48 protein-coding genes and 1 pseudogene (2 of these 49 running past the window's edge) are annotated in these 55,639 nt (G+C 68.0%); 22 read left to right on the top strand and 27 right to left on the bottom strand.

Going from position 1 to position 55,639, the window contains the following annotated elements; translation table 11 throughout:
* The 3 genes from ACW173_RS03815 to epmA all read right to left on the bottom strand — a co-directional run.
* Positions 1 to 743, bottom strand: the 5' portion of a protein-coding gene (locus ACW173_RS03815; RefSeq protein ID WP_492083551.1) for a CheR family methyltransferase. 82 nt of this gene lie to the left of the window's left edge; 743 of the gene's 825 nt are visible here — the first part of the coding sequence; the start codon lies at positions 741 to 743; the stop codon falls past the left edge of the window.
* 5 nt (positions 744 to 748) lie between these two features.
* Positions 749 to 4,186: a response regulator gene (locus ACW173_RS03810; protein WP_492083550.1), complete on the bottom strand. Its 3,438-nt coding sequence runs from the start codon at positions 4,184 to 4,186 to the stop codon at positions 749 to 751.
* Between the two features lie 210 nt (positions 4,187 to 4,396).
* The gene (gene epmA / locus ACW173_RS03805; protein WP_492085895.1) at positions 4,397 to 5,500 is read right to left on the bottom strand and encodes an EF-P lysine aminoacylase EpmA; all 1,104 of its coding nucleotides are present in this window, start codon (positions 5,498 to 5,500) and stop codon (positions 4,397 to 4,399) included.
* Positions 5,501 to 5,576: 76 nt separating this feature from the next.
* Here epmA and efp point away from each other — a divergent pair, with 76 nt between their 5' ends.
* A complete protein-coding gene (gene efp, locus ACW173_RS03800) occupies positions 5,577 to 6,143 on the top strand; it encodes an elongation factor P (RefSeq protein ID WP_492085893.1) in 567 nt (188 codons plus the stop codon).
* 97 nt (positions 6,144 to 6,240) lie between these two features.
* Here the strand turns inward: efp and ACW173_RS03795 are convergent, their stop codons facing one another.
* Positions 6,241 to 10,263, bottom strand: a complete 4,023-nt coding sequence (locus ACW173_RS03795) for an ice nucleation protein (protein ID WP_492083549.1) — start codon at positions 10,261 to 10,263, stop codon at positions 6,241 to 6,243.
* A 216-nt stretch (positions 10,264 to 10,479) separates the two neighbouring features.
* Positions 10,480 to 11,361 carry a LysR substrate-binding domain-containing protein gene (locus ACW173_RS03790; RefSeq protein ID WP_492083548.1) on the bottom strand — a complete coding sequence of 294 codons (882 nt, stop codon included), beginning with the start codon at positions 11,359 to 11,361 and terminating at the stop codon, positions 10,480 to 10,482.
* A gap of 149 nt (positions 11,362 to 11,510) precedes the next feature.
* On the opposite strand from ACW173_RS03790, the gene ACW173_RS03785 reads away from it, so the two are divergent.
* Positions 11,511 to 11,633, top strand: coding sequence for a hypothetical protein (locus ACW173_RS03785; protein ID WP_492083547.1), 123 nt, complete (start codon positions 11,511 to 11,513; stop codon positions 11,631 to 11,633).
* Between the two features lie 87 nt (positions 11,634 to 11,720).
* Here ACW173_RS03785 and ACW173_RS03780 read toward each other — a convergent pair whose 3' ends face one another.
* Together ACW173_RS03780 and ACW173_RS03775 are read right to left on the bottom strand one after the other, a co-directional pair.
* Positions 11,721 to 12,662, bottom strand: a complete 942-nt coding sequence (locus ACW173_RS03780) for an electron transfer flavoprotein subunit alpha/FixB family protein (protein ID WP_492083546.1) — start codon at positions 12,660 to 12,662, stop codon at positions 11,721 to 11,723.
* Entirely contained in the window at positions 12,662 to 13,408 is a 747-nt protein-coding gene (locus tag ACW173_RS03775) for an electron transfer flavoprotein subunit beta/FixA family protein (protein ID WP_492083545.1), read from the bottom strand. Before ACW173_RS03775 ends, ACW173_RS03780 begins: the two co-directional genes overlap by 1 nt.
* Positions 13,409 to 13,616: 208 nt before the next feature.
* Here ACW173_RS03775 and ACW173_RS03770 point away from each other — a divergent pair, with 208 nt between their 5' ends.
* Positions 13,617 to 13,874, top strand: coding sequence for a hypothetical protein (locus tag ACW173_RS03770; RefSeq protein ID WP_492083544.1), 258 nt, complete (start codon positions 13,617 to 13,619; stop codon positions 13,872 to 13,874).
* 70 nt (positions 13,875 to 13,944) lie between these two features.
* On the opposite strand, the gene ACW173_RS03765 is transcribed toward ACW173_RS03770, so the two are convergent.
* Positions 13,945 to 14,523, bottom strand: a complete 579-nt coding sequence (locus ACW173_RS03765) for a cob(I)yrinic acid a,c-diamide adenosyltransferase (protein WP_492083543.1) — start codon at positions 14,521 to 14,523, stop codon at positions 13,945 to 13,947.
* A gap of 37 nt (positions 14,524 to 14,560) precedes the next feature.
* Positions 14,561 to 14,764 carry a twin transmembrane helix small protein gene (locus ACW173_RS03760; protein ID WP_082769664.1) on the bottom strand — a complete coding sequence of 68 codons (204 nt, stop codon included), beginning with the start codon at positions 14,762 to 14,764 and terminating at the stop codon, positions 14,561 to 14,563.
* A gap of 367 nt (positions 14,765 to 15,131) precedes the next feature.
* Between ACW173_RS03760 and ACW173_RS03755 the strand changes: the two genes are divergently transcribed.
* The 3 genes from ACW173_RS03755 (at position 15,132) to ACW173_RS03745 (ending at position 16,698) form a co-directional block, all read left to right on the top strand.
* A complete protein-coding gene (locus ACW173_RS03755; protein WP_492083542.1) occupies positions 15,132 to 15,362 on the top strand; it encodes a CC0731 family SpdR-regulated protein in 231 nt (76 codons plus the stop codon).
* Positions 15,359 to 16,006 carry a TetR family transcriptional regulator gene (locus ACW173_RS03750; RefSeq protein ID WP_492083541.1) on the top strand — a complete coding sequence of 216 codons (648 nt, stop codon included), beginning with the start codon at positions 15,359 to 15,361 and terminating at the stop codon, positions 16,004 to 16,006. Before ACW173_RS03755 ends, ACW173_RS03750 begins: the two co-directional genes overlap by 4 nt.
* Before the next feature lie 83 nt (positions 16,007 to 16,089).
* Positions 16,090 to 16,698, top strand: a complete 609-nt coding sequence (locus ACW173_RS03745) for a TetR/AcrR family transcriptional regulator (RefSeq protein ID WP_492083540.1) — start codon at positions 16,090 to 16,092, stop codon at positions 16,696 to 16,698.
* A gap of 115 nt (positions 16,699 to 16,813) precedes the next feature.
* On the opposite strand, the gene ACW173_RS03740 is transcribed toward ACW173_RS03745, so the two are convergent.
* Positions 16,814 to 17,857 (bottom strand): NAD(P)-dependent alcohol dehydrogenase, encoded by a 1,044-nt coding sequence (locus ACW173_RS03740; protein ID WP_492083539.1) that lies wholly within the window; start codon positions 17,855 to 17,857, stop codon positions 16,814 to 16,816.
* A gap of 198 nt (positions 17,858 to 18,055) precedes the next feature.
* On the opposite strand from ACW173_RS03740, the gene ACW173_RS03735 reads away from it, so the two are divergent.
* Positions 18,056 to 18,964 (top strand): AraC family transcriptional regulator, encoded by a 909-nt coding sequence (locus tag ACW173_RS03735; RefSeq protein ID WP_492083538.1) that lies wholly within the window; start codon positions 18,056 to 18,058, stop codon positions 18,962 to 18,964.
* A gap of 4 nt (positions 18,965 to 18,968) precedes the next feature.
* On the opposite strand, the gene ACW173_RS03730 is transcribed toward ACW173_RS03735, so the two are convergent.
* The 4 genes from ACW173_RS03730 to ACW173_RS03715 form a co-directional block, all read right to left on the bottom strand.
* A complete protein-coding gene (locus tag ACW173_RS03730; RefSeq protein ID WP_492085891.1) occupies positions 18,969 to 20,963 on the bottom strand; it encodes a response regulator in 1,995 nt (664 codons plus the stop codon).
* 5 nt (positions 20,964 to 20,968) lie between these two features.
* On the bottom strand, positions 20,969 to 26,827 hold the full coding sequence (locus tag ACW173_RS03725) for a HAMP domain-containing protein (RefSeq protein WP_492083537.1): 5,859 nt from the start codon (positions 26,825 to 26,827) through the stop codon (positions 20,969 to 20,971).
* Positions 26,828 to 26,977: 150 nt separating this feature from the next.
* Positions 26,978 to 28,606, bottom strand: a complete 1,629-nt coding sequence (locus ACW173_RS03720) for a serine hydrolase (protein WP_492083536.1) — start codon at positions 28,604 to 28,606, stop codon at positions 26,978 to 26,980.
* A gap of 88 nt (positions 28,607 to 28,694) precedes the next feature.
* On the bottom strand, positions 28,695 to 30,383 hold the full coding sequence (locus tag ACW173_RS03715) for an acyl-CoA dehydrogenase family protein (protein WP_492083535.1): 1,689 nt from the start codon (positions 30,381 to 30,383) through the stop codon (positions 28,695 to 28,697).
* A gap of 102 nt (positions 30,384 to 30,485) precedes the next feature.
* Here ACW173_RS03715 and ACW173_RS03710 point away from each other — a divergent pair, with 102 nt between their 5' ends.
* Together ACW173_RS03710 and ACW173_RS03705 are read left to right on the top strand one after the other, a co-directional pair.
* Positions 30,486 to 31,112 (top strand): glutathione S-transferase family protein, encoded by a 627-nt coding sequence (locus ACW173_RS03710; protein WP_492083534.1) that lies wholly within the window; start codon positions 30,486 to 30,488, stop codon positions 31,110 to 31,112.
* A 123-nt stretch (positions 31,113 to 31,235) separates the two neighbouring features.
* Positions 31,236 to 31,808 carry an SH3 domain-containing protein gene (locus tag ACW173_RS03705; protein WP_492083533.1) on the top strand — a complete coding sequence of 191 codons (573 nt, stop codon included), beginning with the start codon at positions 31,236 to 31,238 and terminating at the stop codon, positions 31,806 to 31,808.
* Between the two features lie 167 nt (positions 31,809 to 31,975).
* Here the strand turns inward: ACW173_RS03705 and ACW173_RS03700 are convergent, their stop codons facing one another.
* The 4 genes from ACW173_RS03700 to ACW173_RS03685 form a co-directional block, all read right to left on the bottom strand.
* Positions 31,976 to 32,494: a CPBP family glutamic-type intramembrane protease gene (locus ACW173_RS03700; RefSeq protein ID WP_492083532.1), complete on the bottom strand. Its 519-nt coding sequence runs from the start codon at positions 32,492 to 32,494 to the stop codon at positions 31,976 to 31,978.
* Positions 32,495 to 32,556: 62 nt separating this feature from the next.
* Positions 32,557 to 33,516, bottom strand: coding sequence for an IS110 family RNA-guided transposase (locus ACW173_RS03695; protein WP_492081387.1), 960 nt, complete (start codon positions 33,514 to 33,516; stop codon positions 32,557 to 32,559).
* Between the two features lie 288 nt (positions 33,517 to 33,804).
* A complete protein-coding gene (locus ACW173_RS03690) occupies positions 33,805 to 34,923 on the bottom strand; it encodes a Rieske 2Fe-2S domain-containing protein (RefSeq protein ID WP_492083531.1) in 1,119 nt (372 codons plus the stop codon).
* Positions 34,924 to 35,093: 170 nt separating this feature from the next.
* Positions 35,094 to 36,572: a M20 family peptidase gene (locus ACW173_RS03685; RefSeq protein WP_492083530.1), complete on the bottom strand. Its 1,479-nt coding sequence runs from the start codon at positions 36,570 to 36,572 to the stop codon at positions 35,094 to 35,096.
* 358 nt (positions 36,573 to 36,930) lie between these two features.
* Between ACW173_RS03685 and ACW173_RS03680 the strand changes: the two genes are divergently transcribed.
* On the top strand, positions 36,931 to 37,227 hold the full coding sequence (locus ACW173_RS03680) for a hypothetical protein (protein WP_492083529.1): 297 nt from the start codon (positions 36,931 to 36,933) through the stop codon (positions 37,225 to 37,227).
* A 1-nt stretch (position 37,228) separates the two neighbouring features.
* Here ACW173_RS03680 and ACW173_RS03675 read toward each other — a convergent pair whose 3' ends face one another.
* A complete protein-coding gene (locus tag ACW173_RS03675) occupies positions 37,229 to 37,456 on the bottom strand; it encodes a hypothetical protein (protein ID WP_492083528.1) in 228 nt (75 codons plus the stop codon).
* Between the two features lie 138 nt (positions 37,457 to 37,594).
* On the opposite strand from ACW173_RS03675, the gene ACW173_RS03670 reads away from it, so the two are divergent.
* Both ACW173_RS03670 and ACW173_RS03665 read left to right on the top strand, forming a co-directional pair.
* Positions 37,595 to 37,678, top strand: a complete 84-nt coding sequence (locus ACW173_RS03670; protein WP_106404400.1) for a hypothetical protein — start codon at positions 37,595 to 37,597, stop codon at positions 37,676 to 37,678.
* 100 nt (positions 37,679 to 37,778) lie between these two features.
* Positions 37,779 to 38,870, top strand: coding sequence for a 3-deoxy-7-phosphoheptulonate synthase (locus ACW173_RS03665; RefSeq protein WP_492083527.1), 1,092 nt, complete (start codon positions 37,779 to 37,781; stop codon positions 38,868 to 38,870).
* 102 nt (positions 38,871 to 38,972) lie between these two features.
* Here the strand turns inward: ACW173_RS03665 and ACW173_RS03660 are convergent, their stop codons facing one another.
* Positions 38,973 to 39,470, bottom strand: a complete 498-nt coding sequence (locus ACW173_RS03660) for a hypothetical protein (protein ID WP_492083526.1) — start codon at positions 39,468 to 39,470, stop codon at positions 38,973 to 38,975.
* Positions 39,471 to 39,532: 62 nt separating this feature from the next.
* Complete coding sequence (ccrA, locus tag ACW173_RS03655; protein ID WP_492083525.1) at positions 39,533 to 40,795, bottom strand: crotonyl-CoA carboxylase/reductase; 1,263 nt, start codon at positions 40,793 to 40,795, stop codon at positions 39,533 to 39,535.
* Positions 40,796 to 40,996: 201 nt separating this feature from the next.
* Between ccrA and ACW173_RS03650 the strand changes: the two genes are divergently transcribed.
* Positions 40,997 to 41,728 carry an enoyl-CoA hydratase/isomerase family protein gene (locus ACW173_RS03650; protein WP_492085889.1) on the top strand — a complete coding sequence of 244 codons (732 nt, stop codon included), beginning with the start codon at positions 40,997 to 40,999 and terminating at the stop codon, positions 41,726 to 41,728.
* A 4-nt stretch (positions 41,729 to 41,732) separates the two neighbouring features.
* On the opposite strand, the gene ACW173_RS03645 is transcribed toward ACW173_RS03650, so the two are convergent.
* Positions 41,733 to 42,092: a DUF6481 family protein gene (locus tag ACW173_RS03645; RefSeq protein WP_492083524.1), complete on the bottom strand. Its 360-nt coding sequence runs from the start codon at positions 42,090 to 42,092 to the stop codon at positions 41,733 to 41,735.
* Between the two features lie 65 nt (positions 42,093 to 42,157).
* The gene (locus ACW173_RS03640) at positions 42,158 to 42,367 is read right to left on the bottom strand and encodes a cold-shock protein (RefSeq protein WP_492083523.1); all 210 of its coding nucleotides are present in this window, start codon (positions 42,365 to 42,367) and stop codon (positions 42,158 to 42,160) included.
* A 402-nt stretch (positions 42,368 to 42,769) separates the two neighbouring features.
* On the opposite strand from ACW173_RS03640, the gene ACW173_RS03635 reads away from it, so the two are divergent.
* The 3 genes and pseudogenes from ACW173_RS03635 to ACW173_RS03625 form a co-directional block, all read left to right on the top strand.
* Positions 42,770 to 44,758, top strand: a complete 1,989-nt coding sequence (locus ACW173_RS03635; RefSeq protein ID WP_492083522.1) for a methylmalonyl-CoA mutase family protein — start codon at positions 42,770 to 42,772, stop codon at positions 44,756 to 44,758.
* Between the two features lie 25 nt (positions 44,759 to 44,783).
* The gene (locus tag ACW173_RS03630) at positions 44,784 to 45,074 is read left to right on the top strand and encodes a nucleotidyltransferase family protein (protein WP_492083521.1); all 291 of its coding nucleotides are present in this window, start codon (positions 44,784 to 44,786) and stop codon (positions 45,072 to 45,074) included.
* A gap of 91 nt (positions 45,075 to 45,165) precedes the next feature.
* A pseudogene (locus ACW173_RS03625) lies at positions 45,166 to 45,417 on the top strand (HepT-like ribonuclease domain-containing protein); the annotation flags it as partial.
* Here the strand turns inward: ACW173_RS03625 and ACW173_RS03620 are convergent.
* Positions 45,414 to 46,778, bottom strand: a complete 1,365-nt coding sequence (locus tag ACW173_RS03620) for an MFS transporter (protein ID WP_492083520.1) — start codon at positions 46,776 to 46,778, stop codon at positions 45,414 to 45,416. The pseudogene ACW173_RS03625 and the gene ACW173_RS03620 sit on opposite strands and share 4 nt — an antisense overlap.
* Before the next feature lie 120 nt (positions 46,779 to 46,898).
* Between ACW173_RS03620 and ACW173_RS03615 the strand changes: the two genes are divergently transcribed.
* On the top strand, positions 46,899 to 47,624 hold the full coding sequence (locus ACW173_RS03615; protein ID WP_492083519.1) for an extensin-like domain-containing protein: 726 nt from the start codon (positions 46,899 to 46,901) through the stop codon (positions 47,622 to 47,624).
* A gap of 102 nt (positions 47,625 to 47,726) precedes the next feature.
* Positions 47,727 to 48,479, top strand: coding sequence for an extensin-like domain-containing protein (locus ACW173_RS03610; RefSeq protein ID WP_492083518.1), 753 nt, complete (start codon positions 47,727 to 47,729; stop codon positions 48,477 to 48,479).
* A 141-nt stretch (positions 48,480 to 48,620) separates the two neighbouring features.
* Here ACW173_RS03610 and ACW173_RS03605 read toward each other — a convergent pair whose 3' ends face one another.
* Positions 48,621 to 49,118, bottom strand: coding sequence for an SRPBCC family protein (locus tag ACW173_RS03605; RefSeq protein WP_492083517.1), 498 nt, complete (start codon positions 49,116 to 49,118; stop codon positions 48,621 to 48,623).
* A gap of 135 nt (positions 49,119 to 49,253) precedes the next feature.
* Between ACW173_RS03605 and ACW173_RS03600 the strand changes: the two genes are divergently transcribed.
* The 3 genes from ACW173_RS03600 (at position 49,254) to ACW173_RS03590 (ending at position 53,018) form a co-directional block, all read left to right on the top strand.
* A complete protein-coding gene (locus tag ACW173_RS03600) occupies positions 49,254 to 49,439 on the top strand; it encodes a hypothetical protein (RefSeq protein WP_492083516.1) in 186 nt (61 codons plus the stop codon).
* Between the two features lie 181 nt (positions 49,440 to 49,620).
* A complete protein-coding gene (locus tag ACW173_RS03595; protein ID WP_492083515.1) occupies positions 49,621 to 50,385 on the top strand; it encodes an SDR family oxidoreductase in 765 nt (254 codons plus the stop codon).
* A 65-nt stretch (positions 50,386 to 50,450) separates the two neighbouring features.
* Complete coding sequence (locus ACW173_RS03590) at positions 50,451 to 53,018, top strand: hybrid sensor histidine kinase/response regulator (RefSeq protein ID WP_492083514.1); 2,568 nt, start codon at positions 50,451 to 50,453, stop codon at positions 53,016 to 53,018.
* Between the two features lie 117 nt (positions 53,019 to 53,135).
* Here ACW173_RS03590 and ACW173_RS03585 read toward each other — a convergent pair whose 3' ends face one another.
* Positions 53,136 to 54,296: an aminotransferase gene (locus ACW173_RS03585; protein WP_492083513.1), complete on the bottom strand. Its 1,161-nt coding sequence runs from the start codon at positions 54,294 to 54,296 to the stop codon at positions 53,136 to 53,138.
* Between the two features lie 76 nt (positions 54,297 to 54,372).
* Between ACW173_RS03585 and ACW173_RS03580 the strand changes: the two genes are divergently transcribed.
* The gene (locus ACW173_RS03580; protein ID WP_492083512.1) at positions 54,373 to 54,624 is read left to right on the top strand and encodes a GlsB/YeaQ/YmgE family stress response membrane protein; all 252 of its coding nucleotides are present in this window, start codon (positions 54,373 to 54,375) and stop codon (positions 54,622 to 54,624) included.
* A 125-nt stretch (positions 54,625 to 54,749) separates the two neighbouring features.
* On the opposite strand, the gene ACW173_RS03575 is transcribed toward ACW173_RS03580, so the two are convergent.
* On the bottom strand, positions 54,750 to 55,639 hold the 3' portion of the coding sequence (locus tag ACW173_RS03575) for a putative bifunctional diguanylate cyclase/phosphodiesterase (RefSeq protein WP_492083511.1). The gene runs 1,516 nt beyond the window's last position; 890 of the gene's 2,406 nt are visible here — the last part of the coding sequence; the start codon falls outside the window, past its right edge; the stop codon is at positions 54,750 to 54,752.

Below are 55,639 nucleotides of genomic sequence, written 5' to 3'. Positions count from 1 at the left end.
TCCTTGGCGCCCAATCCTAGGAACCCCTTGCGGGTCAGGGAGTCACGGAAAAGGCCGATGGCGCGGTCCTGCAGGTCGCGATCGAAATAGATCAGTACGTTGCGGCACGAAATCAGGTGCATCTCGCCGAACACGGCGTCGGTGACCAGGCTGTGGTCCGAGAACACCACCCGCTCGCGCAGGCTCTTGTCGAACACCGCCCCGCCGTAGCCCGTGGTGTAATAGTTCGACAGCGACGACTTGCCGCCCGAACGGCGGTGGTTCTCGGTGAACAGCTTCAGACGATCGATCGGATAGATGCCGCGCGCGGCCGCCTTCAAGGCGTCCGGGTTGATGTCGGTGGCGTAGAACAGCGTTCGGTCCTCGAGGCCCTCCTCGCGGAACAGGATGGCCAGGGAGTACAGTTCCTCGCCCTCGCTGCAGCCCGCCACCCAGACCTTCAGCGACGGATAGGTCTTCAGATGCGGCAGGACCGTCTCGCGCAGAGCCTTGAAGTAGCTGGGGTCGCGGAACATCTCGCTGACCTGCACCGTCAGGTAGCCCAGCAGTCGCTCCAGCATGTCCGGATCACGCAGCAGGGCGTCCTGCATGGCCGAGTAGCTGGCATAGCCCAGCTGCTCGCGGGCCTGCTTCAGGCGACGCTTGACCGACGCCTTGGCGTAGCGCCGGAAGTCGTAGTGGTAGCGCTGGTACAGCGCCTCCAGCAGCAACCTGATCTCGATGTCCTCGACGTCGTCACGCATGGCGGTCAGCGGGGCATCCAGACACGGACGAGCGACAGCAGCTGGTCGACGTCCAGCGGCTTGGCCATGTAGTCATTGGCCCCGGCCTCGATGCAGCGGGCCTGGTCGTCGGGCATGGCCTTGGCGGTCAGGGTGATGATCGGCAGCTTCTTCCAGCGGGTGTCCTTGCGGATCTCGGCGGTGGCGGTCAGGCCGTCCATCACCGGCATCATCACGTCCATCAGCACGAGGTCGATGGCGCCGCCTTCGTCCTTGGCCGACTTCTCCAGCGCCTCGATGGCTTCCTTGCCGTTGCGGGCGATCTCGACGATCGCGCCGCGCGGTTCCAGGATGTTGGTGATGGAGTAGACGTTGCGGACGTCGTCCTCGACCACCAGGATCCGGCGGCCCTCCAGGGCGGCGTCGCGGTTGTGGGCCTTCTTGATCATCGACTGCTGCTCGGGCGGCAGCTCGGTGACCACCTGGTGCAGGAACAGCGAGACCTCGTCTAGCAGGCGCTCGGGCGAGCGGGCGCCCTTGACGATGATCGAGTCCGAGTAACGGCGCAGGCGCTGCTCGTCGGCCTGGGACAGGTCGTGGCCCGTATAGACGATGACTGGCGGGAAGGCGTAGCCGCCCTCGTGGCTCAGGGTCTCCAGCAGGCTGAAGCCCGAGGCGTCGGGCAGGTTCAGATCAAGGACCATGCAGTCGAAGGTCTCGGTTTTCAGCCGTTCCAGGCACTCGGCCGCGGTCGCGACGCCGACGGTCTCGACATCGCCGGAGGCCAGGAGCTTGCCGACCGCCTCGCGCTGGACCTTGTCGTCCTCGACGATCAGCACGCGGCGCGACGAGGCCGACAGTCTGGCGGTCAGGGCGTCGAGCGCGCTGGCCAGGTCGTCCCGCTTCACGGGCTTGACCAGGTAACCGATGGCGCCCAGCGACAGGGCCGTCTGGGTGTGGTCGGCGGCCGAGACGACGTGGACCGGGATGTGGCGGGTGTCGACGTCGCGCTTGAGGCGTTCCAGCACCGCCAGGCCCGACTGGTCGGGCAGGCCGACGTCCAGCACGATGGCGCTGGGACGGTGCTTGCGGGCCAGCACCAGCGCCTCCTCGGCCGAGCCGGCGACCAGGCACTGGAAGCCCGACTCCCGCGCGATGTCGCGCAGGATGCCGGCGAAGCTGGAATCGTCCTCGACCACCAGCAGGATGCGCTGGCCGCCCGACAGGACGTCACGGTCGTCGTCGACCGGCGGGCCGGCGGGGACGTAGCGGCGCTCCTCGGCCGGCTTGGCCTTGGCGGCGGCGGGCAACGGGGCGGGACTTTCGTCGCGCTGCGGCACCTGGGCGGGATCGTAGGTCAGCGGCATGGACAGGGTGAAGCGACTGCCCTGGCCGTGGACGCTTGTCAGGGTGATGGTGGCGCCTAGCAGGCGGGCCAGTTCGCGGCTGATCGACAGACCCAGGCCCGTGCCGCCATAGCGCCGGCTGATGGTGCCGTCGGCCTGGCGGAAGGCCTCGAAGATGCTGTGCTGCTGCTCCTCGGCGATGCCGATGCCGGTATCGCTCACCGACAGGGCGATGTGATCGCCGTCGCGTTCGACGGACAGGGTCACGCCGCCCTTCTCGGTGAACTTGAAGGCGTTAGACAGCAGGTTCTTCAGCACCTGCTCCAAGCGCATGCGATCGCTGTGGAGCGAGGCCGGGACATCGTCGGCGATGGTGATCTCGAAGTCCAGCTTCCGCTCTTCGGCGACAGGCTTGAACATCTGGCGCAGATCGGTGGCCAAGCGTTGCAGCGACACGGCCTCCGGGCGGATCTCCAGGTGGCCGGCTTCGATCTTCGACAGGTCGAGGATGTCGTTGATCAGGGTCAGCAGGTCGTTGCCCGACGATTGGATCGTCCGGGCGTGCTGGACCTGCTCGTCGGAGAGATTGCCGGCCGGGTTGTCGCCCAGCAGTTTGGACAGGATCAGCAGCGAGTTCAGCGGCGTGCGCAGCTCGTGGCTCATATTGGCCAGGAAGTCGGACTTGTAGCGGCTGGCCTGTTCCAGCTCGCGGGCCTTCAGCTCGACGGCCGCGCCGGTGCGCTCCAGGTCGTCGCGCTGGTTTTCCAGCATCTGGGCCTGTTCTTCCAGCTGGCTGTTGGTCTGTTCCAGCTCGGCCTGCTGCTGCTCGAGGCGGACCTGGGATTCCTTCAGCGCGCGGCCCTGCTCCTCCAGCTCCTCGTTGGAGACGCGCAGCTCCTCGCTCTGGACCTGCAGCTCCTCGGCCTGGGCCTGGGTCTTTTCCAGCAGCTCGCGCAGCTCGGCGCGGTAGCGGGCCGAGCGCAGGGCGATGCCGACGGCCTCGGAGGCGTCGTTCAGGAACTCCAGGACGCGATCGTCGATGGCGTTGAGGAAGCCCAGCTCGACCACGCCATGGACGCCGTCCTCGGCGACGGCGGGGAACAGGATCAGGTGGCGCGGCTTGTCGCGGCCCAGGGCCGAGCCGATGGTCAGATAGCCCTCCGGCACGTCGGCCAGGACCTTGGTCTCGCGGCTGGCGGCGACTTGGCCCAGCAGGCCTTCGCGCAGGCCGAAGCGCTCGACGATCTGGGCGTCGCCCGGCACGCCATAGCTGGAGACGCGGTGGTAGCGCTCGCCTTCGGCGGCGAACACCGCGCCCGCCTGAGCCCCTGCGAACTTGGTCAGGAAGGTCAGGATATTGTCGCCCAGTTCCTCCGACCCCTGGTCGCCCAGCATGGCCGAGGCCAGGCCCACCTGGCCCGAGGCCAGCCACTGACGGCGCTCGTTGGCGACCGCGGCCCGGCGGATCAGGACGCCGACCACCAGGGTCAGGACGATGCCCAGCACGCCCGACAGCAGGCCGCTGAGCAGGGCCGACTGGTAGGCCGCGTCCATCTCGGTCAGGCGTTCGCGGCGCAGGCGCGCCTCTTCCTGCTGCATCACGCTCAGCTGGCTGCGGATGGCGTCCATCTCGGCCTTGCCACGGTCGGAATTGACGATGGCGAGGGCGGGCGCGACCCCTTGGCTGCGACGGACGTCGATGGTGTTCTTCAGCTCGGCCAGCTTGGCGGTCACGTGGCGTTGCAGCCCGATGATGCGATCCTGCTGGGCGGCGTTGTCGCTGGTCAGGGTCGTCAGCTTCTCGACCTGGCGCTCGACATTGACCACGGCCGCCTCGTAGGGCTCCAGGTAGCGCTCGTTGCCGGTCAGCAGGAAGCCGCGCTGGCCGGTCTCGGCGTCCTGGACGCTGGAGCGCAGCTCGCCGATCGCCACGATGACCTCGTGCGAGTGGAAGATCATCCGGGCGTCGTCGCGCAGGATGTTGGTGTTGCGGTGGGCCACCATGCCGCTGCCGACGAAGAACAGGATGGCCAGCCCCAAACCCAGGAAGGTCTTCGGGTCCAGGAATGCCGATTTGTTCGGCGAGGCCACTTGTGTGGCTTTCAGTCGGTTAGGCATGAGCAGCAGGTCCTCGGCGGGCATAGGACCGCGCGGCGCGATAGAACTCAGGATTCGGGAAAAGAGATAGTCGGGCAGCCGACTTCGGCCGCATCGTCGCGCAACACGCCAAGGACATGGAAGAAACGCCCAACTCTGGCGCTTCCCACTGACGCGCCGCCCCAAGGCGCGTAAACGCTGCCGTGGACGATCCGTTCCCTGTTAAAATGCTCAGCCCGCTACCGGCGTCCAGACGACATCCTCGATGCGTCGCGCGCCGGTGGCCAAAAGCACCAAGCGGTCGAAGCCCAGCGCCGAGCCGGAAGCCTCTGGCATGTGCTCCAGCGCGGCCAGGAAATCCTCGTCGATCGGATAGCGCTCGCCGTAGATGCGGGCCTTCTCGTCCATCTCGATCATGAAGCGGCGGCGCTGCTCGGCGGGGTCGGTCAGTTCGCCGAAGGCGTTGGCCAGCTCGACCCCGCAGGCATAGAGCTCGAAGCGTTCGGCCACGCGTGGGTCGGCGTCCTTGGGACGAGCCAGGGCCGCTTCGCTGATCGGATATTCGCACAACACCGTGGCGCGGCCTTCGCCCAGGCGGGGCTCGACCTTCTCGACGATGATGCGGCTGAAGACGTCGGCCCAGCCGTCATCGTCAGCCACCCGGATCCCGGCGGCGCGAGCGGCGGCGGCCAAGGCGTCGCGGTCGGTCGAGCCGTCGGGCGCGACGCTGGCCAGCAGGTCGACGCCGGCGTGGCGCTGGAAGGCCTCGGCCACCGACAGCCGCTCGGGCCGCGCGAACGGATCGCAGACCATGCCCCGGAAGTCGAAGCGCTTCGTCCCCGCCGTCTCGGCCGCCAACGCCAGCAAGCTGGCGCAGTCGTCCATCAGGGTCTGGTAGGGCTGCCGCGCCCGATACCACTCCAGCATCGTGAATTCCGGATGGTGCAGCGGCCCGCGCTCGCGGTTGCGCCACACCTTGGAGAGGCTGAAGATCTTCTCCTCGCCGGCCGCCAGCAGCTTCTTGCAGGCGAACTCCGGCGAGGTGTGCAGATAGAGCGGCGAGGCCTCGCCCGAGATCGTCAGGGCCTGGGTGGCGAAGGCGTGCAGGTGCGCCTCGTTGCCGGGCGAGACCTGCAGGGCGGCGACCTCGACCTCCTCGAAGCCCTCGGCCTCGAACCAGGCGCGGAAGGCCTTGGTGATGCGGTTGCGGGCCAGCAGGAACGGCCGGCGGTCGGCGTGGACTTCGGCGCGCCACCAGGCGGAGGAGGGTTCGTGCGAAGAGTCTGGCAAGGCTAGGAAAACCGAAGAGGCTGGAGATTTGAGCCCGTTCGCTATACGAGGGCGGGCACAGATCAATAGCATGATCGCGCCCGCGGCCTCGCGCGCGCTTTCTTCCAAGGACGGTAAGTACGTGAAGGTTGCTGCCAGCTCGCTCCGCAAAGGCGCTGTCGTCGATATGGACGGCAAGCTCTATGTCGTCCTGACGGTCGACAACATCCACCCCGGCAAGGGCACGCCGGTGACCCAGCTGAACATGCGCCGCATCTCGGACGGCGTGAAGGTTTCGGAGCGCTATCGCACCACCGAGCAGGTCGAGCGCGCCTTCGTCGACCAGCGCAACCACACCTTCCTGTACCAGGACGGCGACGGCTTCCACTTCATGAACCCGGAAACCTACGACCAACTCGTGGCCACCGAGGACGTGATCGGCGACGCCGCGCCCTATCTGCAAGAAAACATGACGGTGCAGCTGTCGACGCACAACGACGTGCCGATCGCCATCGAGCTGCCGCGCACCGTGGTCCTCGAGATCGTCGAGACCGAACCGTCGGTGAAGGGCCAGACCGCCTCGTCGTCGTACAAGCCGGCCCTGCTCAGCAACGGCGTCAAGACCACCGTGCCGCCGTACATCACCGTGGGCACCAAGGTGATCATCCTGACGGAAGACAACAGCTACCAGGAACGCGCCAAGGACTAAGCGCCCTTTCGGGTTCGAACAGACAAAGGCCCGGCGGATCGTTCCGCCGGGCCTTTTCTTGGTCTGTCCACGCGCCGGCCAGTCCAGGCTTTTTGATTTAGAGCCCGATCGCTTCCAACTGGGCGCGGCTCATGGCGTCCAGCTGCGACGAGGTCAGCTTGTTGACCTGGGCGCGCGACAGCTGGCTGAGCTGGCCGGGCGCGAAGGCGGCGATCTGTTCGCTGGTGAAGCCCGGGATCTGGCTGGGCATGATCTGGCCGATCTGGGTGGCGTTCAGGCTCTGGACCGCCACGTTCGGCAGTTGCCCGACCTGTGTGGTGGTGAGGGCTCCCAGCTGGGCGCCGGACAGGCGGGCCAGGCCGTCGGCCCCGAAGGCCGCCAGCTGCTCGCCCGAGAAGCCGCGCACCTGGGTGGCCGACAAGCTGTTGAAATAGTCCTCGCTCATGCCGTTCAGCGCTGGCAGCGACAGGGCGCTGATCTGGCCGACGGTAAAGGCGCCCAGCTGGGTCTTGCTGAATTCGCCCATGTCGCTGGCCGAGAGGCCGCGGACCTGGATCGGCGTCAGTCCCGAGATCTGGGCGGGCGACAGGGCGCCGACCTGGGTGACGCTGAGGGCCGAGATGTCGGCGGCCGAGAAACCTTCCAGCTGCGCCGCGCCCAGGGCCCCGACCTGGGTGGCGGTGAAGTCGCCGATGTCCTGCACGCTGAACTGCTCGATCTGGGCGGCCGTCAGGCCTCGCACCTGGCTGGTGGTCAGGCGGGCGAACTGGGTGGCGTCCAGGGCCGAAAGGATCTCGCCGCGCACCGCGCCGATCTGGGCCGAGGACAGAACCGCCACCTGCGTCGCCGACAGCAGGCCGAAGCTGGAGGCGTCCAGGCCGGCCACCTGGGTGGTCGACAGGCCACCGACCTGGGTGGTGCTCATGCTGGTCAGGCGCGAGGTCCCCAGGGCCGCGAAGGCCGAGGGCGACAGGGCCCCGATCTGGCTGGGGCCCAGGCTGGCGAACTCGGTGGCGTCCAGGCCGCCGATCAGCGTGGTCGAAAGCCCCGCCATCTGGGTGGCGCTGAGCTGGTTCAGGCGGCCGCGGATCAGGCTGTCGGACAGGCCGGCCAGCTGGGTCGAGGACAGGCCCGAAAACTGGGTGGCCGACAGGCTGGAGATGGCGGTGGTCGATAGGCTGCCCAGGTTCGTGCCCGACAATGCGCCCAGCTGGGAGGCGGTCAGATAGCCGACCTGGGTGGCCGACAGCTCGGCGAAGTCCGTGCTGGACAGGCTGCCGACCTGGGTGGTCGACAGGCCCTGGACCTGGGTGGCCGACAGGCGCGCGACCTGGGTGGTGCTCAGGGCCGACAGGGCGGTGGTCGACAGGGACGACAGGAAGGTGGTGTTCAGGCCGCCGACCTGGGTCTCGGCCAGAGCAGCTAGCTGCGAGGCGGTCAGGGTCCCGGCCTGGGTGACCGATAGCCCCGCGAGCTGGCCCGAGGTCAGGCCCGCCACCTGGGTCGCGGTCATGGCCGGCAGGACGTCGCTGGCCAGGGCGCCCAGCTGGGCCGAGCTCAGCGCCGCCAGCTGGGCGGCCGACAGGCCCTCCACCTGGGTGGGGCGCAGGGCCGTGATCTGCGAGGCGACCAGGGCCTTGACCTGGGTCGTGCTCAGCGCGCCCAGCTGGTCGGAGCTCAAGGCGGCGATGTCGGTGGGCGGCAGGGCGGCCAGCTGGGTCGTCCCGATCGCGCCGATCTGGGTCGTGCTGAACTCGGCCATGTCCGTGGGCGTCAGGCCGGCCAGCTGGGCGGTGGTCAGGCCTCGGATTTGCTGGGTCGACAGCGCCGCCACATGCTCGGCGTCCAAGGCCGAGAACGCCGTGGCCGACAGGCCCGACAGCTGGCTGGACGACAGCAGTGCCAGTCGTTCTGGCTCCAGCGCGGTCACGGCGGTGAGCGACAGGCCGGCGATCTGGGTCGAACGCAAGGCCGCCCACTGCGACGTGCTGAGATTGTCGAGATCGTCGGCGCCCAGGCCCCCGATCTGGGTGGTGGACAGGCCCTGCACCTGGCTGGGCGTCAGGCCCGCCCACTGAGTGGGGCTGAGATCCGCGATCAGGGTCGGCGACAGCGCGCCCACCTGGGCGGCGCTCATGGCCGCGACCTGGGTGGTCCCGAGGATGCCGAAGGTGGTGGCCGAGAAGCTCTTGATCTGGGTTGTGGTCAGGGCCTTGACCTGGGCGAGGGTCAGCTGTTCCAGGCTCTCGCTGGGCAGGCGGCTCAGGGTCGTGGTCGACATGGCCGAGATCTGGGTCGGGTACAGCGCGGCGATCTGGGTCGGGCTCAGCGCCTCGAGCATCGTCACGGGCATGTTGGCCAGATGCTCGTTCGACAGGCCCCGCACCTGGGCGGGCGTGAGGGCGGCGATCTGCGTCTCCGAGAGGGACCTCAAGGCGGCCAGCGGTATCTTGGTGATCTGGGTCCCGCCCAGCTTGCTGACCGCGGTGGCCGACAGGTGCGGGATCAGCACGCCGACCTGCGGCCCGTCCAGGACGCCGAGCTGAGCGGTGGAGAGCTCGGCGACGTCGGTGTCGGACAGGCCCGTCAGCTGGGTCGTCGTCAGGCCCTTGACCTGCTGCGTCGTCAGCATGGCCGACTGGGTCTGGCTCAGGGCCGACAGGGCCTCGGGCGTCAGGCCGTTGATCTGGGCGGGGTTGATGCCGCTGAGTTCCGCCGTGCTGAGCCGCGCGACCTCGGTGGCCGAGAGGGTCTTCAGCTGAGCGGCCGTCACGCCCGTCCACTGGGTGCGGGTCAGCTCGGCGACGCCGCGCAGCGCCGCCAGTTGGGGTCCCGTCAACGCGCCGATCTGGGCGGCGTTGAAGGCGGTGGTCTGCTCCGGCGTCATGGCCGCGATGTCGGTGGTCGACAGCGCTTTCAGCTGCAGCGGCGTCAGGCCGCGCAGCTGGGTGGGGCTGAAGGCGGCGAACTGCTCGTCGGACAGGGCCGCCAGCCGTTCGGGGGGCAGCTCCTTGAGCTGGGCGGCGGTGAAGGCCTTCAGCTGGACGCGGGTGAATTCGTTGAGGTCATCGCCGTCCAGGGCCTTCAGTTGCTCGGGACGCAGGCGGGCGATCTGGGCCGCGCTCAACGCTCCGACCTGCTCGGCGTCCAGAGCCGCGAAGCCGGTGGCCGACAGGCCGCTGAGGGCGGCCGGATCCATGGCGGCGATCTGCTCGGGCCGCAGGCCGGTGATCGCGGTCAGCGACAGGGTCGCGGTCTGGTTGCTGGCCAGGCCCGCGATCTGGGTCGGCGTCAGGGCCTCCAGGAACGTCGCGCCGGCCTTGCCCACCTCGATGGCCGACAGGGCGCGGATCTGGGTGGGCAGCAGGCTGGCGGTGCGGCTGCCGGCCAGGGCCTTCAACTGCTCGCCGTTCAGCACCGACAGCTGCGGGTTGGTGAGCTTCGACCACTGCTCGGGCGTGGTCAGGGCGATGTCCTCGGCCGAGAAGCCGCGCAGGACCGCGGCCGACAGGCTCGTGAACTGGGTGGCGGTCAGGGCCTGCAATTGTTCGCCCGACAGGCTCTGGACCTGGGTCGGGCTCATGACGCTGATCTGGGCGGCCGTCAGGCTGCTGATCTGCTCGGTCGTGAACTCGGCCAGGTCGCCGAGCGGCAGCACGCGTAGCTGCGACGGCGCCAGGGCGCGCACCTGCGCCAGGTTCAGGCTGGGCACCTGGTCTTGGGTCAGGGCCGAGAAGCTGGTCGCGCTCAGCACCGAGATCTGGGACGTGCTCAGACCGTCCAGGGCCTGGGTGCTCAGGCTCGCGACCTGGGTGACGGACAGGGATTTCACCTGGTCCTGGTTCAGCATCGTCATCTGGGTGTAGCTGAAGCTCACTCCATTCGACAGGCGTGGCAGCTGGGCGGCGGTCAGGCCCGGCAGCTGGTTCTTGTTGAACTGGGCGAACTGCTCGGCGGTGAGGCCGCTGATCGCGGTGACCGAGATGGCGGACACCTGGGCGCGGGTGAGCCGGGCGAACTCCGAAGGCGGGGCGTTGGCGAGGTCCGCGGCGCTGAGCGTCGCGATCTTGGCCGTCGTCAGGCTGGAGAGGGCCGGCGTATCGGAATTGATGGCCACCATGCGCGCGCACCGAACTCGAGAGCCGCCGGGCGTTCCCCCTTCGAGGGCGCATGGCGAATGGGCCGCCAACTTCCGGGCGGCGATTCGTTAACCGCCACTCTAGGTGGAAACGTGTTTAGTTCAAACTGTATTTCCTATTCTGCGCGCCGGCGCCGCGCCTGGCGCGGGCGGCGTAGGCCTGACATCCCTCTCCCCTCGCGGGAGAGGGCGGCCCACTCACCGCGATCGTTCCCCATCCGTCTTGGCCAGGAACCAGTCGCGCAGTTTCAGGATCCTGGGCAGCTTGGGGTTATTCTGGCGCCAGACGAAGTTGTGACCGGTCTCGACATCGATCTCGCCGGGCAGGGGGCGGACGAGGCGGCCCTCGTCTATGTCGCGCTTGGCGTAGCCGCCTCGGGCCAGGGCGAAGCCCAGGCCTTGGGCGGCGGCGTCCAGCATCATGGCCGAGCCGTCGAAGCCCAGCGCCGGCCGCAGCTCCGGCGGCGTGATCCCCATGGCCCGGAACCACATCGACCACGGCAGGTCGGTGTGCCGCAGCAGCGGGGCGGACAGCAGGTCCTCGGGCTTCTCGATCGGGTGGCGCGTCAGCAGCGCCGGGCTGCAGACCGGGAAGATGCGCTCGTCCATCAACCGGACCGACTCCAGGCCGGCCCAGGGGCCGATTCCGTAGCGCAGCGCGACGTCCACCCCGTCGGTGGCCAGGTCCGAGACCCGATCCTCGACCCGGATGGTCAGGTCCAGCTCGCCCGTCTCGACCGACAGCCGGGCCAGTTGCGGCGACAGCCAGCTGGTGGCGAAGGCCGGGCCGGCGGAGAGGACGATCGGGCCGCTGGCCGCGCGGCGGGCCGAGTCGACCCCCTGGCGCAGTACGCTCAGCGCCTCCCCGACCTGGGCCGCCAGGGCGGCGCCTGTCGGGGTGGGCTCCATCTGGTTGCCGCGCCGGGCGAACAGCTGGACTCCCAACTCCTCCTCCAGCTTGCGGACCTGCTGGCTGACCGCTCCATGGGTCACGAACAGCTCGTCGGCCGCCCGGCTGTAGGAGCGGTGGCGGGCGGCGGCCTCCAGGGCGACCAGGGACGAAAAGGGTGGCAGGCGCATGGTCAAGATCTAGGGATGTTAGCCCAGCTCACAAGTTCCCGCAGATACCATCGTTCGTAAAGCCCAGGTGGTTTCGGCATTGTCCTGATCACGGGAACGCGCTGCTCCGGCCCGAACCGAACCAAGCGCTCTTAAAAAGGAAGATGACGATGAAGACCCTGCTTCTCGCGGGCGCCCTGGTGCTCGCCCTGGCCACTGGCGCCGTGACCAATTCCGCCGCCCTGGCCGATCCGGACGCTCAATGGGCCAAGATCATCCGAACGGCGCGCTGAGCGCCTCCATGATGACGAGCCCAACAAGAAAGGCCCGGAGTTTCCTCCGGGCCTTTCCCATTATCCAGAAGCCTGTAGGGGCCGGGTTTACTTCCCGGCCGCCGTCAGGGCGTCCATCAGTTCGGGGACGGCCGTCTTGTAGTCGGCGACCAGGCCGAAGTCGGCCACCTGGAAGATCGGGGCGTCGGCGTCCTTGTTGATCGCGACGATCACCTTGGAGTCCTTCATGCCGGCCAGGTGCTGGATGGCGCCCGAGATGCCGATGGCGACGTACAGCGACGGCGCCACGACCTTGCCCGTTTGACCGACCTGGTAGTCGTTCGGGGCGTAGCCGGCGTCGACGGCCGCGCGAGAGGCGCCGACAGCGGCGCCCAGCTTGTCGGCCAGCGGCTCGATCACGCGCTGGAACTCCTCGGCCGAACCCATGGCGCGACCGCCCGAGACGACGATCTTGGCCGCGGCTAGTTCCGGGCGGTCCGACTTGACCATCTCTTCGCTGACGAAGCGGGTCTTGGCCGCATCGGCGCCGCCGACGGTCTCGACCGAGGCCGAGCCGCCTTCAGCCGCCGCCGCGAAGGCGGTCGGACGGACGGTGATCACCTTCTTGGCGTCCGACGACTGGACGGTCTCCAGCGCGTTGCCCGCATAGATCGGGCGCGTGAAGGTGTCGGCCGAGACGACCTCGACGATGTCCGAGATCGGCGCGACGTCCAGCTTGGCGGCGACGCGCGGCGCGAAGTTCTTGCCGCCCGAGGTGGCTGGAACCAGGATCGCGTCATAATTGCCCGCGATGGCCAGCACCGCGTCGGCCTGGGCTTCGGCGACGCCATGCCCCAGCGAGTCACTCTCGGCCAGCAGCACCTTGCGGACGCCGGCGATCTTGGCGGCTTGGTCGGCCACGGCCTTGGCGCCCGAACCCAGGACCAGCACGTCCACGTCGCCCGAGATCTTCAGGGCGGCGGTGACGGTCTTGTGGGTGCCGTCACGCAGGTGGGCGTTGTCGTTATCGGCGACGACGAGAACAGCCATTACAGCACCCCCGCGGTGTTGAGCTTGGAAACCAGGTCAGCGGCGGTCTCGACCTTGATGCCGGCCGAGCGCTTGGCGGGCTCGGTGACCTTCACGACCTTCAGGCGCGGCGCGACGTCGACGCCATAGTCGGCGACCGCCTTCTGGGCGATCTCCTTCTTCTTGGCCTTCATGATGTTGGGAAGCGAGGCGTAGCGCGGCTCGTTGAGGCGCAGGTCCGCCGTGATGATGGCCGGCAGGTCGACATCCAGGGTCTGGAGGCCGCCGTCGACTTCACGGGTGACCTTGGCGGTCGAACCCGAGACTTCGATCGCCGAGGCGTAGGTGGCTTGCGGCCAGCCTAGCAGGGCCGACAGCATCTGGCCGACGGCGTTGTTGTCGCCGTCGATCGCCTGCTTGCCCATGACCACCAGGTTCGGGTTTTCCTCGGCCACGACAGCCGCCAGCAGCTTGGCCACGGCCAGCGGCTCGAGATCGGCGTCCGAGGCGATCAGGATGCCGCGGTCGCCGCCCATCGCCAGGGCGGTGCGGATCGTTTCCTGAGCTTGCGCCGGACCGATGCTGACGATGACGACTTCGGTCGCCACGCCTTTTTCCTTGAGACGCACGGCTTCTTCGACCGCGATCTCGCAGAAGGGATTCATCGACATCTTGACGTTCGCAAGGTCGACACCGGTCTGGTCCGCCTTCACGCGGGCCTTGACGTTGTAATCGATAACCCGTTTGACCGGGACTAGGACCTTCATCGGTTTCCACCGCCTCCAGGCTGCTTTTTATCCTGCTTGGCATCCGACTTACCGCTTGTGCGCCGCAATGCAAGTTTCCCTTTGCGTAAGCGTAATGGGTAAATCTGGGTTCCGTTCAAACGGTTGTACGATTTCCTGCGGGTTCGGGCCGGTCTCGCTTCGGCGGCGCCAATTCCCTTAAGGACGGAAAGGCGCTAAGGGGCCGCGCATGAACAAGACCATCAACCGCTTGAAGTACATCTTCCTGGGCCTGTTCCTGCTCGGCAGCGCCGGGGTGCTAGCCTATCACGGCCTGTGGGTCTGGCCGAAGGAACGCTGCGAGGCCCGCGGCGGCGCCTGGGCCGGCAAGTGGCTGAAGTGCGCGACGGTCTATCCGATCGAGACGATGACGCGGCGGCCGGCGGGGACCCCGCCGATCAATGGGGAGAAGGGGGCGCCTGCTGCGGCGGCTCCTGAAAAGAAGTAAAAAAGAGTCGTCATCCCGCGAACAAGTCGCGGGATGACGGGTTTGTATTTCGAGGGCGGCGGCAGGCGACCTACCGCGTCGCCCCCGGCTTCCACAGCACGTCCGCCTTGCCCTTGTCGTTGCTCCACCGCGCGGCGACGAACAAGAGGTCCGACAGTCGGTTCAGGTACTTGATCGCCGGCGCGCCCACGATCTCACCGTCCATGCCCGCCAGCGCCACGCAGGTCCGCTCGGCCCGGCGGCAGACGGTGCGCGCCACGTGCAGGGCGGCGGCGGCCGGCGACCCAGCGGGGAGCACGAACGACGTCAAAGCCTCCATCTCGCCGTTCAGCAGGTCGATCTCCCGCTCCAGCCGCTCGACCTGGCTGTCGAGGATGCGCAGCGGCTCCCATTCGGGCTTGCCGTGCTGTTCGGGCGTGGCCAGGTCCGCGCCCAGGTCGAACAGGTCGTTCTGGACGCGCTCCAGGATCGCGTCGAGCACGGGATCAACGCCCGTATGCTGCCGGGCCTGTCCGATCGCGGCGTTGGTTTCGTCGACGCCGCCATAGGCTTCCACCCGCGGCGAGGCCTTGCTGACTGGCGCGCCGGTGGCCAGGCGCGTCGCGCCGGCGTCGCCGGTGCGAGTATAGATGCGGTTCAGCGTGACCATGCGTCCCGGACTCCCGTTCGGCGAAGCGGATTAGTGTCTAGGCGCCCTTACGCCACCAGAAGGCGGCGGCCACCAGGACGATGATGGCGATGAACTGCAGCAGCACGCGCAGACGCATCAGCTTGTTCGAATAGGAGCGGCCGAAGTCGCCGCCGCGAAACAGAGCGTAGAGGCCCGCGCCGAGGGCGATCAGCACCGCCAGCAGGGCGGCGGGAACGAGGAAATCGAAGAGGTGGCTCATGGCGCCGGAAGATAGGCCGCGACGCCCGGCTTAGCCATAGAGCCCGGAGCCGTAAGGGGCCTGACGCGTTTTCGCCCCCTCAGGTTAGTGACTCGGTTCGATGACCACTGTCCGTTGAGTCAATTCGGCGAACCTGTTCGGTGAGCGTTTTTGTCGCAGTGACGCTTTGAGAGCGCTCCCATATCTATGCGGCACGCCAAAGTTCGGCGATTTGAGTTCGTTTTCGCGGTTGCAAAGCGCTTCCCCTGGCGTTATTGCGCCGCCTTCCTATTTTCAGTGCGCGTTCGTTGAACATGATCAACCTCCCCCCACCGCGGATCGGTTCAACGCTTTTCACTCACCCCAGCGGGGGTAGGAGCTAACCGCAATGGCCCAGAGCGCACTGCTCTCGACCAACGCCGCGCTCTCCGCGACCGATCGCGAAGAGGCCATGGCCGAAGTCCGCCAACTGATCACCGACCTGCGCGACGCCGCGCAAGACGGCCGCCAGCTGGCCCGCCGCTATGCCGACGTCCTGCAAAATGTCGTCGACGAGTACTGCATTGAATTCGAGAAGCGCGCTGAAGCGGCTCTCGCCCGTCTGGAGGCCGCCGCATGAGCTTTGTGTCCGTCAATATCGAGTCGGCCACCGACTCGCCGGTGAAGCTGACGCGCCGGGCCCTCGCCAAGCAGCGCACCCGTGAGCGCGTCCTGGCCGCCGCCCGCCGTCTGTTCAGCGAGCGCGGCTATGAAGGCGCCACCATCCGTGACATCGCCCAGGCCGCCGGCATGTCGACCGGCGCCGTGTTCGCCAGCTTCGCCGACAAGTCGGAGCTGTTCGAAGAAATCCTGACCGCCGACTATGAAGTCATCTGCGCCCAGATGACCCAGGCCTCGCGCACCGCCAAGACGATCGACGAAGCCCTGCTGGGCCTGTTCGGCATCGCCTATGGCTTCCATGTCGAGCAACTGCCGCTGCTGCGCGCCAGCATCGCGGTGTCCTGGACCCGCTCGGAAGCCGCCGAGCGTCGCGCCCGCGCCGACCTCAAGCACATCTTCCGCCTGATCGCCGACGCCCTGCAGCGCGGCGTCGAAGAAGGCCAGTTGAAGAAAGATATCGACGCCAAGCTCTTGGCTGAGATCACCTGGGACGTGTATGTCGCCAACTACCGTCGCGCCGTCTATGACGGCTGGTCGGTTGAGGCTCTGCTGGCGCGGCTTTCGGAACAACTGAAAGTCATCTTCGCGGGTGCTCGCGCCTAACCAAGCCCGGAGGTCGCTCCGTTCGGGGGAACGGGGCGACCTGCGATTGAACAATGACGCTAGCGTGTTCGAGGGGGACGTGCGTGGGCGTGAGAGACGACCAGAAGGCCGCGACTCGAGAGAAGGTTCTCGACGCCGCCAGGGACCTTTTCAACGAGGTCGGCTACGAGGAGACCACCATCCGCGCCATCGCGGAGCGCGCGGGGGTCTCCGTCGGTAGCGTGTTCACCACCTTCGCCTCCAAGGCGGAGGTGCTGAGCCATGTCATGACGCATCGCCTGTCGGAGCTCTATGCGGAGTTCGACCGGGTGGTGCCGTACCTGCGCGGCAGCACGGCCGACCGGCTGTGCTCGATCTTCGCGATCCACTACGAGTTCGAGACGCGGCGGGTGAAGCTGTTCCTGGCTCACGTCGCGGCCTCGTACAATCCCAACAACGACCCGGGCGTCACGCCCTATGGCCGCAATCCGCGCCTTAACCAGATGTTGCTCGACGTGCTGGACGACGGCGTGCGCAAGGGCGAGGTCCGCGCCGACATGGACCTTCAGCTGGTCGTCGAGACCCTGAAGGCCGCCTATGCCTGGAACTATCGCATGGCGGCGGCGGCCGGCGGGAACCTGCCGGCGGCCGAGATGTCGGCGGTGATGGACAAGCAGATCGCGGTCATCGCCGAGGGCTGGAAGCCGCGGTAGGTCGCGGTCGTCCCAGCCAGACGCGAAATCCATGTCATCCCGGCCGCAGGGAGGGAGCCGGGACCGACGGTCCCGGCTCGGCGCGCTACGCGCCTCGCGGCGTCGCGGCGTCGCCCTAAAGGGTCGCCATGTCGATCACGAAGCGGTAGCGCACGTCGCTCTTGGCCATGCGCTTGTAGGCCTCGTTGATCTGGTCGATCGAAATGACCTCGATGTCGGCGACGATGTTATGCTCGCCGCAGAAGTCGAGCATCTCCTGGGTCTCCTTGATCGAGCCGATCATCGAGCCGGCCAGGGTGCGGCGGCCGGGGATCAGGGCGAAGGCGTTCAGCGGCACGGGCTCTTCCGGCGCGCCGACCAGCACCATGGTCCCGTCCACCTTCAGCAGGTTGAGGTAGCCGCCCCAGTCAATGCCGGCCGAGACGGTGCAGATCAGCAGGTCGAATTCGCCGGCCAGGGTCTCGAAGGTCGCCGCGTCGTTGGTGGCGTAATAGTGGGCCGCGCCCATCCTCAGGCCGTCTTCCCGCTTGGACAGGGTCTGGCTCAGCACCGTGACCTCCGCGCCCATGGCGTGGGCCAGCTTGACGCCCATGTGGCCAAGGCCCCCCATGCCCAGGATCGCGACCTTCTTGCCGGGGCCGGCGTTCCAGTGGCGCAGGGGCGAGTACAGGGTGATGCCGGCGCACAGCAGTGGGGCGGCGGCGTCCAGGGCCAGGTTGCCGGGGATCGACAGGACGTAGTCTTCCTTGACCACCATGTGGTCGGAATAGCCGCCATAGGTCGGGGTGTCCGAACCGGGCTCGAAGGCGCTGTAGGTCAGGACGAGGCCCGGCTGGTACTGCTCGCGGTCCAGGTCGCGGGCTTCCTTGCAGGTGACGCAGCTGTCGACGAAGCAGCCGACGCCGACGGGGTCGCCTTCCTTGAACCGGGTGACATTGGCGCCGACGGCGGTGACCACGCCCGAGACCTCGTGGCCGGGGACGATCGGATAGACGCTCTGGCCCCAGCCATTGTCGACCATGTGGATGTCGGAGTGGCAGACGCCGCAGTACTTGATCGCGATGACGACGTCGTCGGGATTGGGTTCGCGGCGTTCGAAGCTGAACGGAGCCAGGGGCGCGCCGGCGGCTTGCGCCGCGTAGCCTTTAGCGGTGGCCATTCGGATTTTTCCTTGAAATTTGGGAGGCCGATCGGGGAGGGACCGGACGCCGGGAGATTTGCCACGCGCCGAGACGACGGCGTTACGCCGATCCTGCAAAGCTCATGCACGATCCTGCAAAAGGCGGCGGAGATGGTTTTCGCGAATATCGCGACGGCGTAGAGCTTCAAGCGTCCGAAAGCCCGGAAAACCAAGCCCTTGACCGCCCCCGCCACCGCCGAGACCTATGCCGAAATCGCCGAACTGTGCGCTCGTCACGCCAAGGACGACAGTCCGGAGTCCGCGATCGACGGCCTGTTCGTCACCCGCCGCTGCTCGCCCAGCGGCAAGCTGCACATCGATCAGCGGCCTTCGTTCTGGCTCGTGGCCGGCGGGCGCAAATGCCTGACGATCGGCGACGAGGAGCTGCACTATGGCGTTGGCGACTGTCTGCTGGTGGCCCTGGATCTGCCGGCGACCGCGCGGATCACCCAGGCCAGCGAGGCCGATCCCCACCTGTGCGTGGGCGTGGCGATCAACCCGGCCCGGCTGGCCGAGCTGATCGGCCGGCTGCCGCGGCAGGCGACGCCGCCGCCGGGCGGCATGCGCGGCGTGGCGGTCAGCGCCGCCTCGCCGGACCTGCTGGACGCCACCTTGCGGCTGCTGCGCCTGCTGGACCGGCCGCGGGACGTGGCCGCCATGGCGCCGCTGATCGAGCAGGAGATCCTCTACCGCCTGCTGAGCGGGCCGTGCGCCGCGCGCCTGCTGCACATCGCCATGGCCGAGGGGCAGGGCCAGCGCATCACCCGCGCCGTCGCCTGGCTGCGCGAGCGCTTCGACCAGCCGCTGCGCATCGAGGCCCTGGCCGACCATGTGGGCATGAGCGAGAGCTCGCTGCATCACCACTTCAAGGCCGTCACCGGCATGACGCCGATGCAGTACCAGAAGCAGTTGCGGCTCTATGAGGCCCGCCGCCTGATGCTGGTCGAGGGCCTGGACGTCGGGGCGGCCGGCTTCAATGTCGGCTACCAGAGCCCCTCGCAGTTCAGCCGCGAGTACCGGCGGCTGTACGGCCTGCCGCCGGCCCGGGATGTCGAAGCGTTGCGGGCCCCGGTGGCGGCGGAATAGGTCCCTAGGCGTCCAGCACCGACCGCACCTTGGCCGCCAGCGACGGGGAGTCATACGGCTTGTCGAGCATCGGATATTCGTCCGCCCAGTCGATGGCTTCCTCGCCGATGAAACCCGAGGTTAGCAGCACCTTCAGGGCCGGATTGCCCACCCGGGCCTTGCGCGCCAGATCCAGGCCGCTGACCCCGCCGGGCATGACCACGTCCGAGAACAGCATCTCGAAGGCGGTGGAGCCCTTCAAGCGGCGCAGGGCGCTGGCGGCGTTGTTGGCGGTGGTGACGCGATAGCCCAGCGACTCCAGCGTATCGACCGCCAGGGCCAGCAGGGCCGGATCGTCCTCGACCACTAGTATATGCTCCGAGCCCGTCGCGTCTTCCGAAGGCGCGCTGGGCGCGACCGGGGCGGGAGCGGGGGCCGCGATGGCGGGCAGGGTGATCTCGAAGGCCGCGCCTTCGCCTGGCGCGGTGACCACCGTGATCTCGCCGCCGGACTGCTGGACGAAGCCATAGACCTGCGACAGGCCCAGACCCGAGCCCTTGCCGACGTCCTTGGTGGTGAAGAACGGCTCGAAGATCCGCGAGGCGACATCGGCGGCCATGCCGGGGCCAGTGTCTCGGACGACCAGGCGATGGGCGCCGCCGGGCGTGGCGTGGACACGGATCGTGATGCCGCCGGCTCCATCCATGGCGTCGCGGGCGTTGACGGCTAGGTTCAGCAGGGCGCTTTCCATCTGGGCCGGGTCGATATGGACGAAGGCTGGGGCGTCGGCCGGTTCCCACTGCACCGACACCGCCTCGCCGACCGCCTGCTTGATCAGGGGCGAGAAGTCGCGGACCAGGTCGTTCAGGTCGACGGCGGCGGGGTCCAGGCGCTGGCGGCGCGAGAAGGCCAAGAGCTGCCGGGTCAGGGCCGCGCCGCGCTCGGTGGCCTGGCGCACGGCCCGCACCTGCCGGTCGAAGGCGAAACCTTCGCCGCAGCGGCGCTGGATCAGGTCGACATTGCCCAGGATCACGGTCAGCAGGTTGTTGAAATCGTGGGCGACGCCGCCGGTCAACTGGCCGACCGTCTCCATCTTGCGGGCGTGGCCCAGGGCTTCCTCGAGGGCGCGGCGCTCGGTGTTGTCCAGCAGGGTGCCGAACACCACCGCGGCCCCAGTGTCGGGGTCCTCGCTGAGAATGCCCTGGTCGATCAGGGACTTGTACGTCCCGTCAGCGCACAGCCAGCGGTACTCGCAGGTATAGGACCCGGCCCGGCGCGCCTCGTCCTGGGCCCGCGCGACGATATGCTGGTCGTCGGGGTGGACCTGGCCGTAGCCGAACTCGGCGTCGCCCGTGAAGTCGGCGGCGTCGTAGCCGGTCAGGCCCTTGATGCTGTCGCTGACCGAAAGCGCCGCATACGGAGGATCGGCCATCCGCGAATAGAAGACGATCGGCAGGGCGCGCTGGATGGCCTGCTGGCGACGCAAGGACGCCTGCAGCGAGCGCTCGGCCTCCAGCTTCTCGGCCTGGACGCGGGCGTTCTCTTCCAAGAGGCGCTGGCGGATCTCCAGCTCATTGGCCAACTCGACGCGCTTGAGGTGCAGGTCGACCAGCACCTGGACCTTGGAGCGCAGGATGAAAGGGTCCACCGGCTTGAACACCACGTCGACGGCGCCGGCTGAGTAAGCCTTGAAGATGTGGCCCTCGTCGCGGAACACCGCCGTCAGGAACACGATCGGCACGTCGCGGGTGCGCCGCCGCTCGCGGATCAGCGCGGCGGTCTCGTAGCCGTCCATGCCGGGCATGTGCAGGTCCAGCAGGATGACCGCGAAGTCGTCGTGCAGCAGCTTGCGCAGCGCTTCCGGACCGGAGCGGGCGATGACCAGCTCCTGGCCCAGCGCTTCCAGCGCCTGGCTGGCGGCGAAGGCGTTGCGCTCGTCGTCGTCGACGATCAGCACCTTGGCCCGCGGTCGGTCGACCGGGACGGGCTCAGGCGGGAACTGGACGGCGGGCGTCGACATGGTGATCACTGAAGGGCGCCTGCTTGGGCGATGCTGCTCAGGGAAACGATGTTGTCGCCGGCCAGCTTACGCGCATCGGCCCGCTGCACCGAGACCCGCAGCACCGAGATCAGCTGGTCCAGGTCGACGGGCTTGGACACGTAGTCCGAGGCCCCGGCCTGCATGCATTTCTGGCGGTCGCCCTTCATGGCCTTGGCGGTGACGGCGACCACCGGCAGGTCGGCGAACCGCGACCGGGCGCGGATCTCGCGCATGGTCTCGTAGCCGTCCATGTCGGGCATCATGATGTCGACCAGGACCATGTCGACGGCCGGCAGGCTGTCCAGCAGCTCCAGCCCCGCGCGGCCGCTTTCGGCGTAGCGCAGCTCGATGCCGTATTCCTCCAGGGCGCTGGCCAGGGAGAAGATGTTGCGGATGTCGTCGTCGATGACCACGGCGGTGCGGCCCGTCAGGACCGCGTCGGCGTGCTTGGTCCGGGTCAGCATGGCGCGGGCGGTGTCGGGCAGGCGCTCGACCGGGGCGTGCTGGATCAGGGCCACGTGGTCGATCAACTGCTCGGCCGTGCGGGCCAGGCGGGTCGCGCCGGTGAAGGCCGCGAGGCGCAAGCGGCGCTCGTCCTCGGCGTCCAGGTCGCCGACGGCGTAGAGCACCGTCGAAGCCGAGGCCGCGCCGCGCTGGCGCAGCGTATCCAGGGTCGCGCCGACCACGCCGCCGCTGCCGGCGCCGATGGCGATGACCAGGCAGCCCTGCTCGCCGGTGAAGGCTTCGGGCGGCAAGGTCTCGAGTTCGGTCTCCGGGCGGACGGCGCCGAACACCGACTTCAGCAGCTCGGCCGTGGTCCTGTCGCCGCCCACCAGGATCGGAGTGCGTTCGGGGTGGTCGGCCAGGCGCCGCACGCGGTCGAGGGTGGAGACCACGGCCTCCTGCTCGACCGGCTTGCTGGTGAAGCCCAGGGCGCCCATCGACAGCGACAGGCCGCCACGGTCGTCGGCCGAGATCACCTGCACCGGAATGTGCCGGGTCTCGGGCGTGCGCTTGAGCAGGTCCAGCAGCGCAAGGCCGTCCATGTCGGGCAGGCCGACGTCCAGCAGGATGGCCTCGGGCGCGAAGCGACGGGCCAGGGAGGGCACGCTGGAGCCCTCGGCGGTGACCACGCCCTTGAAACCATTGTCGCGGGCCAGGGCCAAAAGGATCGAGGCGAAGCGCGGGTCGTCCTCGACGATCAGCACGGTCGGATCCTCGGCGGTCACCGAGTCGCGGTCGTCGATGACGTTCTCGACCGGCTCGTACGACGGGGCGTCGGCGGTCGAGAACGTGAAGGTCGAGGACGGGGCGACCGGCGCGCGCGGCGACGAGATCGGGGCGGGCTGGGCCGCCGGGCTGAAGTTCAGCGGCAGATACAGGGTGAAGGTCGAGCCCTCGCCGGGAGTGGAGACGACCTTCAGCTCGCCACCCAGCAGGCGGGTGATCTCGCGGCTGATCGACAGGCCAAGACCGGTGCCGCCGTACTTGCGGCTGGTGGTGCCGTCGGCCTGCTGGAAGGCCTCGAAGATGATCCGCTGCTTGTCCTCGGGGATGCCGATGCCGGTGTCCGCCACTTCGAAGGCCAGCACCTGGCCGGCCTTGTTGAGGTGGTCGTTGCCCAGAGCCCAGCCGGACTCGGCGCGGCGGACGGACAGCCTCACCGATCCGGCCTGGGTGAACTTGAAGGCGTTGGACAACAGGTTCTTGATCACCTGCTGCAAGCGCTTGTCGTCGGTGTACATGGCCGCCGGCAGGGCCGGGTCGATGTCGATGCCGAAGTCTAGCCGCTTGTCCTGGGCCAGCTGGGCGAAGGTGCGCTGGGTCTGGTCGCGCAGGGAGGCGAACGGCATCTGGCCGATGTCGAGCGTGACCGTGCCGCTTTCGATCTTCGACAGGTCGAGGATGTCGTTGATCAGACCCAGCAAGTCGGCGCCGGCCGAGTGGATGTTCTTGGAGAACTCCACCTGCTTGTCGCTGAGGTTGCCCTGGGCATTCTCGCTGAGCATCTTTGACAGGATGAGCAAGCTGTTCAGCGGCGTGCGCAGCTCGTGGCTCATATTGGCCAGGAATTCGGACTTGTACTTGGAGGTCAGGGCCAGCTGTTCGGCTTTCTCCTCCAGCGCCGCCTTGGCCTGTTCGACCTCGGCGTTCTTGGCTTCCACCTGCTTGTTCTGGGCCGACAGCAGCACGGCCTTGTCTTCCAGCTCGGCGTTGGTGGTCTGCAGCTCTTCCTGCTTGGAGCGCAGCAGCTCTTCCGACTGGCGGAGGCTGGCGGCCTGCTGTTCCAGTCGGTCGTTGGTCTTCTTCAGCTCTTCCTGCTGGGCCTGCAGCTCGGAGGTCAGCAACTGCGACTGCTCCAGCAGGCCTTCCGTCCGCATGTTGGCGGCGATGGTCGAAAGCACGATGCCGATGGATTCCATCAGCTGGTCCAGGAACGCCTGCTGGGTCTCGTTGAACTCGCCGAAGCTGGCCAGTTCGATCACCGCCTTCAGCTCACCTTCGAACAGGGCGGGCAGGACGATGATGCTGCGCGGGGCGCTTTCGCCCAGGCCCGAGCTGACCTTGACGTAGTCCTTGGGGACGTTGGTCAGCAGGATGCGTTCCTTCTCGGCCGCGCACTGGCCGATCAGGCCTTCGCGCAGATGCAGCTGGCCGGCCGGCGGCTTGCGACGATTGCCGGCGTAGCTGGCGGCCAGGGTCAGCACCGCCTCGCCGTTCTCGTTGGTGTCGGAGACGTAGAACACCCCGTGCTGGGCGTTGATCAGCGGCGCCAGCTCGGACAGGACCAGGTTCGACACGGTCGACAGGTCGCGCTCGCCCTGCAGCATGCGGCTGAACCGGGCCAGGTTGGTCTTCAGCCAGTCCTGCTCGGTGTTCTTCAGAGTCTGATCCTTCAGATTGCGGATCATCTCGTTGATGTTGTCCTTGAGCGCGGCCACTTCGCCCGAGGCTTCCACGGTGATCGACCTGGTCAGGTCGCCCTTGGTCACGGCCGTCGACACCTCGGCGATGGCGCGGACCTGGGTGGTCAGGTTGGCGGCCAGTTCGTTGACGTTGTCGGTCAGGTCGCGCCACAGGCCGGCGGCCCCGGGCACCCGGGCCTGGCCGCCCAGCTTGCCTTCCGAACCCACTTCGCGGGCCACGTTGGTCACCTGGTCGGCGAAGGTGGCCAGGGTCTCGATCATGCCGTTGATGGTGTCGGCCAGCGAGGCGATCTCGCCCTTGGCGTCCAGGGTCAGCTTGCGCTTGAGGTTGCCCTGGGCGACGGAGGTCACGACGTCGGCGATGTTGCGGACCTGGCCGGTCAGGTTGGCGGCCATCATGTTGACGTTGTCGGTCAGGTCCTTCCAGGTGCCGGCCACGCCGGGCACCTGGGCCTGGCCGCCCAGCTTGCCTTCCGTACCCACTTCGCGGGCCAGACGGGTCACTTCCGAGGCGAAGCCGTTCAGCTGATCGACCATGACGTTGATGGTCGACTTCAGCTCCAGGATTTCGCCCTTCACGTCGACGGTGATCTTCTTGCTGAGGTCGCCCTTGGCGACGGCGGTCGTCACGTCGGCGATATTGCGGACCTGGCCGGTCAGATTGGCGGCCATGAAGTTGACGTTGTCGGTGAGGTCCTTCCAGGCGCCGGTCACGCCCTTGACCTGGGCCTGGCCGCCCAGCTTGCCTTCGGTGCCGACTTCCCGCGCCACGCGGGTCACTTCCGACGAGAACGAGTTCAGCTGGTCCACCATGACGTTGATGGTGTTCTTCAGCTCCAGGATTTCTCCCTTCACGTCGACGGTGATCTTCTTGGACAGGTCGCCCATGGCGACGGCGGTCGTGACCTCGGCGATGTTGCGCACTTGCCCAGTGAGATTGCCGGCCATCAGGTTGACGTTGTCGGTCAGCTCTTTCCAGGCGCCGCCCACGCCCTTGACCTGGGCCTGACCGCCCAGCTTGCCTTCGGTGCCGACTTCGCGCGCCACGCGGGTGACTTCCGAGGCGAAGGCGTTCAGCTGGTCCACCATGATGTTGATGGTCGACTTCAGTTCGAGGATCTCGCCCTTCACGTCGACGGTGATCTTCTTGGACAGGTCGCCATTGGCGACGGCGGTGGTCACCTCGGCGATGTTGCGGACCTGGCCTGTCAGGTTGGCGGCCATGAAGTTGACGTTGTCGGTCAGATCCTTCCAGGCGCCGGTGACGCCCTTGACCTGGGCCTGACCGCCCAGCTTGCCTTCCGTACCCACCTCGCGGGCCACGCGGGTCACTTCCGAGCTGAACGAGTTGAGCTGGTCCACCATCGTGTTGATGGTGTTCTTCAGCTCCAGGATTTCTCCCTTCACGTCGACGGTGATCTTCTTGGACAGGTCGCCCATGGCGACGGCGGTGGTCACCTCGGCGATGTTGCGGACCTGGCCGGTCAGGTTGCCGGCCATCAGGTTGACGTTGTCGGTCAGCTCCTTCCAGGTGCCGCCGACCCCGGTGACGTTGGCCTGGCCGCCCAGCTTGCCTTCCGTACCCACTTCACGGGCCACGCGAGTGACTTCCGAGGCGAAGGCGTTCAACTGATCGACCATGACGTTGATGGTCGACTTCAGCTCCAGGATCTCGCCTTTCACGTCGACGGTGATCTTCTTGGACAGGTCGCCATTGGCGACGGCGGTGGTCACCTCGGCGATGTTCCGCACCTGGCCTGTCAGGTTGGCGGCCATGAAGTTGACGTTGTCGGTCAGATCCTTCCAGGCCCCGGTGACGCCTTCCACGCGCGCCTGACCGCCCAGCTTGCCTTCGGTGCCGACTTCGCGGGCCACGCGGGTCACTTCGCTGGCGAAGGCGTTCAGCTGGTCCACCATGACGTTGATGGTGTCTTTCAGCTCCAGGATTTCGCCGCGCACGTCGACGGTGATCTTCTTGGAGAGGTCGCCGCGGGCCACGGCGGTGGTCACTTCGGCGATGTTACGGACCTGGCCGGTGAGGTTGCCGGCCATCAGGTTGACGTTGTCGGTCAGTTCCTTCCAGGCGCCGGTGACGCCTTTCACCTGGGCCTGGCCGCCCAGCTTGCCTTCCGTACCCACTTCGCGCGCCACGCGCGTCACTTCCGAGGCGAAGCTGTTGAGCTGGTCCACCATGGTGTTGATGGTGTTCTTCAGCTCCAGCACCTCGCCCTTCACGTCGACGGTGATCTTGCGGGAAAGGTCGCCATTGGCGACGGCGGTGGTCACCTCGGCGATGTTGCGCACTTGCCCAGTGAGATTGCCGGCCATCAGGTTGACGTTGTCGGTGAGGTCCTTCCAGGCGCCGGTCACGCCCTTGACCTGGGCCTGGCCGCCCAGCTTGCCTTCCGTGCCCACTTCACGGGCCACGCGGGTCACTTCCGAGGCGAACGAGCCCAGCTGTCCGACCATGGTGTTGACGACCTTGCCGGTGCGCAGGAACTCGCCGCGCAGAGGGCGGTCCTCGTTCTCCAGGTCCATGGTCTGGGACAGGTCGCCATTGGCCACGGCGCCGATCACCCGCGCCATTTCGGCGGTCGGATGCACCATGTCGGTGATCAGGCTGTTGACGGCCTCGACGCTCTCGGCCCAGGCGCCCACGGCGCCCGGCAGCTGAGCGCGCTGGTTGATCTTGCCCTGGCGGCCAACGACGTCGCGCAGCCGTTCAAACTCTTTCGAGATCCGGTCGTTAAGGTCGACGGCGTCGTTGAAGGCCTCGGCCAGCTCGCCGTCCAGGCCAGACAGGTCGGTCGGCAGGCGGACCGAGAAGTCGCCGCGCCGGAAGGCGCGCAAGGCCGCCAGAAGCTGATGTCCGTCGAGCTCGCGGCCGCTGGCGGACCGCTCCAAAACGCCTTGCATTTCCTGGCACCCCCACGTGCGTTGACTTGGGTTTGGGGGTGAGGCGGCGACGGCCGGACAGGGACCACGACGCCTAGAGCAGACCCACCCCCAAACTCAATCGACAACGCGGCTGTTGAGGGTGGGTTCCGAAGCTTCGCCTTCGCGGGCTCAGCTCACCTTCGAAAGGCGCAGGTCCTGGTAATCGTAGCTGAAATCGGCCAGCGGCGAGACCGCCTTGACCAGGGCCGAGACCACCTTGCCGTCCTTGAGATCAAAGGTGATGAAGGCGTCTTCCTGGGTGCGGTCGTCGAAGGTGGTCTTGAACATCTCGCCGTCGAACGGCTCCAGCTTGCCGCGCAGGGCCGGGGTCTTGTCGAACGCGACGGTCAGGGTCTGCTTCTTGCCCCCTTTTCCTTTGGGAGAGCCGACCAGGCCGATCGTCACCGTGCCATACCAGGGGTCCCGATAGACCCCGGCATAGGCGGCCAGCGGCAGGCTGGGCTTGGCCCCGCCGGGCGTCGCGGTCGCCGTGGCGCGCGCGGCGTCCTTGATCGTGTTGGCGTCGGCCTCGGCTTGCACGCGTTTGGACGACGCGATCCAGTCGAAGTCGTCGCGGCCTTGCAGCCGGTCGGGACCACCGAAGCGCAGGGTGCGCAGGACCGGCGCCTCCTCGGCGTTGGTCATGATCATGATGCCGGACTTCCGGCCCGGCAGCAGGCCCGTATACGAGATGAAGCCAGCCAGGCCGCCGGTGTGCCACAGTAGCCGCTCGCCACGGTGGTCCTGGACGAACCAGCCCAGGCCATAGGCCTGCATCGAGGGGCGGACCGGGTTTTCGTCGATCGGGCCGTCGGTCCAGCTGGTGATGGTCTGGGGTTTCCACATCTCGCGGGCCGAGGGCTCGGTCCACAGGCGCCTGCCGTTCGGCAGCATGCCTAGGCCCAGTTGCACCAGCATCCACTGGCCAATGTCCTTGGGCGTGGAATTGACCCCGCCGGCCGGCGCGGCCGAGTCGAAGCTGTTGTCGAACGGCAGCACCGTCTGGGGGCCCAGGCCGCGGACCGGCGGACCGAGGCGCGCGTGAGGGGCGGCGCGGCGGGTCTTGTCGACCAGGGCGGGGCTTGAGACCGTGCTGGTCATGGCCAGTGGATCGAAGATCCGGCTCTTGATCATGGTTTCCCACGGCTGGCCGGCGACCGCCTCGATCACCGCCCCGGCGGCGACATAGAGGACGTTGTCATAGGCGTAGCCGCCCCGGAACTGACCGCCGATCGGCAGGTGCTTCAGCCCCGCCACGATGTCGGCGCGGGTGTGGGTCGGGGCTGGCCAGATCATCAGGTCGCCCGCGCCCAGGGTCAGCCCGCTGCGGTGGACCAGGAGGTCACGGACGGTCATCAGCCTGGTGATGACCGGATCGCTCATCTGGAAGGCCGGCAGGTGCTTGATGACCGGATCGTCCCAGGCGACCTTGCCCTCCTCGACCAGCATGGCGAGCAGGGCGGCGGTCATGGCCTTGGTGTTCGAGGCGATGCCGAAGACGGTGTTCTCGTCGCAGCGGTCCGGCTGGCCCAGCGTCTTGACGCCGTACCCTTTGGCCAGGGTGACCTTGCCCTTCTCGACCACGGTGACGCCCAGGCCCGGCTGGTCGGGGAAGGCGGCCATGACGTCCTGGGCCAGCCTGTCCACCGCCGCGGCGACCGACCCGGCCTCTTGCGAGAAGGCCCGGCCGCCGAACGCCGCCAGACCCGTGGTCGCCAGGGCCGAGACGAGAGCGGAGCGGCGGGTCGTGGCGAGCATGGGCGATCCTTCGAATGGAAGGCGCGAAGCTAAGCTGAGCCTCAGTATGCGGACAAGAGCGCAAGAAACACCCCTGAACGGTTTTGGGTCAGTTGCCTCCGTCCAGCAGCCGCCGGGCGATCACCTGCGCCTGGATCTCGCCCGCGCCCTCGAAGATGTTGAGGATCCGGGCGTCGGCCAGCAGGCGGCTGGCGGTGTATTCCATGGCGAAGCCGTTGCCGCCGTGGATCTGCAGGGCGTTGTCGGCCGCCGCCCAGGCCACGCGGGCGGCGATCAGCTTGGCCATGCCGGCCTCGAGGTCGCAGCGCTTGCCCTCGTCCTTCTGGCGGGCGGCGTAGTAGGTCAGCTGGCGCACGCCCATGATCTCGGCGGCCATCATCGCCAGCTTGTTGGACACACGGGGGAACTCGAAGATCGCCTGGCCGAACTGCTGGCGGTCCAGGGCATAGCCGAGCCCCGTTTCCAACGCCGACTGGGCCACCCCGATCGCGCGGGCGGCGGTCTGGATGCGGGCGCTCTCGAAGGTGGCCATCAGCTGCTTGAAGCCCTGGCCCGGGACGCCGCCGAGCAGGTTCCCGGCCGGCACGGTGAAGCCGTCGAAGCCGAGCTCATATTCCTTCATGCCGCGGTAGCCGATCACCCCGATCTCGCCGCCGCTCATGCCTTCGGCCGGGAAGTCGTCTCCGTCGCCGCCGCGCGGCTTGGGGGCCAGCAGCATGGAGAGGCCGCGATAGTCGGTGGTCGCCGGGTCGGTGCGGACCAGCAGGGTCATGACGTCGGCGCGGGCGGCATGGGTGATCCAGGTCTTGTTCCCGGTCACGACGTACTGGTCGCCCTCCAGCACGGCGCGGGTGCGAAGGGAGCCCAGGTCGCTGCCCGTGTTCGGCTCGGTGAAGACGGCGGTCGGCAGGATCTCGGCGCTGGCGATCTTCGGCAGCCAGTACTGCTTCTGGGCGTCAGTGCCGCCGGTCAGGATCAGCTCGCCGGCGATCTCCGAGCGGGTGGCCAGGGACCCGACGCCGATCCAGGCGCGCGACAGTTCCTCGGAGACCACGCACATGGCGGTCTTGCCCATGCCGCTGCCGCCGAATTCCTCCGGGATGGTCAGGCCGAACACGCCCAGGGCGCCCAGCTCTTCCACCAGTTCGATCGGGATCAGTTGGTCCTTCAGGTGCCACTCGTGGGCGAAAGGGGTGACCTTCTCTTCCGCGAAGGCGTGGAACTGGTCGCGGATCATCTCGAAGGTCTCGTCGAGACCGGTGTGCTCGAGCGTCGGGCGGCCGCGCGCCTCGGCCAGCCGCTGGGCGATACGGGTCTTCACCGCTTGCGTGCCGCCCTCGACCATCAGCTTCATCAGGCCGTTGGAATAGAGCCGGTTCAACACCGCGCGGTCTTCGACCAGGTGGGCCGGGCGGACGATCTCGCCCTGGTTCATCGGCACGCCGCCGACCAGCTGGGCGCAGTATTCGCTGAACAGCAGCTGGGCCAGCAGCGCCTCGATCTCGCCGAACCGGCCTTCGTCCTGTAGCCGCTCGGCCCAGCCAGCGACCTGGTTCAAGAGCTCGGCATAGGCGGCGTACCAGCCATAGCCATGGACGCGGTGCTGATGGGCGTCGGCCAGCTTGCGGTCGACCTTGCCGTTTTCGCCGGAGATATGGACCAGCACCCGCGGCTTGGCCTCGGCGACGAACAGCTGGGCGGCGTCGGCCGCCTCGCGCAGGAGGCCGGTCAGGCCGGGCAGGATCAACGTCTCGGACGGGCTTGCCGTATGCGTCATGCTTGCTCCCCTGCGCCAAACAGGCGTTTTCTTTCACCCTGGCGCTTTTCGCATTTGCGAGCAATGCCGCGGCGCAGCGTAAAACCATAAAAGGGAAGAGACATGCTGACGGTTCACCACCTGAACGAGTCGCGCTCGCAGCGCATCCTGTGGCTGCTGGAGGAACTGAACCTCCCCTACGAGATCGTCGCCCATACCCGCGATCCCAAGACCCGCTTGGCCCCGCCGTCGCTGCTGGCCGTGCATCCGCTGGGCAAGTCGCCGGTCGTCGTGGATAGGGAACTGACCGTCATCGAGTCCGGGGCGATCATCGACTACGTGATCCGCCGCCACGGTGGCGGCCGCCTGGCCCCCGACGCGGCCAGCGTCGACTTCGACCGCTACCAGCAGTGGCTGCACTATGCCGAGGGCTCGGCCATGCTGCCTTTGATGCTCAACATGTATGTCGGCCGCCTGGGCGAGGCTGGCGCGCCGCTGCACCCGCGCATCCAGGGCGAGATCGCCAACCACCTGTCGTTCGTCAATGACAGCCTGGCTGGCCGCGAATTCTTCGTCGGCGAAACGCTGACCGGCGCCGACATCCAGATGAGCTTCGTGCCCGAGGTCGCCAAGGCCATGGGCAAGCTGCCCGACTACCCGCATATGGCCGCCTGGATCGAGCGGATGCACGGGCGGCCGGCGTGGAAGACGGCGCTGGAGAAGAGCGGGCCTTACGCGCTGGGGGCTTGAGGCCAACTTTTTTCAACATGAACGAAATCTGCTGAATCGGTCCGCGCAACCGTTCAGCTTCGCCCTGTCATGGTCTGTCTCACGGGGTTGCTGACCCCGGAGACATTCAAAGGGACAAAGACCATGACCATCTCGACCCAAAAGACGATCGGCAAGATCAAGACCATCACCCTGACCTTGGGCGCCGCCGCCACTGCTCTGTCGCTAGCCGCCGCCCCGCAAGCCAGCGCCGGCGTCGTCGGCTGCAAGGCTTCGGGTTCCAAGCAGGAGGTCGGCGCCGTCCTGGGCGGCCTGCTGGGCGCCGTCGCCGGCAACAAGATCGCCGGCAAGGGCGATCGCGGCGCGGGCACGGCCATCGGAGCCGTGGTCGGCGCGGGCGCCGGCTCGGCCATCGGCTGCGGCGTGCAGAAGAAGGACGCGGCCAAGGAGGTCGGCGGCATCTACAAGTCGGGCGGCTATCGCTACGCCCAGACCGTCGAAGCCGCGCCCCTGGTCAAGATGGACAAGAAGTACGTCACCCGCTCGACCGTGAACCTGCGGGCCGAAGCCTCCACCCGCGGTGAGCGCCTGGGTTCGGTCAGTTCGGGCTCGACCTTCCAGGCCCTGGGCCGCACCGGTGACGGCAAGTGGATCCTGGTCGGCCAGAACGGCGTCGGCGTCGGCTACGTCTCGAGCGCCTACGTCTACCGCGCTTAAGCGGAGTCTTTGCTTTCGAGGGTGACGGGCGCCGGAACCGGCTTCCACTTCGGCTGTCACCCTCGCGAGTTTCGGAGCGCGTCCGCTCCGTCCCTCTGGCCGCGCTTCGAAAAGAGAGCCCGTTCGGTCCTCCCCCTAGGACCGGGCGGGCTTTTTCGTATTTGAACTCAGGAAAGCGCGCTGACCCCGCCCAGCCAGGTCTGCCAGATCACCACCAGGGCCCAGTGCAGCAGCACCGCCGGCCAGATCGAGCCGGTGACGCGCCGGGTGATCGCGCAGCCCAGGCCCAGCACCGCGCAGCACAGCAGGAAGTCGGGTCGCAGGAAGACAGAGGCGGCGGACTTCAGGAAGGTCACGGCCTCGACCACGTGCCACAGGGTGTAGAGGGCGGTGGAGATGGCGATCTCCAGCCGGGGCCGGCGGCCCTCGTTCGGACCCGGCGTCAGCAGGCCCCGGAACGGGATCTCCTCGCCCAGGGCCGGGATGAAGAACACCACCAGCATGCGGAGGGGCAGGCCGGGCTGGGTAGGCGTCAGGTGGTAGAGGCCGCTCGCGAACCCGATCAGCGCCATGGTCGCCAGGGTGATGGCCGAGACGACCAGGCAGAACAGCCAGCCGCGCGGCGTGGGCAGGGTGCGGAGGCCGGTGAGGAGGCGGTGGCGGTAGGTCGCGAAGCTCAGCGGCATTCCCCGGTCATTCCCTTCTCCCCTTGCGGGAGAAGGTGTCAGCGTAGCTGACGGATGAGCAACTATGTTGTTGATGTGGTTTGCATGGTCCAAGGCTGCTGTCTGGCCAGAACGAGGTTGGCGGCCTCGATGAGCTTTCGCATGACGGCGACGATGGCGACCTTTGGGGGCTTGCCGGCCTTGAGCAGGCGGCTGGCGAAGGCCTTGAAGCCTGGGTCGCAGCGCTTGGCGGCGATGGCGGCGAGATAGAGCATTCGGCGGGGTCGGTTTCGACCGCCTCCAATGAAGCTCTGGCCTTTCCATTGACCCGATTGCCGGTCGAACGGGGCGACGCCGAGCAAGGCGGCCGGCTGGCCGCGCCGCATGGCGCCAAGCTCGGGCATGCGGATCACCAGGCTGGCGGCGACGATCGGCCCGACGCCGGGCAGCGACAGCAGCAGGCGGTAGCGCGCCAGAAGATCGGCGCGGGCCTTGATCCGAACGAGGATCTCGGCGGCCAGTCTGGCCTTGAGACGCGACAGGCTCTGGATCTGCTCGCCCATCGCCTCGACCAGATCCGGCAGGTCGACGTGCTCCATGAAGGTCTTCAGCTCGGCGGCCTGGTCGGTAATCTGCTCATAGGCGGTCAAGCGTTGGGCCAGTTCGACCAAGCGCGGGTCCTGGGCGGCTCGAACCGCCTCGACCTGGGCTGTCGCCGCCGCGATCAGGGCCGCGTCCAGCCGGTCGGTCTTGGCCTTCCAGCGCTTGAGCCGAGCAAAGAGCCGAACCTCCAGCGGCTGGTGGACGATCACCTCAAAGCCCGCCGCCTCCAGCCTCGACCGCGCCGCCCGCTCGTAGCCGGCCGTCGCCTCCAACCCCGCCCGGACCACGCCTTGCTCGACCAGCCAGGCGATCAGCGCCGCCAGGCCCGCCTCGTCGTTGCCGAACCGACGCGCCTCCTCCTGGCCGTGGATCGCCACGTCCAGCCAAGACTTGCCCACATCGATCCCGGCGATTGTCGTGTTACGCTGCACCCGTTCCATCGACCCATCCTTGTGGCTTCGGACCCATCCGTCCCTGCAACCATCCGGGTCATGAAACGTCGGCGGCGGCCCTGCTCACCCTCAGCGCCCAACGCTCAGGGGCTATCGGCCCCTCCGCCGACTGCCCGCTTGGCGTTGGCGCGCCAGGCGGGCGTCCCGGAAGACCGCAACACCTTACGACAATCGCCCACAGACAAGGGGTTGATAGGCCTATCCGACAGCGGAGCGCGACCCCTCACCCGACCCGCTTCGCGGGCCACCCTCTCCCGCAGGGGGAGAGGGGAATTTCTAAGTCCGCCACCGCAGCGTCTGGTCCTTCACCGGGTTCACGAACGCCCGCCCTTCACGCCGGCTCGCCGCCCACTCGCGCTTGCACTGGTGGTACCAGCGCGCTTGCTGGTCGGCGTCGCCGACCCACATCAGGGGCGGATTGCACCGCAGGCCCGGCGTCTGGGCCGCGACGATCTTGCCGTCCTGGCGCAGGAAGGCGCGGGCCGCCATTCGGATGATCGGATAGAAGGCCGTGAAGGCCCAGTGATCCGACCACATGATCTGGTTCATCCGGGTCTTGGTGGCGTTGATCGGCGTCATCGCCGACAGGGCCAGCACCTGCTTGGTCCCCACCGTCACATGCTCCCAGCGCAGGCCCGGCAGGCGGAAGGTGATCTCGGTCAGGGGCTCGCCGCTCAGGATGGCGTAGGCCTTGGAGTTCTTGGACGGCTCGTGCCGCACCATGGTGAAGCCGGCCTCGGACGGGGCGAAGCGCTTGTTCTTCTCGTGCTGGCTGGTCTTGGTCCGCCACCACCATTGCTGATGGACGTACGGCCCGTGGGCCGGGTCGATCAGGCCTAGCACGGCGTGGTCGATATGGATGTCGTAGTCCAGATGATCGACCAGCTTGGGCTTGCCGCCAACGACGCCAGGGATGGTCGGTGGCGGCTCGGGCGGCTGGCCGTCGAAGCGCGGGTTCGAGGACATCCAGATCCAGACCATCCCCTGCTGTTCGACGGTCGGATACTTGCGCACTCGCACCTTGGAGATGTCGAAGTCGCTGTCGCCGGTCAGGGACGGGATCGACTTGCAGGCCCCGTCCGGCCCGAAGCGCCAGCCGTGATAGGGGCACTCGATGCTGTCGGTCCCATCGGCCTCGCGGTGCACGCGGCCCGACGACAGGGCGGCGGCGCGGTGGGGGCAGATGTCGCGGATGGCGTAGACCTCGCCCTGGCGGGTGCGGCCCAGCAGGATCGGCTCGCCCAGATATTCGCGCTTCTCGGCCTTGCCCGGCTTGATCTCCGGCGACAGGCAGGCGACGTACCAGGCGTCCCAGACGAAGCCCTCGCCGAACTTGTCGGTCATGGGACTGGCCGTCGGTTTGGCCTTGATCAGCGGAGCGTCGTCGGCGGGCATGGGTGCGCTTCTAGCGGTTCAATGAACACTGTAACTTGAGGCGCAGTGTCACATGCGGATGCGACAGCCGTTTCAAGTTCGGAAAAGCGACAGCCAAAGTTGTGGGCGGATTGCCTCCGCCAAGTCCCCCGACCGTGTTCCCCCGAACACGCCTCTGCCCGAGGAAGACGTCACCGCGACGCGGCGGTCTCCACCAGGCGCTGATAGAAGCGCACCATTCGCGCGACATTGTCCAGACTGATGTGCTCGTCGGTGCCGTGGATGATCTTGGTCTCCTCGACCTTCAGCACCAGCGGCTGGAAGCGGTAGACGTCCGAAGCGACCCCGCCCATGTAGCGGCTGTCGGTGCCGGCGGTGACCAAGCCCGGCACGACCGGGGCGCGGCTCTCGTCGCCCGCCAGGCCGGCGATGGTCTTCCAGGCGTCGGAACTGGTCGAGGACACGGGCGAGGGCTCGTCCGGCGTCTTGGTCCAGGCCAGCTGGACCGGCAGCTTGCCGACCGCGTCCTTGGCCCGCGCCATCACCGTGGCCGAGGTGTCGCCCGGCGCGATACGATAGTTGATCCACGCCGTGGCGTCCTGCGGCAGGACGTTCTCCTTGGGCGAGCCCTTCAGCATGGTCGGCGCGATCGTGGTGTGCAGCATGGCCGCGCCGGCCGGGGTCTTGGCGGTGACCTTCACCAGCAGGGGCGAGAACAACCAGGTGTTGGCCGCGAAGATCTTCACCTCCGGCTTGGCGTGCGGGGCTATGGCGCCCAGCATGTCGGCGCCGGGGCCCTGGAACTTCATCGGGAAGGCGTGGTCGTTGATCGCCGCGACGGCCTTGGACAGGGTGACGACGCCGCCGCCGTCCTTGGGAGGCGCCGAGGAATGGCCGCCGACGGCGGGGGCCACGACCTTCATGGTGGCGTAGCCCTTCTCGGCCGTGCCGATGATGGCGGCGGGCTTGCCGGTGATGGGGTGGTCGGCGACCACGACCATGCCCTCGTCCAGCACGAACTGGGCCTTGATGTCGCGGGATTTCAGCAGCGCCGCGGCGGCGCGGGCCCCGACGCCGCGCACCTCCTCGTCATGGCCGCTGACCACGATGACGGTGCGGACGGGCTTGAAGCCGCTGGCGGCGACGGTGTCCAAGGCCTCGAACAGCGTGACCAGCGAGCCCTTGTCGTCGATCGCGCCGCGGCCCCAGACCGCGCCGTCGGCGATGACGCCGTCGAACGGCGGATGGCTCCACTGGCCCTCGCTGCCGGGCGTCACGGGCACCACGTCCTGGTGGGCCATCAGCACGATCGGCGGCAGGGCGGGGTTGGAGCCGGGCCAGGTGTAGACGAGCGTGTGATCGGCCACGACCTCGCGGGTCATCGCCTTGTGGGCTTGCGGGTAGGTGGCCTGCAGCCAGGCGTGCAGCTTGTCCCACTCGGCCGGCTGGTCGTCGGCCTTGTCCTGGTGGCTGATGGTCTGGAAACGCACGGCCTGCGCCAGGTGATCGGCGGCCCTGGCGACGTCGACCGGACGGGCCGAGGCCAGCTTGACGGACGCGGGGTCGACCTGGGCCGGGGCCTTGAAGGTGGCCGTGCGCACGGCGACCACGGCCGTCACGGCCAGAACCAGACCCACGGCCGTCAGCGCGACCTTGCCCCCGACACCCATCACTCATCTCCCCGAACACGCGTTTGGCGGACTGTGCGTCGAATTTCGATACGCGACAATCACGATACGGAGTGAGGTGGAAAAGTTATCCACAGGGTCTGGTGTAATCTGCTCCCCTGCCGGGGGAGCTGTCGCCCCCGGGGTCCGGCTTTGCCGGCCCGAGGATAAACTCCGCGACCGAGGGGGATGAGCCGTCCTATGCCGAGCTGCCCCCTCCGGCCCTCCGGGCCACCTCCCCCAGCAGGGGAGGAGATCTCAATCCCCGTACTTTTTAGGGCTGCCATGAACCAATTCAAAGGCTTATGAGAAAACGCAGGTTTCTTATCCCCGGTCCGCCGATCAGCCTCAAGCTGGCGACATGACACAGATCTCCGCGCAAAACTGGTGTGAAGGCACGCAGGCCAAGCTGATGGCGATGCTTGACGCTGTCTGGGCCTCGATCGAGAGCACCGACGACCCCGTCGTGATCCGCAAGGCCCGCGAAAAGGCCAGGGTCTGCGGCGTGATGGCCGCCACCGCTCGCAAGATCGCGGCGATGGTCCCGGCGCGAAAGCCGGCGGCGGCGACGCCGTTCCCATCGGCCGCCTCCGAGCCTGAAGCGCGCCCGGCCAGGGCGCTCGACAGGCTCAAGGGCGGCCGACGCGGGCGATTATGATCTAGGCCGTGAACACGAACTGGACGCCGCCCGGGCCGCCGTGCTGGGCGATCACGCTCAGGTCGGCGGTGGTCAGGGCGTCGGTGTTCAGCAGGCGCAGCACGGCGCCGTTGCACAGCGCGTCGGCGGTCTTGATCAGCTCTTCCAGCGTGTAGTCGGTGGCGCTGAGCTCGAAGCCGCCGCCGTACGTCGCGATCGCCACCAGGTCGGCCAAGGTTCTCTTCGTCATGTCCCAATCCCCCGTCGCCCCCTAGTGGGCGTGGCCGGCAAGGTGCCAGCCGAAGTTGAGTTTTTCGTAAAGCCGAGTTTGGAGGGCGCGTTTCGCCCCCCTCGACTCCCGCCAGACTTCGCCCTAAGCTCTTCGACGATGACCCTCGCCGCCAGCCAACAGCTGTTTTGGTATTTTAGCTATCCGACGCCTCTGGCGCCGGGAGGGGATCGTTCGGCCTGACGTCAGGCCACAAAGAACACCTTCACCAGCCGCCAGGGGTCTCCCGGGCGGCTTTTTTCATGGCCGCCGGACCCCGCGCCAAGCCTTTCCGGAGTACGCCATGCCTTCCGCCGCCAATCTCGTCTCGCTGCCCATCCCGACCGACGACCTGCGCATCTCGCGCCTCCAGACCCTGAGCCCGCCCGCCCAGGTGATCGGCGAGGCGCCGGCCACCTCGCAGGTCGCCGAGGTCGTGGGCGAGGGCCGCCGGGCCGTGCACGAGATCCTCAACGGTCGCGACGACCGCCTGGTGGTGGTGATCGGGCCGTGCTCGATCCACGATCCCAAGGCCGCCCTCGAATATGCTCGCCGCCTGGCCGTGGAGCGCGAGCGCCACGCCGGCGAACTGGAGATCATCATGCGGGTCTATTTCGAGAAGCCGCGCACCACGGTCGGTTGGAAGGGCCTGATCAACGACCCGGACCTGGACGGCGGCTTCCGGATCAATGAGGGCCTGCGGCTGGCGCGGCGCGTGCTGCTGGACGTCTGCGCCCAGGGCCTGCCGGCCGCCTGCGAGTTCCTGGACGTGACCACTCCGCAGTACATCGCCGATCTGGTGGCCTGGGGCGCGATCGGGGCCCGCACGACCGAGAGCCAGATCCACCGCGAGATGGCGTCGGGCCTGTCGTGCCCGGTCGGCTTCAAGAACGGCACCAACGGCGACGTCAAGGTGGCGGTCGACGCGGTGATGGCCGCCAGCCAGCCGCACCATTTCCTGGCCGTGACCAAGGAGGGCCGCGCGGCCATCGCCACGACCACCGGCAACGCCGACTGCCACGTGGTGCTGCGCGGCGGCAAGACGCCCAACTACGACGCCGCCAGTGTCGAGGCCGCCGCCCAGGCCGTGGCCAAGGCGGGCATGCCGCCACGGATCATGGTCGATGTCAGCCACGCCAACAGCGGCAAGAACCACGAGAACCAGCCCGCCGTCGCCGCCGATCTCCGCGCCCAGGTGGCGACCGGGACCTCGCCGGTCATGGGCGTGATGATCGAGAGCAACCTGGTCGCCGGCCGCCAGGACATCGTCCCCGGCCAGGCCCTGACCTACGGCCAGTCGGTCACCGACGCCTGCATCGACTGGGAAACCTCGGTGCGCGTGCTCGACGACCTGGCGGCGGCGGTGAAAGCCGGGCGCGCGGCGCGGGAGGGGTAGGGACGCCGTCACACATCGCCGAGCCGCCTGCTGACAGTCTTCGGACCGCGGGCGGCTCGAGCGGAGGCGACAAGATCAGGCGCTGGCCGACGGCTTTCCGGACTAGCCCTTCTTGAGGGGCGTTCCTTCGCAGCCGCCTTGCTTCACGCTGATCGCCGGCTCCTGGGCGATAAGCCTGCCGTCCGGGGTCACGCGATAGATGGCGTCCTGGGCGATCATCGTCCCGTAGCGCACCAGCCGCTTGTCCTGAAAGTCGCGCTTGTAACGATCACTGACGCGCAGGGTCAGGACGTCGCCGTCCAGCCGGGCGGCGCCGTAATAGTTGCCGGCGAAGAGTTCGTCGCGGGTCGAGTCGCTGACCTTGGGCAGCGGCGCGTTGCCGACGAAGCGCAGGCCCTCGCGGTTGCGATAGATCTTTATCTTGTTGTAAAACTTGACGTTGTTGTCGTGGGTTCGACACGTCATCCACTGGCCCCAGGTCCCTTCCAGGCGGGCGCCTTCGACACCCGTCCGAGGCGCCGCGATGGCGGGAACGGCGCAGGTCAGCGACAGGGTCACGGCCAGGGGCGAGACCAGGGCGGCGAGCAGTCTGGAGATCATGGCGAACATCCTTCCGCATCTTTGAGTGGAGCATGGCATGGACCGCTCGTCTTGAAAACGGGCTAGGCGGTCCCGCCCAGCTCCTGCGCTTCCTCGAACGTGCGCAGGCCAGGGCGCTGGGCGCAGACCAGGACGGCCATGTTCCCGGGCAAGTGCTGGTTGGCCAGCATCTTCTCGTGGGCGGCGGGGATGTCGTTCCAGGGGAACACCTCCGACAGGCACGGGTCGACGCGGCGGTCCACGACCAGCTGGTTGGCGGCCGAGGCCTGCATCAGGTTGGCGAAGTGGGACCCTTGCACGCGCTTCTGGCGCATCCACAGGAAGCGGGCGTCCATGGTCAGGTTGAAGCCCGAGGTGCCGGCGCAGATGGCGACCATGCCGCCGCGCTTGACCACGAACACGCTGACCGGAAAAGTCGCCTCGCCGGGGTGCTCGAACACCAGGTCCACGTCGCGATTGCCGGTGATCCGCCAGATGGCTTTGCCGAACTTGCGGCTCTCTTTCATGTAGTCGGTGAACTCGGGGCCGTTGACCTTGGGCAGCTGGCCCCAGCAGTTGAATTCCTTGCGGTTCAGCACCGCTTTCGCGCCCATCGACAGCACGAAGTCGCGCTTGTCGTCGTCGCTGACCACGCCGATCGCATTGGCCCCGGCCACGGCGGCCAGCTGCACGGCGAAGACCCCAAGGCCCCCGGACGCGCCCCAGACCAGCACGTTCTGTCCGGGCTTCAGCTCATGCGGCTTGTGGCCGAACAGCATGCGATAGGCGGTGGCGAGGGTGAGGGTGTAGCAGGCGGCCTCTTCCCAGGTCAGGTGCTTGGGACGCGGCAACAGCTGGCGCGACTGCACCCGGCAGAACTGGGCGAAACTGCCGTCCGGCGTCTCGTAGCCCCAGATCCTTTGACTCGCCGAGAACATCGGGTCGCCGCCGTTGCACTCCTCGTCGTCGCCGTCGTCCTGATTGCAGTGGATGACGACCTCGTCGCCCAGCTTCCACCGCCTCACCTTGGCGCCCACCGCCCAGACGATGCCGGAGGCGTCGGATCCCGCGATGTGGAAGGGCTGCTTGTGGCCGTCCAGCGGGCTGATCGGCTCGCCCAGCGCGGCCCACACGCCGTTGTAGTTGACGCCGGCGGCCATCACGAGGACCAGCACCTCGTCCTCGCCGATCGTCCAGGTGGGGACCACCTCGACCTGCATGGCCTGGGTCGGCTTGCCGTGGCGCTCCTTGCGGATGCTCCAGGCGTACATGGTCTTGGGCACGTGGAAGGCCGGCGGGATCTCGCCGATCTCGTACAGGTCCTTCAGGACTGGTTCAGCAGCCATGTCACTCCCCATTCCCTTGGCCGTTCTCTCGCATCGCAACAACGCTTGAGGGCCAAACTCGGCTATGCGCGCCCGCTTGTTTTCGGGTCTCGCCAGCGAGGCTGAGACAACTGTTTGAAACTGGCAAGGGAAATCTTGTGCATCGCAGCATCGCGCTACGGAAGGTTGTCGGGATCGGACGGGCGAGCCACGGTGGCGACCATGATCCACCTGTCGCATCCTCAAGCCAACATCGCCCTCGTCGAACTGGACACCGCCCCAGCCAACGTCCTGGCCATGGCCGAGCGGGCGCGGCTGCTGGAGGCCTTCGCCGCCGTCGAGGCCGACCGCGCGGTGCGGGTCGTGGTGCTGACCGGCCGCAACGGCGCGTTCTGCACGGGCGATGATTTGGCCGAGTCCCTGTCGCGCGACGTGGAAACCCAGGCGGCGGCGATCCTGCACTTTCTGGAGATGTGCGACCAGGTGGCCGCCTGTCGCGTGCCGGTGATCGCGGCGGTCGACGGCTGGTGTATCGGCGGCGGGCTGGAGCTGGCCCTGGCGGCCGACATCCGCCTGGCCAGCGCTCGCGCCAGCTTCGCCTGCTCGGCGGTGAGAATGGGCCTGACCGCCTCGGCGGGGCGGCTGACGACGCTGGTCGGTGAGAGCCGCGCCAAACCGCATCTGCTGACGGGGGCGCCGTTCGACGCCGCGCGAGCGCTCGCGGATGGAATGGTGGCGGAGGTGCATCCGGCCGAGGCCCTGCTGGATGCGGCGCTGGCCATGGCGGCCGTGATCGCCTCCCGCGCGCCGTTGGCTGTGGAGGCGACCAAGCGCGTGGCGTCAGGCGTCTCGACCACGGCGGCGGAGACGCCGGGCCTGGCCGCGAGCGTCGATCACGCCGAAGCGCGCGCGGCGTTCATCGGCAAGCGACCGGCGGTGTTCGAGGGGCGGTGAAACGCTACCGGCGCGCCTGGCGCGCCGCGTAGCGGGCGTCGCGTTTCGCCTTTGCGTCGAGCGCGGACAGCGCCTTGCGCTCCTTGCGTTCGCCACGCTTGGCGTCGAGCACGGCGGCTTCCGCATCGGCCACGGCCTGGGCTTCGGCGGCCAGGGTCGCCGCGGCGGCGTCCTGTCGGGCGGTCTTGGCGAGGGAGCGGTCGGCGCGAACCTGAACCAGCATCGCCTTGCGCTCCAAGGTCCTGTCGATGCGCTCCAGCGCGGGGCGAGCCTCTTGCGGCTTGAAGCGGGAGAGCAGCGCCTGGCGGGCGGCCGCGGCGGTCTTGAGGCGGTCGGCGAAGCCGTCGTTGGGTGTGTTCTGCACGAAGTCTTTCTGATGGGAGGGGAGGGCGTTGGCCCCCGAGCCTGGCGGCTCGGAGGCCTCGAGGCTTAGGCCGCCTGAAGCTGGCCGGCCGACGTCTTGCCGCTGCGCTGGTCTTGCTCCAGCTCGTAGCCGATCTTCTGACCTTCCTGCAGCGAGCCAAGGCTCGAGCGCTCGACGGCCGAAGCGTGGACGAACACGTCCGGGCCGCCGTTGTCAGGTTGAATGAAGCCAAAGCCCTTGGTCGAGTTGAACCACTTCACGGTACCGGTCGTCATGGGGGACACCTTTCAGGTGCGAATGTTCTCGCGCCTCGAATGAGGCGTGAGGTCAAATTCGGAGAGGAGCGGAGACAGACCCGGAAGCTCAATCCTGAGATTGAAACCTGGAGAGCGACCGTAGCCAAGTCGATATTCGATTTTTGGATACTGGCACGGATATCGATGTCATGCGAACTAATATTTCATTTTACGGATTCCGCGACTGAAAATCACTTGAGGATTTCTGCGTCCTGGCCGGCGCCAATGGCTTCAGCGCATGCGCCTCTGGACGTCGGCGAGGCCGCTGGCGGTCGGGGCCCATGGGCTCTCCCGCACCCGCGAGCCTCATATTGCATCGCAGCAAAACCAGGCTCATGATCGGCGGTAAGCAAGATCAATAAAGCCGCCCGGGAGCCCGCCATGTCCTCGACGCCGTACCAGCATGCGCCGGATCCGCCGTGGATCTTCCGCACCTATGCCGGTCACTCGACGGCGGAAAAGTCCAACACGCTGTATCGGGCCAACCTGTCCAAGGGACAGACCGGCCTGTCGGTGGCCTTCGACCTGCCCACCCAGACCGGCTACGACCCCGATCACATCCTGGCGCGCGGCGAGGTTGGCAAGGTGGGCGTGCCGATCAGCCACCTGGGCGACATGCGCGCGCTCTTCAGCGAGATCCCGCTGGAGAAGATGAACACCTCCATGACCATCAACGCGCCGGCCGCCTGGCTGCTGGCGATGTACGTGGCGCTGGCCGACGAGCAGGGGGGCGACCGGGCGTTGCTGCAGGGCACGACGCAGAATGATCTGATCAAGGAGTATCTGTCGCGCGGCACCTACATCTTCCCGCCGGGTCCGTCCCTAAGGCTAATCGGCGACATGATCGCCTGGTGCTATCGCGAGGTTCCCAAGTGGAACCCGATGAACGTCTGCAGCTACCACCTGCAGGAGGCGGGCGCGACGCCAGAGCAGGAGCTGGCCTTCGCCCTGGCCACCGCCATCTCGGTGCTCGACACGGTCAAGGCCGGCGGCCAGGTCCCCGACGAGGACTTCGAGATCGTCGCCTCGCGGATCAGCTTCTTCGTCAACGCCGGCGTGCGGTTCGTCACCGAGCTGTGCAAGATGCGGTCGTTCACCAAGCTGTGGGACCAGATCCTGCTGGAGCGCTACGGCGTGCAGGACAAGAAGGCCCGGCGCTTCCGCTACGGGGTGCAGGTCAACTCCCTGGGTCTCACCGAGCAGCAGCCCGAGAACAACGTCTACCGCATCCTGATCGAGGCCCTGGCCGTCACGCTCAGCAAGGACGCGCGCTGTCGAGCCTTGCAGCTGCCAGCCTGGAACGAGGCCCTGGGCCTGCCGCGTCCCTTCGACCAGCAGTGGTCCCTGCGCATGCAGCAGGTGCTGGCCTACGAGACCGACCTGCTGGAATACGAGGACCTGTTCGACGGCTCCCACGTGGTCGAGGCCAAGGTGGCCGAACTGTCCAAGGGGGCGCTGGAACAGCTGGCTTTGATCGACGAGATGGGCGGGGCGTCCCGCGCCATCGACTACATGAAGGGCGAGCTGGTGGCCTCGAACGCCAGGCGGGTGCGCTCGGTCGAGACCGGCGAGATGACCGTCGTCGGCGTCAACCGCTGGACCGACAGCGAGGTGTCTCCATTGTCGGCGGGGGAGAGCTCGATCGAGACGGTGGATCCCAAGCTCGAGGCGGACGTCGTCGCCCGCTTGAAGGCTTGGCGGGAGGCCCGAGACGAGAGCGCGGTACAGGCCGCGCTCGCCGACCTGCAAGCCGCCGCTCGTGATGGCCGTAATATCATGGAACCCTCGATCACCGCCGCCAAGGCCGGCGTCACCACCGGCGAATGGGCCGGCGCCCTGCGCGAAGTGTTCGGCGAATATCGCGGCCCGACCGGCGTGGCGGTGGTGGTCTCGACCGGCGAGGCCGAGGACGTCGAGGCGGTGAAGGCCGAGGTCGAACGGGTCTCGGAAATCCTGGGCCGCACGCTCACCTACCTGGTCGGCAAGCCCGGCCTGGACGGCCACTCCAACGGCGCCGAACAGATCGCCACCCGCGCCCGCGCCTGCGGCATGCAGGTCGTCTACGACGGCATCCGCTCGACCCCGGAAGAGATCGTCCGGCGCGCGAAAGAGAGCCGCGCCCACGTGGTTGGCCTGTCGATCCTGTCCGGCTCGCACCTGGACCTGGTGCAGGAAGTCATCCGCGTGATGCGCGCCGAGGGCTTGGGTGACATCCCGGTCGTGGCCGGCGGCATCATCCCGCCCGAGGACGCCCTGATCCTCAAGCAGATGGGCGTGGCGCGGATCTACACGCCCAAGGACTTCAAGATTACCGAGATCATGGGCGACGTGGTGAGGCTGGTGGAAGCGACGGCGCTGGAGCGGGCGTGAGCACATTCTGTGCTAGGATGACGCCATGACCCTCGACGAGGCCCTCACTAGACTGCGCGCGGCCAAGCCGCTGCTCGATCGCTACGGCGTCGCGCGGGTGGGCGTGTTCGGCTCGACGGCGCGGGGCGAGGCGGGGCCGGACAGCGACGTGGACGTGCTGGTGGAGTTCGCGCCGAAAGTTCTACCGGGGTTTGGTTTCTTCAGGCTCGAGCGAGAGCTCGTCGAGCTGCTGGGGCGGCCCGTCGATCTGGTGACCGAGGACGGCCTGCATCGCCTCATAAAGGACCCTGTCTTGCGAGAGGTCGTCTTTGCCTGAGGCTTCGGTTCGCACTTATCTGTCCGAGCTTCTGGAGGCTATCGAACAAATCGAGGCCTATGTTGCCGGCGTTGATTAGGATGGTTTTGTCGCCGACAGGATGCGGCGCGATGCGGTTGCCTTGAACCTGCTTGTCGTCGGTGAGAGCGCAGCCCGCCTGCCGACCTCGGTGCGGGAGCTGGAACCAGACATCGATTGGCGTGCGGCGATCGATCTCCGCAATCGCATCGCGCACGGCTACAGCAGCATCAGCTTCACAATCGTCTGGTCGGTTGTGGTCGTCGAGTTGCCAGGGCTGAGAGCGGCGGTCGAGCGGATCATCGCTCGGATCCAGGCGGCCTAACCCCGCCCCAACCGCCACGCCGCCACAAACCCGACCACCGCCAGCGGCAGGAAGGCCCCGAACAGCACCAGCCCCTGCGTCGGGGCCAGGCTCAGGTCTATCCCGTGGCTGAAGCCCAGCAGGTTGGCCATCGCGCCGGCGCCGGCCGAGCCCGCCGCGCCGCCGATCAGCTGGGCGGTGGGCACCGCGCCGGAGGCCATGGCTTGCTCGTCCGCCGGGGCGCCGGCGATGGCGCGGCGGGCGATGAAGGCGTGGGCCAGGCCAAAGCCGCAGCCCATGACCAGGAAGGCGGCGGCGATTTCCCACAGGTCGCCGCGCGCGACGGTCCAGGCGCTGAGCGCCGCGCCCAGCGCGATCACGCCGGCCCCGATGCGGATCAGGCGGCCGTCCTTCTCGGCGGGGGTGTTGCCGAAGACCATGGCGCACAGGGTCCAGCCGGCGGCGATGGCGCCGACGACATAGCCGGCGGTCAGGGGCGAGGCGTGGTGGCGGGCTTGGATGAAGGCGGGGCCGTAGACGGTGAAGCCGATCACCGCCGCCTCGCAGGCGAAGATGGTCAAGAGGCCCAGGCCCGTGGCCGAGCGCAGGTCGGCGGCCGACTTGGGCAGCAGGCGGTCGTGGGTGCGGGTGTTGGCGGCCAGCATGGCGGCCATGCCGATGACGCCGCCGATCGCCAGGGCGGCGGCCCATCGCGGCGAGGCCACGACGCCGGCCCCGCCGATCAGGCTGACGCCGATGACCAGCAAGGTCAGTTGCAGGGTGGGGATCCGGCCCCGGCCCGCATCACGGTTTCCGGCCGGCAGCATGACCAGCACGGCGGCCACGAAGATGATCGCCTGGACCACGAACATCCAGAACGCCCCGCGCCAGAAGCCGGCGGCCGCGAACAGGCCGCCCAGCAACGGGCCCAGCAGGGTCGCCGCGCCCCAGATGCCCGCCACGGCGCCATAGACGCGCGGCCACAGGTGCTCGGGGAAGAGGGCGGTGATGGCCACGTAGCACAGAGCGACCACGGCCCCCGCGCCCAGGCCCTGGATCAGCCGGCCCAGGATGAAGGTGACGAACTCGGGCGCCAGGGCGCTCATCGCGCAGCCGATGGCGTAGACGAGGCCCGTCAGGGCCGTGGCGGCGCGTAGCCCCATGGCCATCGACAGCTTGCCCGAGCAGGCCCCGGCGACGATCGAGCCGGTCAGATAGGCCGCCACTGACCAGCCGAAATACTGGTAGCCGCCAATCTCGCGGGCGACGCTGGGCATGATGGTGGCGGTGACCAGGGTGTCGGCGGCGTTCAGCCAGATGCCCAGGCACAGCAGCGCGAACCGCGGCGCGAGCGCTTTGTCGATCTTCAGTCCGGCGGCCATGTCGTCCCCTCTTACGTCTCCATCTAGGGTGATGCGGGGGGCAAGTGAACCCGCCCCAGTGAACCCGCCCCAGTGAACCCGCCCCAGTGAACCCAGGCGGCGATGCTTCGTTGGTCCCGGGTGAAGCTCGTCTCCCCGCGCATCTCCCCATTGGCCCTCGCCCTGGCCCAGCTGTGGTCGGTCCTGGTCGACCTGGCCCTGGCCGGGATGCTGACCTTCATGCTGGTCGATCGCCTGGCGCCGCCGCAGGACCTGCCGTGGAAACCGTTCTCGCTGAATCAGCCGATCGGCTTGGCGACGGCGGGCAAGCTGGCGGTGATCACCGCCGACCCGGCCAAGTGTCGCGCGGCGCTGACGGCGGGCGGAATCGGGTTTGTCGACCAGCCGGAAAAGGAGCAGGGCTTCTGCTCCAACCACGACACCGTCCGAGCTCGGAGCCGTCTGGTCCCGAAAGCCCCGGTCATGACCTGTCCGCTGGCCCTGCGCTACGCCCTCTGGGAACGGCAGGTGGTGGCTCCGAAAGCGCGCGAGATCCTGGGCGCGCCCGTGATCCGGATCGACCAGCTGGGAACCTATGCCTGCCGCACGATCTATGGTCGCCCGGGCGAGCGGCCCAGCGAGCACGCGCGCGCCAACGCCCTTGACGTCGCCGGTTTCCGCACCGCCGACGGTCGGCGGGTCACGGTGCTGAAGGACTTTCGCAAGGACACGGCCGAGGGCCGTTTCATTCGGGGCGTGCGCGACGGAGCCTGCAGGGTGTTCGGCGTCACTCTGAGCCCCGATTACAACGCCGCCCACGCCGACCATCTGCACCTGAATCCGGCCGGTTACAGTCTTTGCCGCTGAGGACCGTGCGGAAGGTTGAACCTGTCGCCATGGTCGTGCTTGGGTGCGGCGTTAACCATTTCCCGTCTGTCGCCCTTCCGTTGTAAGGCGCTCCCCCGCCCCATGCGTTATCGCGTTCCGCACAACCCGCGCATCGAGCACGAGGTCCGTCATCGCGCCCGCCTGGCCCGTTATGCCGGCCTGGTGATCCTGTGGCTGATCGTGCTGCTGATGGCCTTCGTGGCCGAGCGCAAGATCCCCGACCAGCACTTGCCGTGGAAGCCGCTCAGCGTCGTCGATCCGGTGGGGCTGGCCACGCGGGTCAAGGCGGCGCGGGCCGGGGCCGATCCCAAGCTGTGTCGCGGGATCATGGCGCGGGCCGGCGTGACCTATGCCGAGGTTCCCGATCGCACCGAGGGCCAGTTCTGCCAGTTGCGCGACGCCGTCCAGCTGCAAGGCGGCCTGGCCAGGTTCGAGCCGGTCGAGGCGCCGCTGGTCTGCAAGGAAGCCCTGGCCCTGACCATTTGGGAGCGCCAGGTCGTGCAGCCGGCCGCCGACGAACTGCTGGGACAGGGCGTCTCGTCCCTGGTCCACTACGGCAGCTACGCCTGCCGGCGGATGTACGGTCTGCGGGAGGGGCCGGTCAGCGAGCACGCCACCGCCGACGCCATCGATGTCGCCGGTTTCCGGCTGGCCGACGGCTCGGTGATCAGCGTGGCGTCGGACTGGACCGATCCGGGGCCGCGCGGCCAGTTCCTGCGGCGGACGCGCGACGGCGCCTGCCGGGTGTTCCTGACCACGCTAAGCCCGGACTACAACGCCGAGCACCGCGACCACTTCCACCTCGACATGAGCGGGTGGAACAAGTGTTCCTAGAGGTCCTTCTCCCCTTGCGGGAGAAGGTGGCGCGCAGCGCCGGATGAGGGGTCGATAGGCCTGGCCGGATAGCGGAGCGAGACCCCTCACCCGACCCACTTCGTGGGCCACCCTCTCCCGCAAGGGGAGAGGGAATAGCCATCACAGCGTCTTCGCCAGCGCTTCCAGCTGACCGGCGACGATGCCCCAGCCTTCGTGGAAGCCCATCTGTTCGTGGGCGGCCTTGTCCTCGGCGGACCAGTGGCGGGCCACGGCGCGGTAGCGGGTCTTGCCGTCGCCTAGGTCCTCGAAGGTGACGATGGCGACCATGAACGGCTTGGCCGAAGGCTGCCAGGTCTCGGTGAAGGCGTCGGTGAAGACGATCTTCTTGTTCGGGATGACTTCCAGATAGACGCCCGGCTGGGGCATGCGCTCGCCGTTCGGGCCGTTCATGACCAGGTAGCTGTTGCCGCCGGTGCGCACGTCCAGCTTCACGTCCGAGACGGTCCAGGGCTTGGGGCAGAACCACCGCGGCATCAGCTCGGCCGTGGTCCAGCACTTGTAGAGCTTGTCGGCCGGAGCGTCGAGGACGCGGTCCAGAACGAGTTCCCTATCTTCAGGAAAATTGTCGGCGGGGAAGTTGGCGGTGTCGAGGGCCATGGGGGCGTTTCCTGTGTCGGTTGGAGTGAACTCTCGCCTCAAGGACGGGGCGCATCCACTCCCTCCGACATCGGGGCCGAAACTTTTTTCGTGGGGGCTCGTTGGCCTTCGACACCCATCGAAGGAGCGACCCTCATGCCCGAACGCGAAGACGCCTACGAACCGACCAGTGTCGAGGTCGAGCGCAACATCCAGCAGGGCGGCGGGGTCGGCGCTCGCGATCTGGCCCGCCAGGCCGAGCCGGCTCAGATCGTCACGGAAGATGAGGACGAGGACGACGCGGCGGCCGAGCCGATTGGGCGAGCGCATCCGCACGAATAGAGATCGGTAGCGCCCCCCCCGTCTCGTCGCCTGTCGGCGCCGATCAACCTCCCCCGCAAGCGAGGCAGGTGGCGCGATGCGGATACATCGTGACGGAGGGGGCGCGCACTCAGCCCCAACCCTTGACCCCCAACCCTCCCCGCCGCACAGTACATTCAAACAAGCGTTTAGGGAGCGCGCCATGGGCCTCTTCGACCTCACCGGCAAGGTGGCGATCATCACCGGATCCTCTCGCGGGATCGGCAAGGCGATCGCCGAGCGGATGGCCGAGCACGGCGCCAAGGTGGTGATCTCGTCGCGCAAGCTTGCGCCCTGCGAAGAGGTCGCCGCCGCGCTCAACGCCAAGCACGGCGCGGGGACGGCTATCGCGGTCCCGGCCAACATCGCTTCCAAGGACGACCTGCAGAACCTGGTCGACGAGACCCGCAAGGCCTTCGGCCAGGTCGACATCTGCGTCTGCAACGCCGCCAGCAATCCCTACTACGGCCCGCTGGCCGGGATCAGCGACGACCAGTTCCGCAAGATCCTGGACAACAACATCATCAGCAATCACTGGCTGATCGGCATGGTCGCGCCGGAGATGCGGGCGCGGAAGGATGGGGCGATCATTATCGTGTCGTCGATCGGCGGCCTGCGCGGCAACGCCATCATCGGGGCCTACAACATCAGCAAGGCCGCCGACTTCCAGTTGGCGCGAAACCTGGCGCACGAATTCGGCCCCGACAACGTGCGGGTCAACTGCATCGCGCCGGGCCTGATCAAGACCGACTTCGCCAAGGCCCTGTGGGACAATCCCGAGACCTTGGAGCGTTCGACCAAGGGCGTGCCGCTGCGTCGGATCGGCGAGCCTGACGAACTGGCCGGGGCTGCGATCTATCTGGCCTCGCGGGCTGGCAGCTTCATGACGGGGCAAGCTCTGGTGGTGGACGGGGGGGCGACGATCTAGAAGCCCGCAACCTCGGCGGTAAGCTTAACTGGTCCTACATCAATCCCCGCGAAGGCTTATGGCCAATGCGGCGCTTGCTCACGTCCCTTGTCCTGATCGCAAGTCTCGCCGCTGGCGTCGCCGCGGCGCAGACAAGCATTCCGCTCGGCCAGCGCCTGGATCAGCTGAGCCAGGAGATCGGCGCCCACGAGGTCCGCGATCCGCCGCGCGCCAACGAGGACATCGAGCGCGCCGGCAAGCGGGCCCTGCGCGAGACGGGCCAGGTTCGCCTCTACGGCCTGTGGCGCGTGCTGTACGCCTACAAGAGCAACCAGATCCCCGGCCGCTTCGACGCCTGGGCGGCGCGGGCCCGCGAGGCCGCCATCCGTGACAAGGATCCGTCCCTGGCGGCGCTGGCCGACCTGGAGACGATCGCCTATCGCCACGAGACGCGCGGCTTCCGCGCCTTCACCGAGGCCGACTGGCGGCGGTTCATGGACAGGTCCGGGCCGGACATCCGCCTGATGGCCGGCATCGAGCGCGTGCGCCACCTGGGCCAGGTCGGGCGCTGGGCCCAGGCCGCCCGCCTGGCCGCGGACCTGACCACCGACCTGGAAAAACGCGGTCGCATGGGCCAGCCGCTGCTGGCCGAGTTGCACCAGGTGCACAGCTACACCCTGTCCGACATCGGGGACAAGGAAGGGGCCCTGGATCACATGGCCCAAGCCGCGCGGCTGGACGAGCGCGACGCCTTCTATATCCGCAAGATCGAGCGGATCTACGACATCGCCTATACCGCCGCCGAGCTGGGCGAGCTGGACGCCGCCGAGCGCTTCGCGGCCCTGCACCACCAAATGACCACGTCGGATGGTGAGAAGGACCTGCAGACCTGGGACCGTTTCCTGTGCGCCCGCATCGCGGCCCTGCGCGACGCGCCGCGAGGAGTGCTGGCCTGCTTGGCGCCCGCCGCCGCCAACCTGGCCGAGCCCGACCGACGCCTGCGGGTGTTGATGCTGGGGCAGCGCGCCCTGGCCCTGGCCCAACTGGGCCGCGCCGACCAGGCCCGCGCCGACCTCGCCCGCCTGCGGGCCATTTCCGAGACCCTGGCCCCGCGTGATCCGCACCAGGAAAACCTGATCGAGGCCTATATCGATCAGGCCGACGGCCATGGCGCGCGGGCCTTCCGCGAGCTGGACGCCTGGCGCCGCCTGGACCGCCTGGAGGCCGACCGCGCCCACTCGCGCAGCGTCGCCGAGATGTCCTCGGCCCTGGACAGCGAGCTGCGCGCCAAGCGCGATGAGAGCCGCCGCCTGACCGAGGAGGTGCGGCTCAGCCGCAGCCTGGCGAGAGCGTCCGTGGTCATCGCCGTGCTGCTGGGCGTGCTCGTCGCCGGCGGCGTGGCCTGGGCCGCGCACCAGCGCCGCGTCTCGCGCCGTTTCAAGGACGCGCAGGAGCATGCCGAGGCCGCCAACAAGGCCAAGTCCTCGTTCCTGGCGGTGATGAGCCACGAGCTGCGCACGCCGCTGAACGGCATGTTGGGCGTCGGCCAGGCCCTGCGCGCCGGCAAACTGACCTCGGAACAGAAGGAACAGGTCGACCTGATCATGGACAGCGGCGACACCCTGCTGGTGCTGCTGAACGACATTCTCGACCTCTCCAAGATCGAGGCCGGCAAGCTGGAGATCGCCCCGACGGTGGGCGATCTGGTCCAGACCTGCTCGCGCCTGGTGGGCGCCTACCAGCCCACGGCCCGCGAGAAGGGCGTGGCCCTGACGTTCAAGCTGGAGAGCGAGGCGCCCGGCCCGCTGATGTTCGACGGGGTGCGGGTGCGCCAGTGCCTGACGAACCTCGTTTCGAACGCCCTGAAGTTCACCACCCAAGGCAAGGTCGAGGTGGCCCTGGCCTGCTATCCGACCGACGATGGCCCCAATGGATCTGGCCGGGTCCGCCTGCGCCTGCGCGTGGCCGACACCGGCATCGGCATGAATGCCGCCACGATCGCCAAGCTGTTCCGACCCTTCGTCCAGGCCGACGCCTCCACCACCCGCAATTTCGGCGGCACGGGCCTAGGCCTAAACATCACCCGCCGCTTGGTCGAGATGATGCGCGGCGAGATCCGCGTCGAGAGCGAGGAGGGCGTGGGTTCGGTCTTCACGATCGAGATGCTGGTCGACGCGGCCGAGCCGTCCGAGGTCCCGGTCTGGAAGGACGATACGCGCGACGAGGAGGCCGGCTTCGTGGCGCTGCAAGGCCGCCGGGTGCTGGTCGTCGACGACCATCCGGTCAACCGCCGGGTCATCCGCCTGTTCCTCGAGCCGTTCGACTGCGAGCTGGTCGAGGCCGAGAACGGCCAGCAGGCCCTGGACGCCCTGAAAGGCCAGCCGATCGATATCGTGTTGATGGACGTCAACATGCCGGTGCTGGACGGCCTGGAGGCCACCCGGCGCCTGCGCGAGGACCCGCGCTTCGCCCGCCTGCCGGTGGTGGCTCTGACGGCGGACGTGATGTCGTCGCAGATCAAGACATGTTTGGAGGCGGGGTGCGATGCGCACGTCGCCAAGCCGATCGACCTGCGGAACCTGCTGTCGGCGATGGACCGCTGCCTGGCGCGCGGGACGGCGCGTGACCTGATGGCGGGTCTGAGCGCGCTTTGATCTCTCCTCCCCCTCTGGGGGAGGTGGCCCGGAGGGCCGGAGGGGGCAGCTCGGCATAGGCCGGCGACGCCCCCTCGGTCGGCTTCGCCGACAGCTCCCCCAGCGGGGGAGCAGATTTCAGGTAAAAGCCGCCCGCGCCGCGGCCAACCGCTCCAACGCCGCATCCAGCGTCTCGTCCGTCTTCGCGAAGCACAGCCGCGCCACGTTTCGCACCGGATCCTCCGCGAAGAACGCCGATACCGGGATCGCCGCGACCCCGAACTCCACGACGCAGCGCTCGCAGAAGGTCACGTCGTCCAACGTGATCCCCGACGCCGTCAGGTCGACGTTCAGGAAATAGGTCCCCTGGCTCTCCAGCACGACATACCCCGCCGCGCGTAGCCCAGCCGTGAGCCGGTCGCGGGAGCGTTGCAAGCCCTCGGGCATCTCGTCGAACCAGGCGCGGTGGTGGTCCAGGCCCCAGGCCACGCCGGTCTGCAGGTTGGGCGGGGTGGTGAAGGTCAGGAACTGGTGGGCGGCGGCCAGGGGCCGGGTCAGGGCTGGCGCGGCCATCAGGAAGCCGACCTTCCAGCCGGTCATGCCAAACAGCTTGCCGGCCGAGCCGATCTTCACCGTCCGCTCGCGCATGCCGGGGAAGGTCATCAGGGGCCGATGCTTGCGGCCGTCGAAGACCACGGCCTCCCAAACCTCGTCACAGACGGCGATGGTGTCGTGGCGCACGCAGAACTGCGCCAGCAGCGCCAGATCCTCGTCGGGCGTGACGACGCCGGCCGGGTTCAGGGGACTGTTGAGCACCACCATGCGGGTCTTGTCGCTGAACACCGCCTCCAGCATCTCGCGCGTGAAGCGCCATTCCGGCGGGGCCAGGCGGACCAGTCGGGGGATTCCGCCCGCCCGTCGCACCAGCGGCAGGTAGGCGTCGTACAGCGGCTGGAACAGCACCACCTCGTCGCCGGGCGAGATCAGCGCCGTGAACGCCGCCGCCAGGGCTTCGGTGGCCCCGGAGGTGATGACGATCTCGGTGTCGGGATCGAGCCGGAGATCCTGGGTCCGCCCATAGTGCCCGGCCACGGCGGCGCGCAGCTCGGGCAGGCCACGCATCGGCGGATACTGGTTGGAGCCCTCGATCAGCGCCCGCGCCGCTGCCTCGCGAACGGGCAGGGGGCCCTGGTCGTCGGGAAAACCCTGACCTAGGTTGATCGCGCCGTGCTGGCGGGCCAGGCCGCTCATGCGCTCGAAGATGGTGGTCGACAGGTTGTCGAAGACGGGATGCGCCATGTTCGCTGCCTAGCACTGAACCCAAAGCACCGCTCGCGCATTTCCTGCGGCGCAGCTTCAACAGGAGAACATCAACATGAACGGCGTGGGTTTCATCGGGGCCATCATCATCGGCATCTTCGCCGGCTGGCTGGCCGAGAAGATCATGAAGCGGGACCACGGCCTGCTGACCAACCTGATCGTCGGCCTGGTCGGCGCGCTGCTGGGCGCGTTCATCGCCGGGATGCTGGGCATCCACTTCATGGGCTGGATCGGCAGCCTGCTGATCTCGACCCTGGGCGCGGTGGTGCTGCTGTGGCTGCTGGGGCTGGTGAAGGGCCGCGACTAGCTCGGAAGCTCTCCTCCCCCTCTGGGGGAGGTGGCCCAGAGGGCCGGAGGGGGCAGCTCGGCCTGGGCCGGCGATGCCCCCTCGGTCGGCTTCGCCGACAGCTCCCCTCTGGGGGAGCAGATTCTCTATCCCGTAACCGCTTCTTCGTCGGCGGCGTCCGTTTCGTCGCCGCGCCGCATCTGCCGCGCCAGGTTGGACAGCAGGAAGCTCGGAATATCGCTCACCGGCATCGGACGCCCGTACAGGAAGCCCTGGAACGTGTCGCAGCGCATTTCCGACAGCAGATTGGCCTGGGCCTGGGTTTCGACGCCCTCGGCGGTGACTTCCAGGTTCAGGGTCTGGCCCAGCAGGGCGATGGTGCGCAGGATGTCGGCGATGGCCGTGTTGTCCTGCATCTCGGCCACGAACGAGCGGTCGATCTTGATCTTGTCGAACGGGAACCGCCACAGATAGGCCAGGCTGGAATAGCCGGTGCCGAAGTCGTCCATGGCGATCTTGACGCCCAGGGCCTTCAGGGCCGCCAGTTGCTCCAGGGTCTTGACGCTGTCGTGCAGCAGCAAGCCCTCGGTGATCTCCAGCTCCAGCCGTCGCGGGGCCAGGCCCGAGGCCTTCAGCGCCGCGCGGACCTGGGTCACCAGCTCGCCAGAGGCGAACTGGTTGGGCGATAGGTTGACGGCCACGGTCAGGTGCGAGGGCCAGGTCGCGGCCGTGCGGCAGGCCTCGTGCAGCACCCATTCGCCGATGGCGCCGATCAGGCCCCACTGTTCGGCGCACTCGATGAAATCGGCCGGCGGCACCAGGCCCCGGCGCGGATGCTGCCAGCGCAGCAGGGCCTCGAAGCCGGTGGTCTCGTGCTCGGCACTGCCGATCAGCGGCTGGAAGAACAGCTTCAGTTCGTGGTTGGCCAGGGCGTCGCGCAGGTCCAGTTCCAGCGCGCGGCGCTCCTGCGCCCAGACGTCCATGGCGGTCTCGAAGAAGCGATAGGCGCCGCGGCCGTCGCCCTTCGCGCGGTAGA

It is taken from the genome of Caulobacter sp. ALps2, from assembly GCF_058681635.1.
The sequence above is the reverse complement of the archived record's forward strand: the minus strand, read 5'-3'. Positions and strand labels throughout refer to the sequence as shown.

Bases quoted from the DNA above. Each gene is read 5' to 3' on its own strand.
- ACW173_RS03600 (WP_492083516.1), top strand. From the start codon at position 49,254: ATGCCCGAACGCGAAGACGCCTACGAACCGACCAGTGTCGAGGTCGAG.
- ACW173_RS03740 (WP_492083539.1), bottom strand. From the start codon at position 17,857: ATGGCCACCGCTAAAGGCTACGCGGCGCAAGCCGCCGGCGCGCCCCTG.
- ACW173_RS03710 (WP_492083534.1), top strand. From the start codon at position 30,486: ATGCTGACGGTTCACCACCTGAACGAGTCGCGCTCGCAGCGCATCCTG.
- ACW173_RS03700 (WP_492083532.1), bottom strand. From the start codon at position 32,494: ATGCCGCTGAGCTTCGCGACCTACCGCCACCGCCTCCTCACCGGCCTC.
- ACW173_RS03660 (WP_492083526.1), bottom strand. From the start codon at position 39,470: ATGATCTCCAGACTGCTCGCCGCCCTGGTCTCGCCCCTGGCCGTGACC.
- ACW173_RS03810 (WP_492083550.1), bottom strand. From the start codon at position 4,186: ATGCCTAACCGACTGAAAGCCACACAAGTGGCCTCGCCGAACAAATCG.
- ACW173_RS03640 (WP_492083523.1), bottom strand. From the start codon at position 42,367: ATGACGACCGGTACCGTGAAGTGGTTCAACTCGACCAAGGGCTTTGGC.
- ACW173_RS03780 (WP_492083546.1), bottom strand. From the start codon at position 12,662: ATGGCTGTTCTCGTCGTCGCCGATAACGACAACGCCCACCTGCGTGAC.
- ACW173_RS03705 (WP_492083533.1), top strand. From the start codon at position 31,236: ATGACCATCTCGACCCAAAAGACGATCGGCAAGATCAAGACCATCACC.
- ACW173_RS03675 (WP_492083528.1), bottom strand. From the start codon at position 37,456: ATGACGAAGAGAACCTTGGCCGACCTGGTGGCGATCGCGACGTACGGC.
- ccrA (WP_492083525.1), bottom strand. From the start codon at position 40,795: ATGGCTGCTGAACCAGTCCTGAAGGACCTGTACGAGATCGGCGAGATC.
- ACW173_RS03750 (WP_492083541.1), top strand. From the start codon at position 15,359: ATGAGCTTTGTGTCCGTCAATATCGAGTCGGCCACCGACTCGCCGGTG.
- ACW173_RS03755 (WP_492083542.1), top strand. From the start codon at position 15,132: ATGGCCCAGAGCGCACTGCTCTCGACCAACGCCGCGCTCTCCGCGACC.
- ACW173_RS03670 (WP_106404400.1), top strand. From the start codon at position 37,595: ATGACCCTCGCCGCCAGCCAACAGCTGTTTTGGTATTTTAGCTATCCG.
- ACW173_RS03765 (WP_492083543.1), bottom strand. From the start codon at position 14,523: ATGGTCACGCTGAACCGCATCTATACTCGCACCGGCGACGCCGGCGCG.
- ACW173_RS03620 (WP_492083520.1), bottom strand. From the start codon at position 46,778: ATGGCCGCCGGACTGAAGATCGACAAAGCGCTCGCGCCGCGGTTCGCG.
- ACW173_RS03790 (WP_492083548.1), bottom strand. From the start codon at position 11,361: ATGCGCCTGCCACCCTTTTCGTCCCTGGTCGCCCTGGAGGCCGCCGCC.
- ACW173_RS03690 (WP_492083531.1), bottom strand. From the start codon at position 34,923: ATGCCCGCCGACGACGCTCCGCTGATCAAGGCCAAACCGACGGCCAGT.
- ACW173_RS03665 (WP_492083527.1), top strand. From the start codon at position 37,779: ATGCCTTCCGCCGCCAATCTCGTCTCGCTGCCCATCCCGACCGACGAC.
- ACW173_RS03795 (WP_492083549.1), bottom strand. From the start codon at position 10,263: ATGGTGGCCATCAATTCCGATACGCCGGCCCTCTCCAGCCTGACGACG.
- ACW173_RS03580 (WP_492083512.1), top strand. From the start codon at position 54,373: ATGAACGGCGTGGGTTTCATCGGGGCCATCATCATCGGCATCTTCGCC.
- ACW173_RS03775 (WP_492083545.1), bottom strand. From the start codon at position 13,408: ATGAAGGTCCTAGTCCCGGTCAAACGGGTTATCGATTACAACGTCAAG.
- ACW173_RS03650 (WP_492085889.1), top strand. From the start codon at position 40,997: ATGATCCACCTGTCGCATCCTCAAGCCAACATCGCCCTCGTCGAACTG.
- ACW173_RS03590 (WP_492083514.1), top strand. From the start codon at position 50,451: ATGCGGCGCTTGCTCACGTCCCTTGTCCTGATCGCAAGTCTCGCCGCT.
- ACW173_RS03635 (WP_492083522.1), top strand. From the start codon at position 42,770: ATGTCCTCGACGCCGTACCAGCATGCGCCGGATCCGCCGTGGATCTTC.
- ACW173_RS03605 (WP_492083517.1), bottom strand. From the start codon at position 49,118: ATGGCCCTCGACACCGCCAACTTCCCCGCCGACAATTTTCCTGAAGAT.
- ACW173_RS03785 (WP_492083547.1), top strand. From the start codon at position 11,511: ATGAAGACCCTGCTTCTCGCGGGCGCCCTGGTGCTCGCCCTGGCCACT.
- ACW173_RS03720 (WP_492083536.1), bottom strand. From the start codon at position 28,606: ATGCTCGCCACGACCCGCCGCTCCGCTCTCGTCTCGGCCCTGGCGACC.
- ACW173_RS03630 (WP_492083521.1), top strand. From the start codon at position 44,784: ATGACCCTCGACGAGGCCCTCACTAGACTGCGCGCGGCCAAGCCGCTG.
- ACW173_RS03680 (WP_492083529.1), top strand. From the start codon at position 36,931: ATGACACAGATCTCCGCGCAAAACTGGTGTGAAGGCACGCAGGCCAAG.
- ACW173_RS03595 (WP_492083515.1), top strand. From the start codon at position 49,621: ATGGGCCTCTTCGACCTCACCGGCAAGGTGGCGATCATCACCGGATCC.
- ACW173_RS03770 (WP_492083544.1), top strand. From the start codon at position 13,617: ATGAACAAGACCATCAACCGCTTGAAGTACATCTTCCTGGGCCTGTTC.
- ACW173_RS03715 (WP_492083535.1), bottom strand. From the start codon at position 30,383: ATGACGCATACGGCAAGCCCGTCCGAGACGTTGATCCTGCCCGGCCTG.
- ACW173_RS03685 (WP_492083530.1), bottom strand. From the start codon at position 36,572: ATGGGTGTCGGGGGCAAGGTCGCGCTGACGGCCGTGGGTCTGGTTCTG.
- ACW173_RS03695 (WP_492081387.1), bottom strand. From the start codon at position 33,516: ATGGAACGGGTGCAGCGTAACACGACAATCGCCGGGATCGATGTGGGC.
- ACW173_RS03760 (WP_082769664.1), bottom strand. From the start codon at position 14,764: ATGAGCCACCTCTTCGATTTCCTCGTTCCCGCCGCCCTGCTGGCGGTG.
- ACW173_RS03730 (WP_492085891.1), bottom strand. From the start codon at position 20,963: ATGTCGACGCCCGCCGTCCAGTTCCCGCCTGAGCCCGTCCCGGTCGAC.
- ACW173_RS03610 (WP_492083518.1), top strand. From the start codon at position 47,727: ATGCGTTATCGCGTTCCGCACAACCCGCGCATCGAGCACGAGGTCCGT.
- ACW173_RS03585 (WP_492083513.1), bottom strand. From the start codon at position 54,296: ATGGCGCATCCCGTCTTCGACAACCTGTCGACCACCATCTTCGAGCGC.
- ACW173_RS03725 (WP_492083537.1), bottom strand. From the start codon at position 26,827: ATGCAAGGCGTTTTGGAGCGGTCCGCCAGCGGCCGCGAGCTCGACGGA.